The 52,649-nt window shown below is 67.8% G+C and carries 64 protein-coding genes, 1 rRNA gene and 1 pseudogene (1 of these 66 running past the window's edge); 33 read left to right on the plus strand and 33 right to left on the minus strand.

The window, feature by feature from the left end; genetic code table 11:
* From NO978_RS17245 to NO978_RS17255, 3 genes are all read right to left on the minus strand, one after another.
* Positions 1-509: ribosomal RNA gene (locus NO978_RS17245) — 16S ribosomal RNA — on the minus strand; the annotation flags it as partial.
* Positions 510-1,349: 840 nt separating this feature from the next.
* Positions 1,350-2,294: an NAD-dependent epimerase/dehydratase family protein gene (locus NO978_RS17250; protein ID WP_257300803.1), complete on the minus strand. Its 945-nt coding sequence runs from the start codon at positions 2,292-2,294 to the stop codon at positions 1,350-1,352.
* 68 nt (positions 2,295-2,362) lie between these two features.
* Entirely contained in the window at positions 2,363-3,253 is an 891-nt protein-coding gene (locus tag NO978_RS17255) for an SDR family NAD(P)-dependent oxidoreductase (protein ID WP_257300804.1), read from the minus strand.
* 272 nt (positions 3,254-3,525) lie between these two features.
* Between NO978_RS17255 and NO978_RS17260 the strand changes: the two genes are divergently transcribed.
* The 3 genes from NO978_RS17260 to NO978_RS17270 all read left to right on the plus strand — a co-directional run bounded on the left by NO978_RS17260 (position 3,526) and on the right by NO978_RS17270 (position 5,973).
* Positions 3,526-4,116: a tRNA (cytidine(56)-2'-O)-methyltransferase gene (locus NO978_RS17260; RefSeq protein ID WP_257300805.1), complete on the plus strand. Its 591-nt coding sequence runs from the start codon at positions 3,526-3,528 to the stop codon at positions 4,114-4,116.
* 137 nt (positions 4,117-4,253) lie between these two features.
* The gene (locus NO978_RS17265) at positions 4,254-5,627 is read left to right on the plus strand and encodes a hypothetical protein (protein ID WP_257300806.1); all 1,374 of its coding nucleotides are present in this window, start codon (positions 4,254-4,256) and stop codon (positions 5,625-5,627) included.
* A 58-nt stretch (positions 5,628-5,685) separates the two neighbouring features.
* Positions 5,686-5,973, plus strand: a complete 288-nt coding sequence (locus NO978_RS17270) for a cupin domain-containing protein (RefSeq protein WP_257300807.1) — start codon at positions 5,686-5,688, stop codon at positions 5,971-5,973.
* Positions 5,974-6,098: 125 nt separating this feature from the next.
* On the opposite strand, the gene NO978_RS17275 is transcribed toward NO978_RS17270, so the two are convergent.
* The 4 genes from NO978_RS17275 to NO978_RS17290 all read right to left on the minus strand — a co-directional run bounded on the left by NO978_RS17275 (position 6,099) and on the right by NO978_RS17290 (position 8,604).
* Complete coding sequence (locus tag NO978_RS17275; RefSeq protein WP_257300808.1) at positions 6,099-6,665, minus strand: hypothetical protein; 567 nt, start codon at positions 6,663-6,665, stop codon at positions 6,099-6,101.
* 195 nt (positions 6,666-6,860) lie between these two features.
* Positions 6,861-7,127: a hypothetical protein gene (locus tag NO978_RS17280; RefSeq protein ID WP_257300809.1), complete on the minus strand. Its 267-nt coding sequence runs from the start codon at positions 7,125-7,127 to the stop codon at positions 6,861-6,863.
* 17 nt (positions 7,128-7,144) lie between these two features.
* The gene (locus tag NO978_RS17285; RefSeq protein WP_369684160.1) at positions 7,145-8,269 is read right to left on the minus strand and encodes a TIGR04053 family radical SAM/SPASM domain-containing protein; all 1,125 of its coding nucleotides are present in this window, start codon (positions 8,267-8,269) and stop codon (positions 7,145-7,147) included.
* Between the two features lie 2 nt (positions 8,270-8,271).
* Positions 8,272-8,604: a CGCGG family rSAM-modified RiPP protein gene (locus tag NO978_RS17290; RefSeq protein WP_257300810.1), complete on the minus strand. Its 333-nt coding sequence runs from the start codon at positions 8,602-8,604 to the stop codon at positions 8,272-8,274.
* Between the two features lie 43 nt (positions 8,605-8,647).
* On the opposite strand from NO978_RS17290, the gene NO978_RS17295 reads away from it, so the two are divergent.
* Positions 8,648-8,977, plus strand: coding sequence for a DUF2249 domain-containing protein (locus NO978_RS17295; RefSeq protein WP_369684161.1), 330 nt, complete (start codon positions 8,648-8,650; stop codon positions 8,975-8,977).
* A 24-nt stretch (positions 8,978-9,001) separates the two neighbouring features.
* Here NO978_RS17295 and NO978_RS17300 read toward each other — a convergent pair whose 3' ends face one another.
* A complete protein-coding gene (locus NO978_RS17300) occupies positions 9,002-9,235 on the minus strand; it encodes a DUF2249 domain-containing protein (RefSeq protein WP_257300811.1) in 234 nt (77 codons plus the stop codon).
* A 76-nt stretch (positions 9,236-9,311) separates the two neighbouring features.
* The gene (locus NO978_RS17305; protein WP_257300812.1) at positions 9,312-10,235 is read right to left on the minus strand and encodes a hypothetical protein; all 924 of its coding nucleotides are present in this window, start codon (positions 10,233-10,235) and stop codon (positions 9,312-9,314) included.
* On the opposite strand from NO978_RS17305, the gene NO978_RS17310 reads away from it, so the two are divergent.
* Both NO978_RS17310 and tenA read left to right on the plus strand, forming a co-directional pair.
* Complete coding sequence (locus NO978_RS17310) at positions 10,213-10,539, plus strand: hypothetical protein (RefSeq protein ID WP_257300813.1); 327 nt, start codon at positions 10,213-10,215, stop codon at positions 10,537-10,539. The two genes, NO978_RS17305 and NO978_RS17310, sit on opposite strands and share 23 nt — an antisense overlap.
* A gap of 198 nt (positions 10,540-10,737) precedes the next feature.
* On the plus strand, positions 10,738-11,397 hold the full coding sequence (gene tenA / locus NO978_RS17315) for a thiaminase II (protein ID WP_257300814.1): 660 nt from the start codon (positions 10,738-10,740) through the stop codon (positions 11,395-11,397).
* 23 nt (positions 11,398-11,420) lie between these two features.
* On the opposite strand, the gene NO978_RS17320 is transcribed toward tenA, so the two are convergent.
* Together NO978_RS17320 and NO978_RS17325 are read right to left on the minus strand one after the other, a co-directional pair.
* The gene (locus NO978_RS17320) at positions 11,421-11,840 is read right to left on the minus strand and encodes a CBS domain-containing protein (protein ID WP_257300815.1); all 420 of its coding nucleotides are present in this window, start codon (positions 11,838-11,840) and stop codon (positions 11,421-11,423) included.
* Positions 11,841-11,946: 106 nt separating this feature from the next.
* Positions 11,947-12,174, minus strand: a complete 228-nt coding sequence (locus tag NO978_RS17325; protein WP_257300816.1) for a DUF2249 domain-containing protein — start codon at positions 12,172-12,174, stop codon at positions 11,947-11,949.
* 114 nt (positions 12,175-12,288) lie between these two features.
* Between NO978_RS17325 and NO978_RS17330 the strand changes: the two genes are divergently transcribed.
* Positions 12,289-12,939, plus strand: coding sequence for a helix-turn-helix domain-containing protein (locus NO978_RS17330; RefSeq protein ID WP_257300817.1), 651 nt, complete (start codon positions 12,289-12,291; stop codon positions 12,937-12,939).
* Between the two features lie 6 nt (positions 12,940-12,945).
* On the plus strand, positions 12,946-13,347 hold the full coding sequence (locus NO978_RS17335; protein ID WP_257300818.1) for a helix-turn-helix domain-containing protein: 402 nt from the start codon (positions 12,946-12,948) through the stop codon (positions 13,345-13,347).
* A 29-nt stretch (positions 13,348-13,376) separates the two neighbouring features.
* On the opposite strand, the gene NO978_RS17340 is transcribed toward NO978_RS17335, so the two are convergent.
* Entirely contained in the window at positions 13,377-13,901 is a 525-nt protein-coding gene (locus NO978_RS17340) for a halocyanin domain-containing protein (RefSeq protein WP_257300819.1), read from the minus strand.
* Between the two features lie 220 nt (positions 13,902-14,121).
* Here NO978_RS17340 and NO978_RS17345 point away from each other — a divergent pair, with 220 nt between their 5' ends.
* From NO978_RS17345 to NO978_RS17370, 6 genes are all read left to right on the plus strand, one after another.
* Entirely contained in the window at positions 14,122-16,416 is a 2,295-nt protein-coding gene (locus tag NO978_RS17345; protein ID WP_257300820.1) for a nitric-oxide reductase large subunit, read from the plus strand.
* Between the two features lie 120 nt (positions 16,417-16,536).
* On the plus strand, positions 16,537-17,613 hold the full coding sequence (nirK, locus tag NO978_RS17350) for a copper-containing nitrite reductase (RefSeq protein WP_257300821.1): 1,077 nt from the start codon (positions 16,537-16,539) through the stop codon (positions 17,611-17,613).
* 133 nt (positions 17,614-17,746) lie between these two features.
* Positions 17,747-18,271, plus strand: a complete 525-nt coding sequence (locus NO978_RS17355) for a transcription factor (protein ID WP_257300822.1) — start codon at positions 17,747-17,749, stop codon at positions 18,269-18,271.
* Positions 18,271-18,945 carry a DUF2110 family protein gene (locus NO978_RS17360; RefSeq protein ID WP_257300823.1) on the plus strand — a complete coding sequence of 225 codons (675 nt, stop codon included), beginning with the start codon at positions 18,271-18,273 and terminating at the stop codon, positions 18,943-18,945. Before NO978_RS17355 ends, NO978_RS17360 begins: the two co-directional genes overlap by 1 nt.
* Before the next feature lies 1 nt (position 18,946).
* Positions 18,947-19,762: a DUF5803 family protein gene (locus tag NO978_RS17365; RefSeq protein ID WP_257300824.1), complete on the plus strand. Its 816-nt coding sequence runs from the start codon at positions 18,947-18,949 to the stop codon at positions 19,760-19,762.
* 48 nt (positions 19,763-19,810) lie between these two features.
* The gene (locus NO978_RS17370; RefSeq protein ID WP_257300825.1) at positions 19,811-20,503 is read left to right on the plus strand and encodes a molybdopterin-binding protein; all 693 of its coding nucleotides are present in this window, start codon (positions 19,811-19,813) and stop codon (positions 20,501-20,503) included.
* 6 nt (positions 20,504-20,509) lie between these two features.
* Here NO978_RS17370 and NO978_RS17375 read toward each other — a convergent pair whose 3' ends face one another.
* Positions 20,510-21,661 carry a site-2 protease family protein gene (locus tag NO978_RS17375; protein WP_257300826.1) on the minus strand — a complete coding sequence of 384 codons (1,152 nt, stop codon included), beginning with the start codon at positions 21,659-21,661 and terminating at the stop codon, positions 20,510-20,512.
* A gap of 257 nt (positions 21,662-21,918) precedes the next feature.
* Between NO978_RS17375 and NO978_RS17380 the strand changes: the two genes are divergently transcribed.
* From NO978_RS17380 to NO978_RS17390, 3 genes are all read left to right on the plus strand, one after another.
* A complete protein-coding gene (locus tag NO978_RS17380; RefSeq protein ID WP_257300827.1) occupies positions 21,919-22,083 on the plus strand; it encodes a hypothetical protein in 165 nt (54 codons plus the stop codon).
* Positions 22,084-22,147: 64 nt separating this feature from the next.
* Positions 22,148-23,212 carry an ATP-NAD kinase family protein gene (locus NO978_RS17385; protein ID WP_257300828.1) on the plus strand — a complete coding sequence of 355 codons (1,065 nt, stop codon included), beginning with the start codon at positions 22,148-22,150 and terminating at the stop codon, positions 23,210-23,212.
* Between the two features lie 127 nt (positions 23,213-23,339).
* Positions 23,340-24,371, plus strand: coding sequence for a phosphate uptake regulator PhoU (locus tag NO978_RS17390; RefSeq protein ID WP_257300829.1), 1,032 nt, complete (start codon positions 23,340-23,342; stop codon positions 24,369-24,371).
* A gap of 67 nt (positions 24,372-24,438) precedes the next feature.
* Here the strand turns inward: NO978_RS17390 and NO978_RS17395 are convergent, their stop codons facing one another.
* Together NO978_RS17395 and NO978_RS17400 are read right to left on the minus strand one after the other, a co-directional pair.
* The gene (locus NO978_RS17395; RefSeq protein WP_369684162.1) at positions 24,439-24,894 is read right to left on the minus strand and encodes a hypothetical protein; all 456 of its coding nucleotides are present in this window, start codon (positions 24,892-24,894) and stop codon (positions 24,439-24,441) included.
* A gap of 114 nt (positions 24,895-25,008) precedes the next feature.
* Complete coding sequence (locus NO978_RS17400) at positions 25,009-26,220, minus strand: LEA type 2 family protein (RefSeq protein WP_257300831.1); 1,212 nt, start codon at positions 26,218-26,220, stop codon at positions 25,009-25,011.
* Positions 26,221-26,331: 111 nt separating this feature from the next.
* Here NO978_RS17400 and NO978_RS17405 point away from each other — a divergent pair, with 111 nt between their 5' ends.
* The 5 genes from NO978_RS17405 (at position 26,332) to NO978_RS17425 (ending at position 28,757) form a co-directional block, all read left to right on the plus strand.
* Positions 26,332-26,547 (plus strand): hypothetical protein, encoded by a 216-nt coding sequence (locus NO978_RS17405; protein WP_257300832.1) that lies wholly within the window; start codon positions 26,332-26,334, stop codon positions 26,545-26,547.
* A 45-nt stretch (positions 26,548-26,592) separates the two neighbouring features.
* The gene (locus NO978_RS17410; RefSeq protein ID WP_256300524.1) at positions 26,593-26,817 is read left to right on the plus strand and encodes a hypothetical protein; all 225 of its coding nucleotides are present in this window, start codon (positions 26,593-26,595) and stop codon (positions 26,815-26,817) included.
* A 44-nt stretch (positions 26,818-26,861) separates the two neighbouring features.
* Positions 26,862-27,296 carry an SRPBCC family protein gene (locus NO978_RS17415; RefSeq protein WP_257300833.1) on the plus strand — a complete coding sequence of 145 codons (435 nt, stop codon included), beginning with the start codon at positions 26,862-26,864 and terminating at the stop codon, positions 27,294-27,296.
* The gene (locus tag NO978_RS17420) at positions 27,293-28,105 is read left to right on the plus strand and encodes a nitrilase-related carbon-nitrogen hydrolase (RefSeq protein WP_257300834.1); all 813 of its coding nucleotides are present in this window, start codon (positions 27,293-27,295) and stop codon (positions 28,103-28,105) included. The genes NO978_RS17415 and NO978_RS17420 overlap by 4 nt, the downstream gene beginning before the upstream one ends.
* Before the next feature lie 331 nt (positions 28,106-28,436).
* Positions 28,437-28,757: a hypothetical protein gene (locus tag NO978_RS17425; protein ID WP_257300835.1), complete on the plus strand. Its 321-nt coding sequence runs from the start codon at positions 28,437-28,439 to the stop codon at positions 28,755-28,757.
* Positions 28,758-28,770: 13 nt separating this feature from the next.
* On the opposite strand, the gene NO978_RS17430 is transcribed toward NO978_RS17425, so the two are convergent.
* Positions 28,771-30,306, minus strand: a complete 1,536-nt coding sequence (locus NO978_RS17430) for an aldehyde dehydrogenase family protein (RefSeq protein ID WP_257300836.1) — start codon at positions 30,304-30,306, stop codon at positions 28,771-28,773.
* Between the two features lie 149 nt (positions 30,307-30,455).
* Between NO978_RS17430 and NO978_RS17435 the strand changes: the two genes are divergently transcribed.
* Positions 30,456-30,761, plus strand: coding sequence for a plastocyanin/azurin family copper-binding protein (locus NO978_RS17435; protein ID WP_257300837.1), 306 nt, complete (start codon positions 30,456-30,458; stop codon positions 30,759-30,761).
* A 14-nt stretch (positions 30,762-30,775) separates the two neighbouring features.
* Here NO978_RS17435 and NO978_RS17440 read toward each other — a convergent pair whose 3' ends face one another.
* A complete protein-coding gene (locus tag NO978_RS17440; protein WP_257300838.1) occupies positions 30,776-31,543 on the minus strand; it encodes a hypothetical protein in 768 nt (255 codons plus the stop codon).
* 4 nt (positions 31,544-31,547) lie between these two features.
* Positions 31,548-34,973, minus strand: a complete 3,426-nt coding sequence (locus NO978_RS17445) for a DUF4350 domain-containing protein (RefSeq protein WP_257300839.1) — start codon at positions 34,971-34,973, stop codon at positions 31,548-31,550.
* Between the two features lie 210 nt (positions 34,974-35,183).
* On the opposite strand from NO978_RS17445, the gene NO978_RS17450 reads away from it, so the two are divergent.
* Positions 35,184-36,326 carry an acyl-CoA dehydrogenase family protein gene (locus NO978_RS17450; RefSeq protein ID WP_257300840.1) on the plus strand — a complete coding sequence of 381 codons (1,143 nt, stop codon included), beginning with the start codon at positions 35,184-35,186 and terminating at the stop codon, positions 36,324-36,326.
* A 1-nt stretch (position 36,327) separates the two neighbouring features.
* Here the strand turns inward: NO978_RS17450 and NO978_RS17455 are convergent, their stop codons facing one another.
* On the minus strand, positions 36,328-36,588 hold the full coding sequence (locus NO978_RS17455; protein WP_257300841.1) for a hypothetical protein: 261 nt from the start codon (positions 36,586-36,588) through the stop codon (positions 36,328-36,330).
* Positions 36,589-36,686: 98 nt separating this feature from the next.
* Here NO978_RS17455 and NO978_RS17460 point away from each other — a divergent pair, with 98 nt between their 5' ends.
* Together NO978_RS17460 and NO978_RS17465 are read left to right on the plus strand one after the other, a co-directional pair.
* A complete protein-coding gene (locus NO978_RS17460; RefSeq protein WP_257300842.1) occupies positions 36,687-36,887 on the plus strand; it encodes a hypothetical protein in 201 nt (66 codons plus the stop codon).
* A gap of 49 nt (positions 36,888-36,936) precedes the next feature.
* On the plus strand, positions 36,937-37,482 hold the full coding sequence (locus NO978_RS17465; protein ID WP_257300843.1) for an N-acetyltransferase: 546 nt from the start codon (positions 36,937-36,939) through the stop codon (positions 37,480-37,482).
* Between the two features lie 24 nt (positions 37,483-37,506).
* Here NO978_RS17465 and NO978_RS17470 read toward each other — a convergent pair whose 3' ends face one another.
* The 4 genes from NO978_RS17470 to NO978_RS17485 form a co-directional block, all read right to left on the minus strand.
* Entirely contained in the window at positions 37,507-38,763 is a 1,257-nt protein-coding gene (locus NO978_RS17470; protein ID WP_257300844.1) for a Glu/Leu/Phe/Val dehydrogenase, read from the minus strand.
* Positions 38,764-38,843: 80 nt separating this feature from the next.
* A complete protein-coding gene (locus tag NO978_RS17475; RefSeq protein WP_257300845.1) occupies positions 38,844-39,716 on the minus strand; it encodes a CoA ester lyase in 873 nt (290 codons plus the stop codon).
* A 66-nt stretch (positions 39,717-39,782) separates the two neighbouring features.
* Positions 39,783-40,361, minus strand: a complete 579-nt coding sequence (locus NO978_RS17480) for a DUF2332 domain-containing protein (RefSeq protein ID WP_257300891.1) — start codon at positions 40,359-40,361, stop codon at positions 39,783-39,785.
* Between the two features lie 13 nt (positions 40,362-40,374).
* A complete protein-coding gene (locus NO978_RS17485; protein ID WP_257300846.1) occupies positions 40,375-41,163 on the minus strand; it encodes a winged helix-turn-helix domain-containing protein in 789 nt (262 codons plus the stop codon).
* A 163-nt stretch (positions 41,164-41,326) separates the two neighbouring features.
* Here NO978_RS17485 and NO978_RS17490 point away from each other — a divergent pair, with 163 nt between their 5' ends.
* A complete protein-coding gene (locus NO978_RS17490) occupies positions 41,327-41,971 on the plus strand; it encodes an HAD family hydrolase (protein WP_257300847.1) in 645 nt (214 codons plus the stop codon).
* A 15-nt stretch (positions 41,972-41,986) separates the two neighbouring features.
* Here the strand turns inward: NO978_RS17490 and gdhB are convergent, their stop codons facing one another.
* Positions 41,987-43,270 carry a glutamate dehydrogenase GdhB gene (gdhB, locus tag NO978_RS17495; RefSeq protein ID WP_257300848.1) on the minus strand — a complete coding sequence of 428 codons (1,284 nt, stop codon included), beginning with the start codon at positions 43,268-43,270 and terminating at the stop codon, positions 41,987-41,989.
* Positions 43,271-43,564: 294 nt separating this feature from the next.
* Between gdhB and NO978_RS17500 the strand changes: the two genes are divergently transcribed.
* Together NO978_RS17500 and NO978_RS17505 are read left to right on the plus strand one after the other, a co-directional pair.
* On the plus strand, positions 43,565-44,095 hold the full coding sequence (locus NO978_RS17500) for a DUF3592 domain-containing protein (protein WP_257300849.1): 531 nt from the start codon (positions 43,565-43,567) through the stop codon (positions 44,093-44,095).
* 73 nt (positions 44,096-44,168) lie between these two features.
* Positions 44,169-44,654, plus strand: a complete 486-nt coding sequence (locus NO978_RS17505) for a MaoC family dehydratase (RefSeq protein WP_257300850.1) — start codon at positions 44,169-44,171, stop codon at positions 44,652-44,654.
* Between the two features lie 28 nt (positions 44,655-44,682).
* Here NO978_RS17505 and corA read toward each other — a convergent pair whose 3' ends face one another.
* Both corA and NO978_RS17515 read right to left on the minus strand, forming a co-directional pair.
* Complete coding sequence (gene corA / locus NO978_RS17510) at positions 44,683-45,651, minus strand: magnesium/cobalt transporter CorA (protein ID WP_257300851.1); 969 nt, start codon at positions 45,649-45,651, stop codon at positions 44,683-44,685.
* A complete protein-coding gene (locus tag NO978_RS17515; protein WP_257300852.1) occupies positions 45,648-45,809 on the minus strand; it encodes a hypothetical protein in 162 nt (53 codons plus the stop codon). Before NO978_RS17515 ends, corA begins: the two co-directional genes overlap by 4 nt.
* An 81-nt stretch (positions 45,810-45,890) precedes the next feature.
* Between NO978_RS17515 and NO978_RS17520 the strand changes: the two genes are divergently transcribed.
* Entirely contained in the window at positions 45,891-46,319 is a 429-nt protein-coding gene (locus NO978_RS17520) for a DUF3054 domain-containing protein (RefSeq protein ID WP_257300853.1), read from the plus strand.
* A 23-nt stretch (positions 46,320-46,342) separates the two neighbouring features.
* Here the strand turns inward: NO978_RS17520 and NO978_RS17525 are convergent, their stop codons facing one another.
* Positions 46,343-47,569, minus strand: a complete 1,227-nt coding sequence (locus tag NO978_RS17525; protein WP_257300854.1) for an MFS transporter — start codon at positions 47,567-47,569, stop codon at positions 46,343-46,345.
* A 273-nt stretch (positions 47,570-47,842) separates the two neighbouring features.
* Here NO978_RS17525 and NO978_RS17530 point away from each other — a divergent pair, with 273 nt between their 5' ends.
* Positions 47,843-48,085: a hypothetical protein gene (locus tag NO978_RS17530; RefSeq protein WP_257300855.1), complete on the plus strand. Its 243-nt coding sequence runs from the start codon at positions 47,843-47,845 to the stop codon at positions 48,083-48,085.
* A gap of 53 nt (positions 48,086-48,138) precedes the next feature.
* Complete coding sequence (locus NO978_RS17535) at positions 48,139-49,137, plus strand: ornithine cyclodeaminase family protein (RefSeq protein ID WP_257300856.1); 999 nt, start codon at positions 48,139-48,141, stop codon at positions 49,135-49,137.
* Between the two features lie 25 nt (positions 49,138-49,162).
* On the opposite strand, the gene NO978_RS17540 is transcribed toward NO978_RS17535, so the two are convergent.
* On the minus strand, positions 49,163-49,930 hold the full coding sequence (locus NO978_RS17540) for a hypothetical protein (protein ID WP_257300857.1): 768 nt from the start codon (positions 49,928-49,930) through the stop codon (positions 49,163-49,165).
* A 135-nt stretch (positions 49,931-50,065) separates the two neighbouring features.
* Here NO978_RS17540 and NO978_RS17545 point away from each other — a divergent pair, with 135 nt between their 5' ends.
* A complete protein-coding gene (locus NO978_RS17545; protein ID WP_257300858.1) occupies positions 50,066-50,458 on the plus strand; it encodes a helix-turn-helix transcriptional regulator in 393 nt (130 codons plus the stop codon).
* Positions 50,459-50,498: 40 nt separating this feature from the next.
* Here NO978_RS17545 and NO978_RS20060 read toward each other — a convergent pair.
* The 5 genes and pseudogenes from NO978_RS20060 to NO978_RS17570 form a co-directional block, all read right to left on the minus strand.
* A pseudogene (locus NO978_RS20060) lies at positions 50,499-50,603 on the minus strand (SDR family oxidoreductase); the annotation flags it as partial.
* An 80-nt stretch (positions 50,604-50,683) separates the two neighbouring features.
* Positions 50,684-51,700: a presenilin family intramembrane aspartyl protease PSH gene (locus tag NO978_RS17555; protein WP_257300859.1), complete on the minus strand. Its 1,017-nt coding sequence runs from the start codon at positions 51,698-51,700 to the stop codon at positions 50,684-50,686.
* 69 nt (positions 51,701-51,769) lie between these two features.
* Positions 51,770-51,991 carry an H/ACA ribonucleoprotein complex subunit GAR1 gene (locus tag NO978_RS17560; protein WP_257300860.1) on the minus strand — a complete coding sequence of 74 codons (222 nt, stop codon included), beginning with the start codon at positions 51,989-51,991 and terminating at the stop codon, positions 51,770-51,772.
* The gene (gene srp19, locus NO978_RS17565) at positions 51,988-52,269 is read right to left on the minus strand and encodes a signal recognition particle subunit SRP19 (RefSeq protein ID WP_257300861.1); all 282 of its coding nucleotides are present in this window, start codon (positions 52,267-52,269) and stop codon (positions 51,988-51,990) included. Before srp19 ends, NO978_RS17560 begins: the two co-directional genes overlap by 4 nt.
* Positions 52,270-52,314: 45 nt before the next feature.
* Positions 52,315-52,649 carry the end of a PGF-CTERM-anchored ABC transporter substrate-binding protein gene (locus NO978_RS17570; RefSeq protein ID WP_257300862.1) on the minus strand. Its footprint extends 844 nt past the window's final position, so the window shows 335 of its 1,179 coding nt (coding positions 845-1,179); its start codon lies off the right edge, out of view; it ends in the stop codon at positions 52,315-52,317.

The following is a 52,649-nucleotide window of genomic DNA, read 5'->3' on the forward strand; positions in this document are numbered from 1 at the left end:
GGCCCAATAATATCGGTCATCACTCGAGCTGCCGGTGTTACCGCGGCGGCTGGCACCGGTCTTGCCCAGCTCTTGTTCCTGAACCACCCTAGGGTTCAGAAAAGCGAGGGCTCTATGCCCTCGCACTCGGGATTCCCTTATCGCACTGTCGTGCAGTGTAAAGTTTTCGCGCCTGCTGCGCCCCGTAGGGCCCGGAATCTTGTCTCAGATTCCGTCTCTAGGCTCTTGCTCTCACAACCTATACCGATTATTGGCACGGTGGGCCGTTACCCCACCGTCTACCTAATCGGCCGCAGCCACATCCTATGGCGCCGTAGCGTTTCTGACTCAACCCATTTCCAGGGAGAGAGTCGTATGGACTATTAGCCTCAGTTTCCCGAGGTTATGGTCCTCCATAGGGTAGTTTGGCCACGTGTTACTGAGCTATCTGCCACGGGTCTGAACCCGTGCGACTAGCATGGCTAAATCGAATCCCAATAGCAATGACCTCCGGCAGGATCAACCGGAATGTCCCGTGCAGAGCACGGGGGTGGCGGAAATTGCTGTCGTGGTATGTGTGGTCGACGACGTCCGACCGGATGTCGCCGAACCACCAAGGCTCGTATCAGATTCCATCGTGTACGGCGGACCGCAGGGGTGGAATCCTCATGGTTCGAGGCCACACCGGCTCCGGTGTGGCCCTGACGCCACCGGGGTGCGCCCGGTGCGTCCTTCGCATTAGTAACGAGTGGAGGGTAAATATAAAAGGCCTACGAATCGACCGCCGCCTGCTACGGGTTATCATCGCCTGCAGGCGGCGACTTCGTTGGATATATACGGCTACATACTCCGTTCCGGCTAACCACCCGCATCGGATAATCTCGTGGCCGCTCTCGCGAACCGCCGATGCCGGGCGCTCGGCGTCGAGACGCCCGTGAATCGACTTGCTCGACTGCTGGGGTTCGGGGCCGTACTCCGACTGTCTGGCCTGCCTGTCGTCGTACAGCAACCTGCAGGCTTCGGTCGCGTAGCCGTTGCCCTGCTGCTCAGAGGGGATATGGACGGCCTCGTCCGCCAGGACGGCGGGCCGCTAGACTTCTTCAGCGTGACCGTGCTGACGTACTCACCGTCGAGGCAGACCGTCAGGCCGTGGGTGTGGTCCCGGCGGAAGAGATCGAGTAACCCCTCGGTGTCGTGCCCGTCGAACGGTTCGGGTGGCCCACCGGAACGGACGCGGAACTCGGGGGCGTTGCGGGTCCACTGGAGGTGCTCGCTGTCTTCGAGCGTTCTGAGTTCGACGCGGTCGGCGCGGAGAAACGGTTCGCCGGGCATGCCCGGAGCATCAGCCGTCGAGGAGAGACAACCAGTAGTCAGTCCGCCTGCTCGGCGCGCAGTTCGCCGACGAGCTGGCGGGTCGCCTCGCGGACGCAGTCGTCGCTGGAGCGGGGCGGCTCCCAGCCGAGCGCGGAGAGCTTCTCGATGGAGAGGCGCATCTTCGGCACGTCGCCGGTCCAGCCGCGGTCGCCGCCGGTGAACTCGTAGTCGGGGTCGAGCCCCATCTCGTCGGCCACGATGTCCGCGATGGCCGTGACGGAGGTCGTGGTTCGCGTCCCGAGGTTGTAGATGTTGAACTCGGCGTCGGCGTGCTCGACGACGTGGCACATCGCGTCGACGCAGTCCTCGACGTGGAGGTAGGACTTCTCCTGACGACCGTCGCCGAGGATGGTCAGCGTCTCGGGGTCGTCGAGCAGTTTCTCGATGAAGTCGGGGACGACGTTGCCGCGCTGGTTCGGCCCGACGATGTTGGCGAACCGGTAGCACCAGATCTGCATGCCGTAGGAGTGCGCGTACGTCGACAGCAGGCCCTCGTCGGCGAGCTTCGAGGAGCCGTAGATGCTGATGGGTTCGAGCGGCGCGTAGTCCTCCGGCGTCGGCATCGGGGCTTCGCCGTAGACGGTGGAGGAGGAGGTGAAGGCCAGCTTGTCGACACCGACCTCGTCCATCCGTTCGAGGACGTTGTAGGTCATCTCGGTGTTCTCCTCGAACAGCCGGCGGTCGTCGTCGTAGTTCGTGTCCGTGTACGCCGCGAAGTGGAAGACGATATCCACGTCTTCGGTGATGACGTCGGCGACGTCGTCGGGGTCGGTCACGTCGCGCTGTCGGAACTCGACAGCCTGGGGGACACGTTCGCGCGAGCCCTTCGAGAGGTCGTCGACGGCGACGACGTGGTTGTCGTCACAGAGCTCGGCGGCGAGATGCGAGCCGACCAGTCCGGCCGCGCCCGTGATGACGACGTGCCTGTCGGTGAGGTCCATGTCCTCGGGTGTGCGAGGATTGGGGAAGTGTGTTCTGGTCTCCGGCAGGCGCCCGCGTGCACGGGGGGTTACTTGAGAAGGGTCTCGCTGAGCTCCCAGAGCGCCCGTGCCAGCTCGTCGTCCCGTGCCGCAGACGAGGGTGTCGTCGGCTCGCAGTCGCTGAAGTACGCGCCCGAGGCCTCGTACTCGCCGGCCGCGAGGAAGACGCTGGTCGCTGCGGCCGAGCGCGAGCTGTCGGCGACGCGTTCGAGGACGGGCCGTGGAAGGACGGAGAGCAGGCCGACGGCGGCCCGAACCCGCAGCGAGGCGTCGCGCCAGAGGCCACTGCCGGGGACGAGGCCCGGATGACAGCTGTTCGCGAGCAGGTCGGGCTCTCGGCGTGCGAGTTCGCGAGTGAACAGGACGTTCGCCAGCTTCGACCGGGCGTACGCCTGCAGCCCGTCGTAGTCGTCGACGGACGTGACTGCCTCGCGGGTGAGGTCGCTCGTGTCGGCCCGGGAGTGGACGGCGCTGGCGACCGTGACCACACGCGCGTCCTCGGCGAACGTGCCCGACTCCGAGAGCGCACGGGTCAGCGCGAACGGCGCGAGGTGGTTCACCCGGAACGTCAGTTCGACGCCGTCGCTGAGCGTTGGCTCGTCGACGTACGCGCCGGCGTTGTTCACGAGCACGTCGAGGCGGTCGGTGTGGTCACCGACGGCGGCAGCGAGATCGACGGGTGACTCGGGGTTCGCGAAGTCGGCCCCGAAGAACACCGAGTCCGCCCCGAGGTCGTCGAGGGCCGTCGCGACCGCACGCCCCGCCTCGCGGTCCCGTCCGTGGACGAACACTCTCGCGCCCAGGCGGGCGAGCGCGAGCGCCGTCTCCCGGCCGACGCCGCTGGTCGCGCCGGTCACGAGGACCGTTCGACCGGTGAGGTCGACGCCTTCGACGCCCGTGATGGCCGCAGGTCTGGTCATGCGCGTCGTTGGGCCGGCGGCGAGAAAAGCGTGACCGTGCCTGCGACGCCCTCTCCGTCGCCGCCGTGGTCCCGGGAGTAGTGGACTTCCCGTTCGGCCAGCCCGGCAGACGGTACTGCTCCGAGTGGACAGTCACCGCGGGACCTTTCTGGTTCGCACGTCATCGCCCGCAGACTCTTCACCGGGGCCCTCTTCGGAGTGTAAGCCGACTGGACTCTCCCTGACCTGCGGAAAGCGAAACCCCCTAACGAGCGACCGGCGTAGCCGGCTGTATGCAGGGAGAACCCGAAGTGGCCGTCCTCCGCCTGGCCCACCGGCCGGGCCGGGACGACCGGATGACGACCCACGTCGGCCTCACCGCCCGTGCGCTCGGCGCGGACCGCGTCGTCTACCCCGACAACGCTAGCCAGTCCCAGCAGACGGTCGCGGACATCACCGGCCGGTTCGGCGGTCCGTTCGAGGTCGAACTCACCGACTCGCCGGCCGCCACCGTCCGGCACTGGGACGGCGTCGTGGTGCACCTGACGATGTACGGCGAGCGCGTCCAGGACGTCGAAGGTGAGATCCGCGAGGCTCGCAGCGACGCGCCGCTGCTGGTCGTCGTCGGTTCGGAGAAGGTCCCCTTCGACGTGTACGAGCACGCGGACTACAACGTCGGGGTGACGAACCAGCCGCACTCCGAGGTCGCCGGCCTCGCAGTGTTCCTCGATAGACTGTTCGAGGGACGCGAACTCGACAGCGACTGGAGCGATGCCGACCGGCGCGTCGTCCCGATGGAGACCGGCAAGCGCGTCGTCCCCACGGACGATGACTCGACCACGGACGATGACTCGACGGCGTCGCCCGACGACGCGTCCGACTGAGAACCTTCCCGGCCGTCGTAAACGTCTTCGGCCGAAAGTACTCCATCGGACGGGCCCACGGTCGAACTGTCCGCCATGGGTGAGCCACCGCTGGCTCGATCTTCCTTCTCCTCGATGCCTGCTCACCGAACACGTTCGTGAAACGACCCACGGAGCGCGACGGCGTAGCGACCGACATGAGCACGATTCCGGGGGATATCGACACGGACAGTCAGCCACCGATGGCGGTTCCGCTCCGGCACTTCGTCGTCGGGTTCGGCTTCCTCGTCGTCGCGGCGGTCCTGCGGGTCGCCATCGCGGTCGACGCGATGGGCGTCGCGGACCCAGCTCCCGGTCTCGCCCCCCTCGCGCACGTCCACCTGCTGCTCGTCGGCTGGGTCTGTCTCACCATTGCCGGGGCAATGACGCAGTTCGTCCCGGTCTGGTCGGGGGTCGCCCTGCACTCCAGACGGCTCGCGGTCGTCCAGCTCTGGCTGCTCGCACTCGGCGTCACAGGGCTGGTCGCCGCGATGCTCGCCGGCCGCCTCGCACTCCTCCCGGTCGCCGGTGCCGTACTGGCGCTCGGCTTCTGGACGTTCGCTTACAACGTCGGTCGGACCCTGCTTGCGGCCCGTCCGCTCGACGTGACCGAGCGACACTTCCTGCTCGCGATCGGGTACTTCGTGCTCGTCACCGTCCTCGGTATCGTCCTGGCACTCGATTTTACCCGGGCGCTGCTCGGGGTCGAGACGGTCCCCAGGGCCCAGATGGTCGGGGCCCACGCCACGCTCGCAGTCTTCGGCGCGGTGCTGACCACGGTGTTCGGCGCGCTATATCAGCTCACGACGATGTTCACGCAGACCGAGCTGGACCGCCTCGACCGCGCGCTCGCCACCTTCGAGACGGTGGTCTTTCCGGTCGGTGTCCTCGCACTTGCGGCCGGGCGGCTCACCGCGAACACCTCGGTAGCCCGGGCCGGCGGTCTGCTCGTCGTCGCCAGCGTCGCCACGGTCGGCGTCGTCCTCGCCCGGCGACTCCACGCCGCACGCGTGCCCCGCACACCGATGCTCTCCCGGTACGCCGTCGCCGCGGTCGGGATGGCCGGCTGGGCCGTCGCGACGCTTCCGCGGTGGCTCCGGAGCCCGCTCGCCTTCGACGCACGGTTCGGCGCGAGCCTCGAGTCCCTCGCACTGTTCGTCGTCGGCTTCGTCGTACTCGGGACGCTGTACCACGTCGTCCCGTTCGTCGTCTGGGTCCACCGCTACGCCGACCGGCTCGGCTACGAGCCGGTCCCGATGATCGACGACCTGTACGAGGACCGGATTGCGACGGTCGACCTCGTCGCGACTGCCGCCGGGGCCGCCTGCCTCGTCGCCGCGGACTGGCCGCTAGCCCCCGCGTGGCTCGACCTCGCAGGGAGCGGCCTGTTCCTTCTGGGTGTCCTGCTCTGCAGCGCGAACCTGCTTCAGGTCGTCCGTGTCCACGGCGACGGCGTCGTCCCGACGCTCGTCGGCACCACTCCGGGCGACTGAGCTGGGCGAACATGTACGGGCGAAGCGGGATTGGTCCGGGGCAAGAACGTCGAGGCGCATGACCGACGTCGTCTCCATCCCCGAACTGACCGACGCCCCACACGCGACCGTCTTCCAGACAGAGCCGAAGGTCGTCCGTCTCGCGCTCGAGGCCGATCAGCGGCTCCCCGCACATCGGCACCCCGACGAGGTCGTGCTCTTCCACGTCATCGACGGCGCGGTCGACCTCTCACTGGGCGACGAGGTACTCGAGCTCGGAGCCGGCGACCTCGCCCGGTTCGACGGCGACGTGGACATCTCTCCGCACGCGCGAGAGGCAAGCACCGTCCTCGTCACGTTCGTCTGACCGGGGCGGCCCACGGTTTTTATCTCATCCCGCAGCCAGGCTCGGCGTGACCTGAGATCGGTCCGACGGCGGGCAGCGGGTGTGCACCACGTCGCCGTCGGCAGCGAGAGTGATGCCTGTTCGCCTCAGAACGGAGTGTCAGACGACCGGTCGGCGCCGCGGTCCGGTGACGGCCCCCCGCCGACCGTCGACGGCTCCGGAATCGCTCCGGTCTCCTCGAACGATGCCTCCAGTTCGACCACCGCGTCGTTGATGACGCCGCTCTCGTTGTGCATCGGCGCCACCCGGACCCGCACGAGGTCGAACGTGTGCTGGTCTGCCAGCCCGTTCCACGCGCGGAACGAGGCGACGACGAGCGAGTTGCTCTGCGGGCAGAACGGCGTCGTGGGCGTGAACTCCGCCCGGAGAACCCGCCGACTGGCTCCCGATTCGACCGCGTAGCGGTAGCCGGCATCGGGGTGCCGCTGGTCGCGGTTCAGCCGCGCGAGGTTGTAGCCGAACGTCGCGTCGTAGACGCCACGCTCCTCGAACAGCGTCGCGGCCGTCCCGTGGACGGCACAGTGCTCGCTCCCCGTCAGCAGGTCATGGTCGGTCAGGAACGGTCCCGGCTCGGGGAGGTGTTCGGGGACGAACGTCCCGGCGTCGTCGAAGGATGCGTCGCCCCCACCGAACGGCGATGTGAAACTCTGCATAGCTGTCCCTTTGGTCTCCCGCCTCCAGCCACTGTCCCCGATTATGTTCGCCCGGTCACCTCGCTCCGGCGAATCGCCGAAAGAGCGAGGATGGGTCTCACAGGCCAGTGGCATGTCCGAACAGCGACCGCGTTTGACGCTGGGCGTCCGTGGACGTGGCCCGGCCAGTCGGCGGATCGACGACGAGCGACACGTTTACTCGGAGAACAGGACCGTCACCACCGTCGGGTCGAGGTCTTCGTCGGTCTCACCACACGTCCGTCCGCGCGCGACCGCGACAGGACAGTCGACCAGTCGCCGCCGGAGGCGTGCCGCCAGCCGCGCCACCGCCTGCTGTCGTTCCACGGTCAGGTCACCGTTGGCGGCCAGCTGCGAGCACGCCTTCTCGACAGCTTCGCGCTGGACGTGTCTGGCGCGCTGTTCGGCATCTGTCGGGTTCTCCGGAGCGTCCTCGTGGTCCATTCTGGGCCGTGTCGTCGTCATCCGCGAGTCGGCTCCGGCATCGGTCCGTCGTATTCGTCGGGCACGTACGGACAGAGTGGGTCGCTCTCCAGGGGGTCGCCCGTGTGGGCGTACGCTCGGGAGCGACTGCCGCCACAGACGGCCCGGAACTCGCACGCGCTACACTTCCCGCGGAGCGCGTCGGCGTTCCGGAGTCGTTCGAAGAGCGGCGCGTTCCGGTAGATGTCGACGATGCGCTCGTCACGGACGTTGCCCGCCGGCTCGGACAGGAACCCGGAGGGATACACCTCGCCGACGTGACTGACGAACGCGAAGCCGTCGCCGGCAGTGATGCCGGTCCGGCGGCCGATACCGGCGGGTGGGCCGCCACCGCCGGGCGGCGAGCGGTCGCTGCCACCACCCGAGCGGCCACCAGTGCCGTCGCCCTGTTGCCGCTGGAGTCCGACCCGGCGGTACTGGGGTGCCTCGGTGGTCTTGACGCCGAAGTCGGCCTCCTCGCGCACGTCGTGGAGCCAGCCCATCACGCGGTCCGCCCGCTCGGGAGAGACGGGGTCGAGGAGCTGGCCACGCCCGACGGGGACGAGGAAGAACACCGACCAGAGGACGGCTCCGAGTTCGTCGACCAGGTCACGGACGGCCGGGAGCTCCTCCACGGTGTCGGCACAGACCGTGGTGTTCACCTGAAGCGGAAGGCCGGCCTCGCGGGCCTGCCGCGCCGCGCGGACCGTCGACTCGAAGCTTCCCGACTCGCCACGGAACGCGTCGTGAGCATCGGCCGAACCGCCGTCGATGCTCAGTGCGAGCCGTCGGAGCCCGGCGTCCGCGAGGTCGTGGAGTCGGTCGTGGGTGAGCGAGCTGGTGCCACTGGGAGTCATCGTCATCCGGAGACCCCGCTCGGTCCCGTAGTCGACGAGGTCGACCGCATCGTCGCGGGCGAGGGGGTCACCGCCTGAGAGCACGACGATCTGTCCGTCGGCGAACTCGCGGGCTTCGTCGAGGAGCCGTCTCCCCTCGGCCGTCGTCAGCTCGTCCGGATGCCGACGGGGCTGTGCGTCGGCGCGGCAGTGCTCACAGGCCAGCTCGCACGCCTGGGTCAGCTCCCAGACGAGCACGAAGGGCCGTTCGTCCGTGTCGACGTGCATGGTCAGCGGTCGTCAGAGGGCGTCCAGTCGTCCTCCAGGTGGACTCGGGTGACGTGGCCCCCGCAGCCGCACTGCTCGACGTACTCCCAGCTGGCGGCGTCGCCGACCGCCTCCGCGAGGGCGTCGAACAGGTAGGACTCCGGGTGGCCGCAGTCGCCGTGAGTGACGAGATTGACGTGGAATCCCGGGCGAGTCTGCCCGACGGCGGTCAGGGCGTCGTCGACGACCGATTCCGGGCTGTCGGCGTACTCGGGCTTCTCCAGGTTGACTGACCAGGAGCCGTCGTGTACTTGGCCGTCCGCAGGTTCCGTATCGTCGTGCGAGATGCTTGCCATACCAAAAGGTAGGGCCGGGACTGCCGAAACAGGTCCCCCGAACATGTTCGCAGACCCCCTGTCCCCGAACGTGTTCGGGGACATGTCCCAGTGTGGCCCGGCCGAACTCCCGGGTATGGACGCCGAGAGACTCCGTGCGGCGACGGCCGCACCGGCGGATAGACCGTGTGAACTGCTCGACGCGCGCGAGCTCCCGCCGCCGGAGCCGCTCCAGCGGACGCTCGAGTGGACCGCCGACGCGAACGGCGCAGTGCTCGTACAGGTGAACGACCGCGCACCGCAGCATCTCTACCCACGGCTGACCGAACGGGGCTTCGAGTACGACACCGCGGAGACCGACGACGGTGTCGTCACCGCCGTCTGGGAGGAGTGAACCGGCAGTCCGACTGCCTGGTCGCTACTTCTTCGGGAGGGTCGCGATGAACTCGTCGTCGGCGACGCGGTCGACGGTGTAGGCGTCGGCGTCGAACGACTCGACCTCGGCCTGGAACTCGTAGAACAACGGCTTCGGGTCGTGGTCGTTGACGAGCGTCAGTGCCTCGCCCGGTTCGAGGTCGTCGAAGGCGTCGTGTATCTTGGGGTGTCGCTGCTGTGGTGGCAGGTCGCGGACGTCGATCTGGTTCTCGGGCATCAGGTGGCGGTAGCGCCGGTGCGGGCGTGGGCCTTGGCCCGAACACGTTCGCGCGGGGACGGCTCTCCAGCCGCGGTCACTCCACGCGCACGCGGACGGTGTAGTCCAGCGTCCCGCCCTCCCCCTCGTTCGGACCCCTGACCCCGACGTTGTCGTCGAGCACGTACTCGCCGGACTCGATGTCCGGTGAGACCTGGAAGGTTCGGGAGACAGCGCCGCCAGCTTCGACCTCCGTCGCCAGCCCGATGCTGTTGACGGCCGTGACGGACCGCCCCTCGGTGTGGAGGTGGCCGCTCTCCTCGTAGGCGTCCGTCCAGAGGAGCGACCGTCGGTCCCCGTCCGCGGCGCTGAGGGAGAGCACGCCGAACGGCGCGGGCGCGCCACTCGTGACCGAGACGGCCGCGTCCGCATCGTTCCGAAGGGAGAGTCGGAGCCTCGGCCCGCCCTCCCCATCGCTGGCGGTCGCGTTCAGGGTGACGGGCAGCGGCTCTCGGGTCTCGATGTACGTCGTGTAGAAGCGCCCGTCGAGGTAGACGTAGTCGTGTTCGTCGAGCCCGGCGAGCAGTCCCTCGGGCGGGTCGTCGAGCGAGTAGAGGCCCGAGCCCTCGCCCGCCGCTTGAAGCACCTCGCGGACGTCGGCCGGGGCGTCTTCGGCGTGCCACACGGACCCGTCGGCGAGTTCGGCGGGCGAGACCGACCTCACAGTGACGGTGTACGGTGGTGCTGCGTCGCCCGTCGCGAGGGTGAGTCGGACGGTCTCGCCGCGGTAGTCGACGGCGTCGTACTCGTCGAGGAACGAGTCGAGGCTCGGCCAGATGTACGCCGTCTCGAACCCCTCGCGGCGCGCGACGCGAACGAGGCCCGAGAAGACGACGCCGTCGTGGGTGACTGCGGCCTCGTACTCCTCGTAGCTGGCGACGGAGTCGACCTGACTCCTGTCGACTCGCTCGGCCGTGATCTCCGGCTGTCGGCAGGGTGTGTTCGAGCTCGTAGTAGCCACCGTCGCGGCTGACGTACCGGGTGTTCGCGACGAGCTGCTGGAGCCAGGTGGGCCGTTCGTCGGTCTCGTAGCCGCCGTCGATGGCCCGTTCGACGACGGTCCGCTCGGGATCGTCGAACTCCGAGACGGCCGTCGGCTGGATACCGGCCCCGGTGCCGAGGTCGTTCAGCCGGAGGACGTACTGGCCGGTGCTGACGGACTGGACCGTGAGGCTCGTCGCATCGGGTGTGGCGTCTGTATCAGCTGGTCCGTCCGTCGCGGTCGGCGCGGCTGTCCGGCCGGGTGTCTCCGTCGCGTCGTCTGAGGAAAACGAGTCGGTACAGCCAGCGAGGAGGCCGCCGAGTGCGGTCGTCGGGAGGAGCTTCAGGACGTCTCGACGCTGCATGGGTCGTCGTTGAACGGGCCGGACGAAAAGCCTCCGCCAAGGTAAAACGACGGTTACAGCGTCAACAACTCAGTTGTATTCATAACTTATATATTCCTCTTGTCCGCTTACAGTGTCATGGCATTCAGCGACGAGCTGCTCGAGGCGGGCGACCACATCTGGGCCGCGCAGCACGAGCATCCGTTCGTGACCGAACTCGCAGACGGGACGCTCGACGAGGCGGCGTTCCGCCACTGGGTCGAGCAGGACTACCGGTACCTCCTCGATTACGCGCGGACCTTCGCCATCGCAGGGACGAAGGCTCGCGACGAGGCGACGATGGCGCACCTGCTGGGTGTCGCACACACGGTACTCGACTACGAGATGGACCTCCACCGCGAGTTCGCCCAGGAGTACGACCTCACCCCCGGCGACCTCGAAGCAGTCCGGAAGGCCCCGACCTGCGTCGCGTACACGAACTACCTCGTCAGGACGGCACACGAGGGCTCCATTGCCGAGATAGCCGCGGCCATCTACCCCTGTGGGCAGGGCTACCTCGACGTCGCCCGCCACATGGCCGACCGGATGGACGGGGAGCACCGCTACACCCCGTTCGTCGAGAAGTACACCAGCGACGAGTTCGCCGAGGCGGTCGGCTGGATGCGCGAGTTCGTCGACCGCTGTGGCGAGCGCTACCCCGGTGAGCACGACGCGATGCGCGAGGCGTTCCTCACGAGTGCCCGACTCGAGCACGCCTTCTGGGAGATGGCCTACACCCAGGAGAGCTGGGCGGTCTGAGGACCGGGGACTGCGACCGGCAGTCAGTACTCCGGCCGCTGAGCACGGACGAGGTCGGCGAGGTGCTGTTGCTCGTCGGCGAGGAGCTCGGTCAGGTCGTCGGCGGTGATGATCCCCTCCAGGGACTCCCCTTCACAGACCGGGAGCCGTCGGACCCCGTTTTCGGCCATCGTGGTGGCCGCCTCGTAGAACCCGACCCCGCGTTGGACTGTACAGAGTTCCTCGGACATCACGTCCGTCGCAGTCAGCTCGGTCGGGTCGTGCGCCGCGGCGAGGACCCGTACGGTCAGGTCACGGTCGGTGACGAGGCCGACGGGTGTATCGTCTCGCGTGACGACGATGCTCCCGACCGATTCCTCGTCCATCGTCGCCGCGAGAGTTTCGACCGGTGTACCCGGTGTGGCGGTCACGACGTCGCTTCTGGCGAGGTCTTCGATTGGCATCGTTGTTCTCCTCAAGTCTCAACTACGCGGAGTTCATCATAAAGAATTGTTATGGTTCTCGGTTCGGGGGAACGTCGCCGGAGAATCACTCGGAAGCGACCGACCGTCAGACAGACTCGATGGCGACGTGCCACTCGTCGGCTGCGACCTGTTCCGTCTCGTACTCGAAGCCGCGGCGTTCGAGGACGTCGTACAGCGGGACCGGCTCGAAGGCGTTCACGAGAAGCAGTCGCTCGCTGGCCGACAGCGCGTCGAGCGCGTCGTCGATGTGGTCGAACGGTTTGCCGTCGGCGTCTCGGACGTCGAGTACCTGGGTAGCCTGTTCGGTGTGCATACTGGGCGTTCGCGCCCCCGATGGGTGGGCGTTCTCCCGAACGCGTTCGGGGGTGTACGAACATGTTCGGGAACACTGATTGGGGCGCATCCCTACTACGTCGAGATAAGAACAATGCCACGCGCAGAACTCACCCTCACCGTGCCGGAGGGGGTCTGGATCGGCGACATTTCGCGGGACCACCCCGAGGCCCGCTTCCGGATCCTCGCGGCCCTCACCGACGACGACGCTGGGGTCGGGCTGGCGGAGGTCATCGCGACCGACCTCCCACCAGTTATTACGGCCATCGACGCCGACGAGACGGTCACCGAACTCGAGATACTCCAGACCGACGACGGGAAGGCGCTGGTCCAGTTCGAGACCACGACACCGTTCCTCTTGCTCCCGGTGCAGGGGTCCGGCGTCCCGCTGGAGCTGCCGTTCACCCTGGAGAACGGGAGAGCGGAGTGGGAGATAACCGCACCACAGCACCGTCTCTCCGCGCTCGCCGAGCAGCTCGACACGTTCGGCATTCCCTACACCGTCAACCAGGTGAGCCAGCGGGTCGAGCCAGAGCGCCTGCTCACCGACAGCCAGCTCCGGCTACTGCTCGCGGCGGTCGACCGCGGGTACTACGACACCCCGCGTGACTGCTCGCTCACCGAACTCGCCGACGAGCGGGGGATGGCGAAGTCGACTGCCTCGGAGACGCTGCACAGGGCGGAGGAAGCCGTCGTCAAGCGATTCGTCGAGGACGCGAACGAGGACGTACTACTCGAGCACTGATAGACCATGAGCAAGGACAGTCTCGCTGTCGATAGCGACAGCCACGGACAGCCAGACCCCCGCGACGTCGTCGGCGCGCTCGCGGACGACGACTGCCGAGCGATCGTCGAGTTCCTCGACGAGCCGGCGACGGCCGGCGAGGTTGCCGACGGAGCCGGGGTTCCGCTCTCGACGACCTACCGGAAGCTCGACCGGCTGGCCGATGCCGGGCTGGTGACCGAGCGGACGGACGCGCTCCGCCGCGGCCAGCCGACGACGCGGTACCGCCGCGCCTTCGACGCGGTCCGGGTTGAGGCCGCTGACGGCGGGTCGCTCGACGCCGTCGTGGAGCAGCGGTCGACGACGGCGGACGAGCGGCTCGAGGACCTCTGGACCGAACTCCGGATGGAGACCAGCGGCGGAACGTAGCGCGGGAAGCCGTTGGCCGGTATCGTCCGTTACTCGACGACGACTGCGCCCTTCATTCCCGTCCGCTTGTGCGGCGAGCAGGCGTACTTGAACGTCCCCGCCGAGTCGAAGGCGTGTTCGAACGTGTGCCCCGGGCTCCCGACGAGGTCGCTCTCGAAGCTGCCGTCCTCGGCGACGACGTTGTGGGTGCCGCCGTCGCCGGTCCACTCCCAGACGACCGTCGTCCCGCTGTCGACGCGAATGGCCGGCGGGGCGAACGCGAACGCGCCGCCGTTCCCCTGCGCGCCGACGGTCACCGTCACCTCTGACTCGCCGGTGTGGTCGGCGACCCCGTCGAAGTTGCCGACGTTGTCGAACCAGCTGCCGAAGTCGGTCCCACCGTCACCGCCGCTGGAATCGTCGTCGCCACCGCCATCGTCGCCGCCATTTCCGTCGCCGCCGTCGTCGGTCGAGCCATCGCTCCCGCCGAGGCAGCCGGCGACGGCCGACAGGGCGGTCGCGGCCGCGGTCGTTTTCACGAACGTCCGCCGGTCGAGTCTCGTATCGCGTGACATCACAGGCGGAGGTTGCGTACTCACCGGTATAGACGTCGCTCAGATTCCAGGGGGGCAGGAAGGCCTCCGAACACGTTCGCCCGCACAACGGCACGACAGTCGCCCGACGTGAACGGGGTCGTACCCCCCGCGTCACGGCGACGAACGTGTTCGGGCGGCCTCCCGCGGCGATGGAACGAGATTACCGTTACAAGTTGGAGACGGCTCCACTCCCACCTGTATGGAAGTGAACCGAGGCACCCTCGCGAAACTGCTCGCGATCGTGTTCGTGTTCAACCTCCTGGTGATGGGGGCCGGTGCGCTCTACTCCTACGAGCACACCCCGCCCATCCCGAAGGAGGTCACCGGACCCGACGGCGGGACGGTCGCGACCGACGCGCAGGTGCGCGAGGGGAAGACGGTGATGCAGCAGAACGGCCTGATGAACCACGGCTCGATCCTCGGCAACGGCGCGTACTACGGCGTCGACTACACCGCCGACGCGCTCCAGTTGAAGACGCAGCTCATGCGCGAGTACTACGCCGACGAGCGGTACGGGCGGGCGTACGACGCGCTCCCCGCCGAGGACCAGGCAGCGGTCGACAGTCTCGTCAAGTCGGACCTGGCCGACGGGACCGTCGAGGCCCGCGTCCAGTACTCCAGCGCCGAGCTGTACGCCCACCAGCAGGTGCGCGAGGAGTACGTCGAGCGGTACCACGAGGGCGCACGCGAGCGCGGCGTCCCCGCGGACACGATCGACTCCGCCGAGGAGGCCCGTCGCTTCGCGGACTTCGCGCTCTGGACGGCGTGGATATCACACACCGACCGCCCGGGCGGTGACGCCTCGTTCACCAACGAGTGGCCGTACGCTCCCGGTGCCGGCAACGTTCCGACCGGTGGGGCGATGATCTGGAGCAGCATCAGCCTCGTGCTCCTCGTCGGCGGGGCCGGCGTCGGCGTCTGGCTCTACAAGTCCGTCGAGCTCCCGGAGCCGAAGGTCGGCGCGGTCGAGATACCCGACCCGTCCGAGGTCGACCTGTACCCGAGCCAGCGCGCAGCGTCACGGTTCATCCCGGTCGCGGCCGGGCTGTTCCTCGTACAGACGTTGCTCGGCGGCCTGCTCGCGCACTACTACGTCGAGCGCGACGGCTTCTTCGGACTCGGGGAGCTGCTCGGGGTGGACATCCTCGCGCTGTTCCCGTTCTCCATGGCGAAGACGTTCCACCTCGACCTCGCCATCCTCTGGATCGCCACGCTCTGGCTCGGGGCCGGGCTGTTCCTCCCGGCACTGCTGACCGGGCACGAGCCCGACCGCCAGAAGACGTACATCCACGTGCTGCTCGGCGCGCTCGTCGTCGCCGCGGTCGGCGGCCTCGGTGGCGTCTGGCTCGGCGCGCAGGGCTACATCGACGGCGGGCTCTGGTGGATCCTCGGCAACGAGGGCCTGGAGTACCTCGAGGTCGGTCGGCTCTGGCAGTTCGGCCTGCTTGCCGGCTTCGTCCTCTGGACCGCGCTCGTGGCCCGCGGCTTCAAACCGATGCTCGACCGCGAGCCCCGGTACGGCCTCGCGCACATGATAGTCTACGCGGGCGGCTCCATCGGCCTGCTGTTCGTCTCCGGAATGCTGTACACCCCGCAGACGAACATCGTGATGACCGAGTTCTGGCGCTGGTGGGTCGTCCACATGTGGGTCGAGGGCGCGTTCGAGTTCTTCATCGTCGCCGTCGTCTCCCTCACGCTGGTGTCGATGGGCCTGCTGCGGAAACGCTCGGCAGAGAAGGCGGTCGTCTTCGAGGCGCTGTTCGTGATGGGCACCGGCGTCATCGGCGTCTCCCACCACTACTGGTGGGTCGGTCAGCCCGACGTCTGGGTGCCCCTCGGGACGGTGTTCTCCACGCTCGAGCTCATCCCGCTGGTGCTCATCCTGTTCGAGGCCATCAACGAGTACCGCGCACTCGCGACCGCCGGGGAGGACTTCCCCTACACGCTGCCGTTCATGTTCATCGTCGCCAGCGGTCTCTGGAACTTCGTCGGGGCCGGCGTGCTCGGCTTCTTCATCAACCTCCCGCTCATCAACTACTACGAGCACGGCACCTACCTCACCGTCGGCCACGCCCACGCCGCGATGTTCGGCGCGTTCGGCTTCCTCGCGCTGGGCATGGCGACGTACATGCTCCGGCTCTCGACCGCGCCCGGCGAGTGGGTCGAGAAGCGCCTCCGCTGGGCCTTCTGGATGTGGAACGTCGGGCTGGCGGTGATGGTGTTCGTCTCCGTCCTGCCCGTCGGCTTCCTCCAGCTCGACGCCGCGTTCACCGAGAGCTACGCGTACGCGCGCAGTCTGGAGTTCTACAACAGCGAGACGGTCCAGCTGCTGTTCTGGGCCCGGATGCCGGGTGACACGCTCATCATCCTCGGGACCGCGCTGTTCGCCTACGACGTCCTCGTGAAGCGGTTCTCGTTGCGGGACGTCTCGATCAGCGACGAGGACCGGCCCTCCTCCATCCCGAACAGGCTGCGCGCCGAGGACGACGACTGACCACTCTCCTCCGTTTAAGTACCCCGTCCGAACACCTTCGCGCCGGTTTCACCCGGGCGAGAACCGCGATACCGGTTGATATGGGTGGCCTCGCAAGCAACGAGTGTAAGGTGACAAACGATGTTTGATACTACGCGGCGGCGCGTCGTACAGGCGCTCGGTGTTGGTGGCGCAGCGAGCCTCGCTGGCTGTTCCACGGGGGGACAGCCTGTGGAGGGGAACCAGGAGACGACTGTCTCGTCCACCCCGACCCAGCAGGGGCCGGCCGAGACGACGGTCGACCGCATCGCGGCGGATCCACGGGACATCCCCGACCCGGTGGACTGGAGCGAGCCGCGACACCACGATATCGAGCTCGGGATCACCGAGGAGACCGCCGAGATCGAGCCCGGGGTCACGTTCGACTTCATGACCTTCGACGGGCGTGTCCCGGGACCGATGATCCGCGTCCGACAGGGCGACACCGTGAACGTCACCCTGACCAGCCCGGACGACAACTCGATGCCGCACAACATCGACCTGCACGCGGTGTACGGGCCCGGTGGTGGGGCCAGTGCGTCGAACGTGAACCCGGGGGAGGACAACTCCTTCGAGTTCAAGGCGATGTACCCGGGCGTCCACATCTACCACTGTGCGGTCCCGAACCTGGACCAGCACATCAGCTCCGGCATGTTCGGGGCCATCCTCGTCGAGCCGAAGGAGGGCCTGCCCGAGGTGGACCACGAGTTCTTCTTCGGGCAGCACGAGATCTACACCGACAAGGCCCCCGGCGAGGAGGGCCACCACGCCTTCGACTTCGAGGCGATGAAGAAGGAGGAGCCCACCTACGTCGTCTACAACGGCGAGGCGTACGCCTTCACCGAGAACGGCTACGGCCCACTCGAGGTGGACAAGGGCGACCGGGTCCGCATCTTCATGTCCAACGGCGGCCCGAACCTGCTGAGCTCCTGGCACGCCATCGGGAACGTCTGGGCGGACTTCTACCGCGACGGCGCGCTCGCGAACGACGCAGAGAACTACGTCGAGACCGCGCCGGTCGCGCCCGGGACGGTCGCCTGCGCCGAAATCGATACCCCCGTCCCCGAACCCATCAAGCTGGTCGACCACGCGCTCACCCGGGTCGCCCGGAAGGGCATGATGGGCATCATCCAGGTCAACGGCTCCCCCGAGCCCGAGATCTTCAACCCGGGCCCCTGAGTATAGGCCGCTGAGGCACCCGCAGCGACGACACTGACGGTGGGGCCCCACTGGCGGGACACGGCTGTCATCCCCACGCCCGCACGGGGGCGGAGCGGTACTTTTAAACGCGTGAGAGCCTCGAATTACGACAATGGCTTTTGAGGAGCTCCTGGAAGACCCTGTCATCCAAAAGTACCTCCACGAGCTGGTCGGTCCGAAGGGCATGCCGGTCGCGGCCGCCCCGCCGGACGGCGAGGTCACCGACGAGGAACTCGCAGAGGAACTGGACCTGGAGCTCAACGACGTGCGCCGGGCCCTGTTCATCCTCTACGAGAACGACCTCGCCTCGTACCGACGGCTCCGCGACGAGGACTCCGGCTGGCTCACCTACCTGTGGACGTTCCAGTACGAGAACATCCCGGAGAACTTAGAGGAGGAGATGTACCGACTGCTCGACACGCTGGAGGACCGCAACGAGTACGAGCGAAACCACGAGTTCTACCTCTGTGAGGTCTGTTCCATCCGATTCGAGTTCGGCGAGGCGATGGATTTCGGCTTCGAGTGCCCCGAGTGTGGCTCGCCGGTGGAGTCGATGGACAACGAGATGCTGGTCACGGCGATGGAAGAGCGCCTCGCGGCGCTTCGTGACGAACTGAACGTGGACGCGAGCGCATAATGGTCGTCCTGGCAACCAAGCTGTACGTCGAGGGCGACGCGAGAGACCGGTCGATGGACGCACTGCGCGCACTGGTCGACAACGAGGTCGGAGAGCTCGACGTCGAGTACGACATCGGCGTCAGACACGACGACTTCCCGACCGTGACCATCGAGGGGCCCGACGCCGTCGCGGCCCGGAACGTGCTCGTCGAGGAGTACGGCGAGATACTGCCCCAGCTCGAGGCGGGCGAGACCTACGTCGGCACCCTCCAGCGGTGGGACGACGAAGGGTTCGTCCTCGACGCCGGACAGCACGTCCGCATCTCGGCCGACCAGCTCGGCCTCGGGCAGGGGACGCCCGAGCAGATCCGGGACCGGTTCGGCATCGTCCAGCACCTGCCGATGCGGTTCGTCTACGGCGGCGACGACGAGCCGTCCCGGCTGGCGGACGAGGAGATCGACCGACTGTACGACTGGACCCGGGGCACGGGCCGCCTGAACGTCAACAGCGCGACCCGCGGCGAGGTCCGCGCGACGGTCAACCGCGCCGGCCACGCCCAGGACATCGTCACCGTCGAACGCCTCGGCCTGCTCGAACAGTCCGTCGTCTGCCGCGAGGGCACCGACCCGCCGGGTCTGCTCGCCAGCGTCGGCGAGTATCTCCCGGCCGAACTGAAGTGCGTCGTCCCATAGTATGAACCGTCGACTGCTGCTCGGAGTCGGTCTGGCCCTGCTGCTCGCCGCCAGCGCCGGCTGTCTCGGGCTGTTCGGGAACGGCATCTCCGACTCACAGCTGGACCGCAACGCGACGTACGACTGGCACGAGGTACCGGACTGGAGCACGACCAACGACAGGGTCGAGCCCGTCGAGGGCCCGGGGACGACGGACGTGTTCGTCAACGTCACCGGCGAGTCGTACTACGCGATCTACCACATAGACAACCGCACCGACGAGGAGTTCGAGGTGTGGACCCGGGGCATCAGCAACGACAACCCGGTCGACATCTCGGCGCTCCGGTTCCGTTATCCGAACGGAACCACGCTGAACGGCTCCCAGCTCCGGGTGTACAAGACGAACTACCGCACCCACGTCGTGCTCCCGACCGAGGAGGAGGGCGACACGGTCAACGGGACACTCGCGTTCTCCGGCCCCGCCGAGCCCAAGCACTTCCGACTCTGGAACTACATGGAGGGCACCCACGAGGTCGTCCTGCCCTCCGGCTTCCGCACCTCCTTCTTCCTGTTCGGGCAGGTCGTCCCCTCGGCGGACAACAGCTTCGTCGACGACGACAACCGGCTCCACCTCGAGTGGACCGACGAGGACGACCCCGTCTCCGGCCGGATGACGATCAAGTACTACCTCCAGCGGGACTACTACATCTTCACCGGCACCGCAATCATCCTCGGGCTGGCCGCGCTCGTGGGAATGGGCTACTACTGGTACCAGATCCGCGAGCTCACCGAGCTGCGCGAGGAGATGGGCTTCGACAGCGGCGACGGCCCGGGCTGACTCCCCGCTAGCGCGCGTTTTTTGTCCACGCCGACCCTTGCAGGAGGTATGCGCGTAGCCGTCGTGACCGTCGGCGACGAACTCCTGAGTGGCGACACGACGAACACCAACGCGACGTGGCTCTGCCGTCGGCTCACCGAACGGGGCGTCGAGGTCGAACGCGTCCTGACCGTGCCCGACGACGTGAGCGACATCGCGCAGGTGGTCAACGAGTCGCTGGCGGCGTACGACGCGGTCGTCGTCACCGGCGGGCTCGGCCCGACACACGACGACATGACGATGGAGGGCGTCGCCGCCGCGGTCGGCCGCGAGGTCGAGGCGAACGCGGAGGCGGAGGCGTGGCTCACCGAGCAGGGTGGCTACGCGGCGAGCGACCTCGCGCCCGGCACCACGCATCTGCCCGCCGGGGCGCGGGTCCTGCACAACGAGGTCGGCGTCGCGCCCGGCTGTGTCGTCGAGTCGGTGTACGTCCTCCCTGGCGTGCCCGAGGAGATGAAAGGGATGTTCGAGTCGGTCGCGCCGGAGTTCAGCGGGACGGTTCGTCACGTCGAGGTCGTCGACGCGGACGAGCCGGAGTCGGCGCTCGTCGAGCGGTTCGCCGAACTGCGCGACCGGTTCGACGTGCAGGTCGGGAGCTATCCGGGCGAGACGGTGTCGGTGAAGCTCTCGGGGGTCGACGAGGAGGAGGTTCGCGAGGCCGCGGGCTGGCTGCGCGAGCGGGTCGACGCCCCCGAGGCGTAGGCCCGATCAGGCGACCCGGTCGTCGGGCAGCCCGGTGCCGAACTCGCGCTGCATCGAGAGCGCGTGAGCGAAGTCTGCCTCGGAGAGCACGCCGACGACCGAGCCGTCCCGGGTCACCAGCGCGTTCTTCGTCCGTGCACTGTTCAACGCCGCCAGCGTCTCGAAGGCGTCGCCGGTGACCTCGAACTGGGGTACCTCCTTCGCAACAGTGCCGATCGTGGTGGTCTCCCGGTCGTCCGGGTCGACGGAACGCATGTCCGCCAGCGTGACGATGCCCACGACGCTTCCGTGTTCGTCGGTCACCGGATAGGTGGTCCGGCGCTCGCGGAACATCCGCTCGGTGAACGCCGCGACGGTCTCGTCGGCGGGGACCGTCGGCACGTCCCTGCTCATGACGTCCGCGACGGTGATGCCCTCCAGCAGCTCGTCGAGCAGCACGGTCCGGGACTCCGAGGTCGCCGCGCCGTAGATGAACAGCGCGAGTAGCAGCAGGATGGGGTCGAAGTTGAGGGCACCGACGACCGCAAAGAGCATCGCGAAGACGATGCCGATGCGGGCGGCGATGCGCGTCGCACTCCCGTACGGGCGGTTCCGAGCGAGCAGTGCCCGGAGGATGCGCCCGCCGTCCATCGGGAACGCGGGCAGCATGTTGAACACCGCGAGGGTGACGTTCGCGACGGCCAGCCAGCCGAAGACGAACTGCGCGGCGGGAAGCGACGACGGCGTCACGAGCAACAGCCCGGCCGCGAGGCCAGCGGTGGCGACGCTGGTCGCCGGCCCGGCGATGGCGATCCAGAACTCCCTGTTCCACTCGCGGGGAATCTCCGACAGCGCGGCGAGCCCGCCGAGAATCCAGAGCGTGATGGACTCGATGCCGAGGCCGTAGCGGAGTGCGACCCAGGCGTGGCCCAGCTCGTGCAGCGTGACGCTGACGAACAGCCCGACCGCCGCGGCCGTGCCGACGAGCCAGGGCGTCGACCCGGCCTGCAGGGCCTCCGTGTCGACCGCGACGCCGAACGCACTCTCAATCCACCCCGCGTAGAGCCCGATCTGCTCGCCGCTGCCGAGCAGCCAGGCGAGTATCGGCAGGAACACCACCAGAGAGATGTTGATACGGATCGGGATACCCCAGACGCTGAGAACGGTAACGTTTCGCATACGCCCCTCTATGAGGGTTGGTGGGTTAAAACAGCCGCATGGTCGTGGTTTACCGGTAGATGTGGAGCAGCCAGCCGACAGTCAGTGCCAGACTCGCGACGAGGACGACCCACCCGGTGCCCGGGAACGGCAGCGCGTTGCTGGTTTCGAGGACGAGGTTCATCATAGCTCGCGCTTGCGTCCCCGGTAGCTTAAACGTTCACATGTCGGGAAGGCGGGCCGGAGCGTTCACGGCTCCGAGGCCCCAAGGCCGTGGTATGACCGACTGGAACTGCGCGCTCCCGGGTGGTATCGGTGGAGCCATCGGCACCGCCGTCGCGGTCGTCGGCTCGCTGGGCACGTGGGGTGGGGCGGTCGCGGCCGGGACGGGTGCGCTGCTGGCCCTGGTCGCGTACTACGCCGTGACCGGGTTGCCGGAGTAGCCGGCTCCGTGGCCCGGTGCCGGAAGCGCGTCCTTTTTCCACCGGACTGACCAAGGGACGGCACATGCGAATCGGGGTCGTCGTCAACCCCATCGCCGGGATGGGAGGACGGGTCGGACTGAAGGGAACCGACGGGAAGGTCGCGGAGGCACGCGAACGTGGCGCGGAGCCGCGCGCACCCGAACGGGCCGTCGAAGCGCTGACGACGCTCCGTGAGGCCGCCGGCGAGCCCCTCGAACTGTTCGTCGCTGGCGGCGAGATGGGTGAACGGGCGGCCCGAGACGCCGGCTTCGAGCCGACCGTCGTCACCGACCCCGGCGACGAGACTGGCGCGGCGGACACCCGCGCGGCGGTCGACGCGTTCATCGACGCCGACGTGGATCTCGTGCTGTTCGTCGGCGGCGACGGGACGGCCGTCGACGTGGCGAAGACCCTGCAGGCCGCCGGCGTCGACACGCCGATGCTCGGCGTGCCGGCTGGCGTGAAGATCTACTCCTCGGTGTTCGCCGTGACGCCCAGGGACGCGGGGCGCGTGGCGGCGACGTTCGAGCGCGTCGCGGACCGCGAGGTGAACGACATCGACGAGGACGCCTACCGGGGCGGCGAGGTACGGACGACGCTCCACGCCGTCGTCCCCGTGCCGGTCGCCGAAGCCGTGCAGTCGTCGAAACAGGTCGGCGGCGGAACCGTCGAATCGCTCGCGGAGGGATTCGCCGAGGAGGTCGACCCCGGAGTGACCTACGTCCTCGCGCCGGGGAGCACCGTCGGGACCATCAAGCGCGAACTCGGGTTCGAACCGTCGCCGCTGGGGGTGGACGTCTGGCGCGACGGCGAGGTGCTGGCGTACGACGCGACCGAGGACGAGATTCTCGACGTGCTCGGTGAGCGGAACGTCATCGTCGTCTCGCCCATCGGCGGCCAGGGGTTCATCTTCGGGCGGGGCAATCACCAGATCTCTCCGGCGGTCATCGAACGCAGCGACGTCGAGGTCGTCGCCTCCCGGAACAAACTGGACGACGTGGGGGTCCTCCGGGTTGACACCGACGACGAGACGGTCAACGAGTCGCTCCGCGGGTGGCAGCAGGTTCGCGTCGGCAGGTACGAACGACGGCTTCTGAAGGTCGTGTAACGCGTTTCCGCACGGTAGCAACTTTCTCTCTCCCGACGAAAATACGTACAGAGTAATATTATTGAGTACTACGTGATATAATCGTAAGGCAGTCAAATATAAGGTCTTCCCATGGCTACTGGAGGGCATGGAAACGCGAAAGGTCCAGCGGCTCGGGCCGTCCACGCTGGCGATGACGCTGCCCGCGGAGTGGGCGAAGGAGCAGAACGTCGAAAAGGGTGACGAGGTGTCGCTGCGGATGGGCGGTAAAGGGACGCTGACGGTGATGCCGGAGTCGGTGAACACCGAGGAGTCCGAGGCGATCATCCACGCGGACAATCTGGACGCGGACGCCGTCGAACGCGCCATCGTCGCCCAGTACGTGCTCGGGCGACGGGTCATCCGCGTCGTCCACGAGGGCGGCACCCTCCCCTCGGAGCACATCAACGCGGTCTACCAGGCCGAGACGCAGCTGATGGGCCTCGGCGTCATCGAGGAGACGCCAGAGAGCATCGCCATCCGCTGCTCCGTCGACCCGGAGGACTTCACGCTCGACAACCTCCTCGAACGGCTCGAATCGACCGGGTCCACGATGCGCGGCGAGGCGATCAAAGCGCTCGCCCACGGGAACCCCGACATGGCCCAGCGCGCGCTCAACCGCGAGCGGCAGGCGAACAAGATCTTCGTGCTGATGCTGCGGCTCATCTTCACGGCCTACCAGAACCCGAACCTCGCGCGCGCGGTTGGCCTCGACGAGGGCTTCCCGCTCATCGGCTACCGCTCCATCGCCAAGAACCTCGAACTGACCGCCGACAACGCCGAGGACATCGCCGAGATCGTCATGGAGGCCGAGAACCACACGCTCAACGTGGAGCAGCCCGTGATGCGCCGCATCCGTGAGTTCACCGAGAAGGTCGACGAGATCACCGCCCTGGCGGTCGAGGCGGCCGTCGAGCGCGACTACGACAAGACCATCGAGGTGCGTCGGCTGTTCCACGAGATCAGCGACCGCGAGCGCGAGATCCTCGACGACCTCCCCGAGATGGACAACGAGGACCTCCTCCAGGTCCGCGAGGTGCTCGTGAGCCTCCAGCAGACCGCCCAGTACGCGATGCGGAACGCCGAGATAGCGGTCAACCTGGCGCTCAACGAGCAGTCAGAGCACGTCGAGATCCACTGAGCGGGTCCTCTTCTCTGTCCGGAGCTGTCGCTGAGTGGGTGTTGCTACAACCACCGGAGCGACGGCCTCAGTCGGCCGTCGCTTCCGGCATCCGTTCCTCGTCAGTGGTGTCCGCGGACTCGGGGTCGGTCTTCGCGACCGTCAGCGGGCTCCGACTCGTTATCTCGCAGTCGAAGGCCGGATGCTCCGCGAAGTGTCGCACCAGCATGTGTCGGCGCGAGCCCGTGATGCCGGTCCGGCCGACCGCCTCGGCCCCGAACTCGTCGGGCAGGCGCTCGTACAGCCGGCGGACGGTCTCGAAGCTCTCGAACACCTTCGCGTTCCCGGCGGAGTCGGCCCCGCGACGGGTCACCTCGTAGGAACCGTCCTCGCGGTGGACGCCAGTGGTGCGGAAGAACTCCCGACGTTCGACCAGTGCGTCGCCGATCTGGTCCTGCAGCGCCATGGCTTCTCGGCGCGTGAGCGTCCGGTCCGATTCACCGATAGAAACGACAATCGACTCTGGAGTGGATTCGACGGTGATCTCGTTACCGTCGGAGAACTCGACCAGGAGACTGGGTACTCCGTGTCATGTATCCAACCGTGAGCGTGCCTGGGTAATAAATATGTTGCCGGCGTCAGCACTCGCCGCCCCGGTTCACGCGATTCTTGCCACATCCGTCGCGCGGACGCCGAGGATGCCGTCACCGTCGGTGGTCGTGCCGCCACCGCTCGTGGTGCCGTCGTCGCCGGAGTCACCGTCGGTGGCCGTGCCGCCGCTCCCGTCGCCGGTCGTGGTCCCGTCACTGCTGCCGGTGGTGCCGTCGTCGGGCTCCGACCCGTCCGTGCCGTTCCCGCCAGCGGCGTCGGTCGCGTCCTTCGTGCCGAAGATGTCCGTCTCGATGGTCTCGGCGTAGGTGAACCGGTCCATCGGAATCTGGATGCTGGTCCCGCTGATCTCGGTGGTCACGCTGAAGTCGATCCGCAGGTCCGTCACCTGGTCGCGCTGCAGGTGGCTCACCCACCACTCGTCGAGGTTCGCGTTCTCGATGGTCGTCACGGTCCGCACCTGGGTAACCTCGCCGGGTTCGAGGACGTACTCGCGGGTGTTCGTCCCCTCACCGACCGTGATGTTGTTCATGTTCACCGCGTACTCGATCTGCGAGATGGGGATGGCGTAGGGTTTCGGGTTGTAGACGTAGAAGTCGAGCACGATGGGCGTCGACTCGTTGGTCACATCTCCCCACTGGCCGGCGGTCCGGTTGACGTAGAGCACGGGGTCGTCGACCAGCGGCCGGTCAGCGTTCACCTCGCGCGTCTCGGTCGAGTTGAACGACGAGAGCAGGTCCGTGTCGATGGTCCGCTGCTGGGGGACCGCGAAGGAGCGCCCGACGAGCCCCGACCGGATGCTCGCGTCGATGCGCACGTCGGTCTGCTCGCCGCGGCGGATGTGGCTGGCCCACCACCGGGGAATCTTCTCGTTCTGGAGGTAGCTCCGCGTCGTCACCGTCGACTGCCCCGGTCCCACGTCGATTCCCGACCGCTGGCCGCTCGCCATCGTGATGTTGTTCATCGCGACCTCGTACTCGGCCGAGACGCCGAGGAAGCCGGTCCCGACCGGGTTCGGGTTCTGGACCCCGAGCTCCGTCTCGATGACGGTCGTCGACTCGTTGGTCTCGCCGAACCGGTTCTCGACGCCAGTGACCGAGGGGACACCGAGGAAGCCGAGGAGGGACGCCGCGACGACCACGCCGGCGAGGCCGGCCACGAGGACCGCCCCGATACGGAGTTTGCTGCCGAACAGGACGCCTTTCACCGCGGCGAAGCCCCCACCCGTCGACCCTTCACCTGTGTCCGTTCCGTCTGTCATTCCTGTGGACCGACGTTCCCCCTGGGTAAAAGGCCTTCAGCCAACGTTCTTTGGCCGCAGCCCCCGCCGTCGACAGCAGGGATTAAGACCCTCCCGTCGATAGTGACGGCCATGAGCCAACACACGTCCGGGTCGAGCGACAAGGCGATCGGGTTCTCCACCGCCTTCGGTGTCGGCGCCGTCCTGAGCGCCGTGGCGATGGGCGTCTTCGGCATCCAGTACCTCGATGGCACGTCGAGCGCGCAGGCTGCGGGCAGTGCCGCCTTCGCGGGCGCGATGATCTTCGCGATGCTCTCGGTCTTCGCACTGCAGTGGTGGGACCAGTAGAGCAAAAATCGTTATTAGCGTGAGGCCCCTATCTACACGTAGACGATGAGCGATTACTCCGACGAGGAGCAACGGATACTCGCCTACCTCCGAGACAGCGTCTCGAAGGGGCAACAGTACTTCCGTGCGAAGAACATCGCGGACGCCATAGACCTCTCCTCGAAGCAGGTGGGGTCGCGACTCCCGCACCTCTCGGAGAAGTCCGAGGACGTCGACATCGAGAAGTGGGGTCGCTCACGGTCGACGACGTGGAAAGTAACGGTTAGCTAACCCGATTCCGCTGCGTTTTTGGCCACGAGGGAATCAGTTATCGTATGACAGTCCGGGTCGAGCGGACGTTCGAGTTCCCGGTTGCCCCCGAACGAGTCTGGGCCTTCATCGCGGATCCGGAGCTTCGTGCTCGTCCCATCAGCGTCGTGGACCGGTTCGAGCTCCGTAACGAGGACGGCACAGAGGCGACGTGGCACGTCAAACTGCCCATCCCGCTCGTCCGGCGCACCGTCGCCGTGAAGACTCGCGACGTCGACCGACGCGAGCCGGAGTTCGTCCGGTTCGAGGGTCGGTCGAAGGTGATGCGGGTCACCGGAGAACACCGGATACGAGAGACGGAGGAGGGCTGTACCCTCACGAACCGGTTCATCGTGGACGGAAAGCTCCCTGGCGTCGAACGGTTCTTCGAGCGCAATCTGGACCAGGAGCTCGACAACCTCGAGGCCGCCATGCGCGAACATCTGGAGCTGCCGGCATGAAACTCGCACTCGCACAGCTGGCGGTCGAACCGGCGGCCATCGACGACAACGTCGACCGCGCCGTCGCGGCCGTCGAGTCCGCGGCCGAGCGCGGGGCGGACCTCGTCGCGCTCCCCGAGCTGTTCAACGTGGGCTACTTCGCCTTCGACGTGTACCAGCGCGCCGCCGAGGGGCTCGGCGGGGAGACGCTCACACGCCTGTCCGACGTCGCGGCCGCCAACGACGTCGCAGTGCTCGCCGGCACCATCGTCGAGGACCTCGGGGCGACCGCCGCAACCGGCACCGCGCCGACGCCAGCCGACGAGGGGCTGGCGAACACCGCGGTCCTGTTCGACGCCGACGGCGAGCGCCAGCTCGTCTACCGCAAACACCACCTGTTCGGCTACGCCTCGGCGGAGGCCGAGCTGTTGACACCCGGTGAGCGCACCCCCACCACCGACCTGGGTGGGTTCACCGCCGCCGTCACCACGTGCTACGACCTGCGGTTCCCGGAACTGTACCGTGAACTGCAGGAGCGGGGCGCGACACTGACGCTCGTGCCGAGCGCGTGGCCCTACCCCCGCGTCGAGCACTGGCGGACGCTCTCCCGCGCCCGTGCCATCGAGAACCTCTCGTACGTCGCTACGATCAACGGCAGCGGCGAGTTCGACGACGCGACCCTGCTCGGCCGCTCGACCGTCTACGACCCCTGGGGCACCCCGGTCGCGACGACGGACGACAGTCCGGCCCTCGTCGAAGCCGAGGTCGACCCGGCGGCGGTCGAGGACGTCCGCGACGAGTTCCCGGCCCTCGAGGACGCACGCTTCTGACGCGTGGGGAAGTCGCGGACTTTATACGTCCGGGGGCCAAAGCAGTGGATGCCGGAGAGACGCTTTTCACGTCGATTCCGGCAAACGCCCGTCGCACCTACGCCCGCGCCCACTTCCGTTCCGTGGGGCTACCTAGGAGCCTATCGCGGAACGGAACTCTCGCCTCTACCTTGCCCGAAGCGGCGCCGGTGTCGCTTCGAACCCGCCACCCTCGTCCGCGACCGGCCCGCACTCCTGTCCCTCGCGGGCCGCCGTCTGCGTCGACGAGGACGTTCTCAGCGTCCGATAATTACTACCGGGCTACATAGCTGTTCCAGCCGAACATCGAGCTATGGCTCCCGAACTCGAAGACCTGACTGGCATCGTCGTCTTGGGCCTGCTCGCGGTAGCCCTCGCACTGACCGTTGTCGGCATCGAAACGGTCGCCGGGTACGAGGTCCTCGCCGCAGGGGAGTCCGCGGTCGGGTTCCTCGCGGCCGGTAACTTCAGCGTCGGCGTCATGTCGACCGGCATCTTCTCGGTCGGCTTCTTCGCCGCGGGGATCTTCTCGGTCGGCGTGTTCTCCATCGGAATCTTCTCCGTCGGGCTCGCCTCCTTCGGTGTCTACGCGGTGGGGCTGTACGCGGCAGAGAAACAGCTCAGCGGGTCCTGACGCGGACCGCGCTTCAGTCGTCCGTCTGGGTCTTGATGTCCGCGCTCAGGCCCTGGGCCATCTCGATGTCCTTCGAGTTGTTGAGCGTCCACGCGGTGCGCTCGGTGACGGCCTCGATGACCTCGCGGGCGCTCGGGTAGCCGTTGCCGGACTTCTTGACGCCGCCGAAGGGCAGCTGGACCTCGGCACCGATGCAGGGCAGGTTGCCGTACGCGAGACCGATCTCGGCGTTGTCGCGGTAGTAGTTGATCTGGCGGTAGTCCTCGGAGATGATGGCACCGGCGAGCCCGTACGGCGTGTCGTTGTGGATCTCGACGGCGCGCTCGATGTCACCCGAGTACTTCAGTAGTGCGACGTGCGGGCCGAAACACTCCTCCTTGATGCAGCGGAGGTCGGTATCGTAGTCGATCTCGTAGACGAACGGGCCGACCCAGTGGCCGTCCTCGTGGCCCTCGGGTATCTCGTCGTCGTCGAGCTCGAAGCGGTCGACGAGGACGTTCGCGCCCTCCTCGCGGGCGAGCTCGTTGTGACGGCGGATCTTCTCGATGTGACCCTCCTCGATGGCGGGTCCCATGAACGTGTCTTCGTCGAGCGGGTCGCCGACCGCGATGTTCTGGGCGACCTCGACGTAGCGCTCCTTGAACTCGTCGTAGACGTCCTCGTGGACGATGAGACGCTCGGAGGAGACACAGCGCTGACCGGTCGTCTTGAAGCTGGACATCACGGCGGAGTGGACGGCGACGTCGAGGTCCGCTTCCTCGGTGACGACGATGCCGTTCTTGCCACCCATCTCACACGCGGCGAGCTTGCCGGGCGTGCCCCCGACCTTGCTCGCGACCTCGTGGCCGACCTCGGCGGAGCCGGTGAACAGGACGGTGTCCGTTCGCTCGTTCTCGACGAGCTCGGCCCCGGCGTCGCCGAAGCCCTGAACCATGTTGAACACACCGTCCGGGATGCCCGCGTCGACGAACATCTCGGCGATGATCTGGGCGCACCACGGCGTCTGCTCGGCGGGCTTGAACACGACGGTGTTGCCCTCGACGAGCGCGACGGCCATGTGCCAGAACGGGATGGCGACCGGGAAGTTCCACGGCGTGATGCAGCCGACCACGCCGCGTGGCTTCCGCCGCATGTACGCGTCCTTGCTCGGAATCTCGGAGGGGACCACGTCGCCCTTCGGGTGGCGGGCGTCGCCCGCGGCCCACTCGACCATGTGTGCGGCCTCGACGACGTCGGCTTTGCCCTCGCTGATCTCCTTGCCACATTCCTTGGTCACGACCGCGCCGAGCTCGTCGGTTCGCTCACGCAGCTCGTGGTAGATGTCCCAGAGGTACTCCGCGCGGTCGATGTGGGACATCGCCTGCCACATCTCGGCGGCCTCGTCGGCGGACTCGAGGGCCTCACGGACGTCTTCCGGTGTTCCACGGTGGAACTCGCCCAGTGTCTCGCCCGTCGCCGGGTTGTTGCTCTCGAAGGTCTCGTCGCTGTGACCGTCGGTCCACTCCCCGTCGATATAGTGCTGGTAGGTATCGGTGGTCTGCTGGCTCATGACGAATCAGGTAAAATTTTCGCTGTCACCCGTCAAAAAGGCTGCTATGTGTCGGACCGAGTCCCCCGCCCATGGTCGGATACACCTTCAAACACAGCATTGATTCCGAGCTATCGAGCGTGGTTTTATGAACTGAAAGTTCTTGTTAGTTGCCATTTCTGTCTCACGCCGCGGGCTTCGCGCCGCTTCGGGTTTCCGTCGACCCTGGTGACCGTGTGCGGTGGGAGAACCTCGACGCGACCGCGCACGACATCACCCCAGACACCGAGGTTGGCGGTGCCGCCAGCTGGGAGTTCGACGCGGACACCGTCGAGTCCGGTGGGACCCTCGACCCCGTGTTCGAGGAGCGCGGGCTGTACGCCTACCGGTGCAGCATCCACGGCCCCGAGGCGATGTGCGGCGCTGTCGTGGTCGGAGATGTGGGCGTCGACACCGCGCTGCCCTGCCAGGACTGAAGACGAGCGGGTGCTCAGCTGCGACGGCTGCCGACGACGAGCACCAGCGCCAGCGCGGCGACGGTGAGCAGTCCGCCCGCGCCACCAACGCCGAGTGCGACCGTACCGTCGTCGTCGGTGGTCTTCGTCGGTGCCGGCGTCGTCCCGGGCGCGTCCGTCGCGCTCGGCGTGCCCGGTCGGTCGGTCGTCGGTGCGGGTGTCGGGGTGGCCGTCGCCGTCGTGGTCGTCCCGTCACCGACCGTCAGCTGCCCGTCGTCCGCCGCCGGATCGAGCCGCGAGCCGTCGTCGTCGTCGACCTGCTCGACCGACAGCACCAGGTCGACCGTGCCGGCGGTCTCGCCGGCCAGGGTGACGCTGCCGAGGGCGACCGGTCCGTCGCCCGGGCCGACCGCGTCGTCGAGGTCCGCGGACTTCAGGCGGGCCGAGTCACCGTCGTCGGCGACGATGACGGAGCCGTCGCCGATGGCCGGGAACGGCTCGGCGAGGGCTGCGTCGGTGATGGTCGCCGTCTCGGTGTCGGTGACGGTGACCGTGACGTTGAACCCGGAGAGTCCCGTGGGGACGCTCGACAGTGTCAGCGTCGTCTCCGTGGTTTCGTCGGGAGCGACCGTGGCGTCGGCGACGGCGAGTGTGGGCTCGTCAGGTCCGGGAGCGACATCGTCGCCGGCACCTGCCCCGACCGTGCCGACGTGTGCACCGGCGAGCGCGGGGCCGAGCGCGAGCGCCACCACGAGCGCGGCGATGGTCGTGCGGAGCGTGGTCGTCGAGTCGGGGCGCGCCATTCCTCTACACCTCCTCGAACAGCGTCGTGATGTCGTCGAAGTCGATGCGACCGTTGTCGTTGAAGTCGAAGGAGTCGACGTAGTCCTGGATGGCGTCTTCCTCGCGGTTCTCGAAGAACACGACCACGTCTTCGAAGTCCAGCTGGCCGTTGCCGTTCAGGTCCTCGTAGACACCGTCGTCGTCGGGGTCCGTCGGCAGGTCGTTGTCGCCGATGCGCTCGACCGGCGCGATGGTGATGTCGCCCGTGCTCGTCGCCGCGTCGATGACGGAGCCGTCGTCGGCGTCGAGCGCCTCGATGCCGAGGTCGACACCGGTCGTGCCGTCGGACTGCGGTGCAAGCGAGATGGTCGCGAGCGGTACGTCGGACGCGCCGGTGCCGACGTTGTCCTCGATGTCCGCAGCCTCGAGCGTGACCGTCGAGCCGTCGTCGCTGATGGACGCCACCGTGGTCGAGTCGGGGAAGGCGTCGTCGAAGCTCACGTCGGTCGCCGCGGCGACCTCGGTGTCCGCGATGGTGATGGTGACGTCGAAGCCAGCGAGGCCGTCGGGCGCGTTCGACAGCGAGAGGTCGGCCGGAACGGCGCTCCCGGCCCCGTTTCGGTCGGGGAAGCTGACCGAGAGGGTCGGTGAGCCCGGCTCGTCGCCGCCCGTGCCTGGCTCGTAGGCGTCGAAGAGGTCGAAGCCCTGGTGGAAGTTCGTCGTCGTGACGAGCCCCGCGTCGCCGTCGACGTTGTTGGAGTCGTCGGTGACGGCGTCGCCGGTGAGACGGAGGTCGCTGCCGAGGGCGCTCGCGAGGTCGTTCAGGTTCTGGCGGGCCGCGTCGCTCGCGTTCGCATCACCGAGGAGCACGATTGCGCCGCCGTCGTCGCGGAAGCTCCGGAGCGCGTCGACCTCCACGTCGGAGAACGCCTCGGTGTGGCTCGTGACGAGCAGCGCGCGACCACGCGAGAGCTTCTCGGCGGTCGGCTCGTTGACCTGCTCGAAGTTCAGGCCGGCACCCTCCAGGAACCGCTGGTAGTACGCGGCGTCCTCGTTCGAGAGGCCGAAGTCCGCGCTGAACTGGCCGTGGCCACCGTCGATGAGCACGTCGCCGCCGCGCCCCGACAGGGAGTCGGCGAGGTTCGAGACGAACGTGAAGTTCTCGAAGCCGGAGACGTCGTAGCCCGAGCCCTCGGCCTCCTCGTGGGACTCGTCGACCAGCAGGCCGCCGAGCATCGCGACGTTCTTGCCCCGGTCGACGGCGCTGAGCGGTGCCTCGGCCGTGCTGGCGCTCGACTCGGCGTTGACCGGGACGCGGCCCTGACCGAGGGTCCCGTTCGCGGAGCCGACGGCCGCGGGCGTCGGCACGAACAGGTCCTCGACGGGTCGATTCCGGTAGCTCGGTGCCGAGGCGACGTCGCTCTCCGCCCAGAGGCCCGTCCCCTCGCTGCGCGCCGCGTTCTCGGAGGCCCAGAACTCGTCGTGCATCGAGAGGCCGGAGCCGTAGACGCGAGCGTACCCCTCCTCGATGAGCGAGGCGTTGTACAGCGTGTCCGTGCTGCCGTCGCCGGACGCGTCGTACTCGACGTAGCCGAGCAGCCGGTCGAACGGGTCCGTGATGCCCTCGTTCTCGTCGAAGCTGACGACGACGTCCGCGCCGGAGAGCTCCTGCGTGGCGAAGTCGGTCGCCTCGACGGCCCACTCCTGCAGGTACGCGAGCGGGTCATCGGCGTCGCCGCCGAACAGGCCCGCGTAGCTGTCGGTGTTGAACTGCTGGGTGGTGAAGGAGAAGTCCCCGTCGACCAGCACCTGCGCGTCGTTGTAGCGGAAGGCCGCGCCGACCTCGGCGAGGGCCGCGTTCAGGGCCTCGGTCTTGTCGAAGTCGTTGTAGTCGGACTTGCCGATGAACGTGACCGGGTTGCCGTTCGCCGCGAAGGCGGCGAGCGCGTCGCGGTTCGCGTCGGAGAGCGCGTTCGGCGACGAGATGACGAACGCGTCGGCGTCGCCCGCCGCGGCCGCGAGGTCGCCGCTCTCCTCGAGCGTGTAGCCCGCGTCCTCGGCACGGCCCTCGAAGTTACCGAACTGGTCGGAGAGGGTGTCGTACTGGCCGTTGTCGAGCCAGACGACGGTGCCCTCGCCGCCCAGCTGGGCGTCCCAGGCGTTGAGCAGGAGGTCGCCGTTGTCGCCGTCCCAGTCGCCGCCGTCGTTGACCATGTTCGCGCTGAGCCCGACGAGGTTCCCGTCCTTCACGCCGAGCGGGATGTCGGTGCCGTCGGGGTAGCTCACGGCGTCGCCGCCGTTCTGGTCGACGACCGTCGCGTTCGACGGTGCCCAGTACAGCACCGTCGAGGCGTCCGTCAGTGGCTCCATCGCGTCGTTCAGGAAGCAGGTTCCGCTGTACTGCGAGAGGCTGTCGACGGGCCGCACGTCGTTGACCGTCTCGTAGGCGAGCCCCTCCCACTCCTCCGGCCGCTCGGCACTCGCGTTCTCGGGCTTCTCCGCGGTGTCGACACCGAGGACACGAATTGACTGTGCGCCCACGTCCTGATTCTCGAACTCGACGGTGAACGTGTCGCCGTCGGCGACGCCCGTCACGGTCCCGGGGTAGCTCTCGCCCGGCTCGAACGGGAGTTCCCCGCCACCGATACCCTCCCGGGCGGCGAACAGCTCCGGGTACTGCTCGGTGTTGCCGTTCTCGGTGAGCACGGCGAAGTTCTCGAAGCCGCTGTTCTCGTCGTCGTACACCTGGTCGTCGTTGAACCGGAAGGCCGCGCCGACGGTCTCGGCGACGGCGTTCAGGTTGGCGGTCCGGTCCTCGTCCTGGAAGTCCGAGGCGTCGTGCAGGAACAGCGCGCCACCGGCGTCGACGAACGAGGCGACTGCCGAGAGCTCGCTGTCGGTGAGTGCGGTCGCCGGGCGGGCGAGCACCAGTCCGTCGGCGTTCCCGAGGTCCGCGCCGAGGTTGGTCGTCGCGTTCACCGTGTAGCCGTTCTCCTCCGCGTAGCCGGCGAACATCGAGATGTCCGCCCGCGTGACCGCGTTGTCGTGTCCCTCGTCGACGAGGACCGTCGCGTCGCCGCCGGTCAGGTCGTCCCAGACGTTCAGGAGGAACTCCTCGTTGCCGGCGTCGCCGAAGGACTCCTGGTTGTTGACGAAGTCGTTGCCGACGCCGACGACGGTCCCGTCGATGGCGACGAGCGGGATGTCGGTGCCGTCGGGGTAGCTCACGGCGTCGTCGTTCCCGTCCTCGTCCGCGTTGTACGCGGTCGACTCGGCCCAGACGAGCACCTTCGAGCTGTCCGTGAGCGGCTCGCCCGAGGCGTTCAGCAGGCTGCCGGTGGAGTAGAACCGGAGCTGGCCGACGTCGAGTGCCGCGGTCTGACCGAACGATGCCCCCGCTCCCGTGGCCGACACGACGCTACCGAGTGACGTAGCGGCGAGTGTGGCCATAAAATCGCGTCGTTGCACACTGGGTGAACTAATCGATACCAGTATAAATTCACCGATTTGTTGGAAGATTAAAGATATAGAATATATAGGATTAGGGAAAGCACGCACTTGGTTGAATAAACGTGGGACAGCCAGTTCCAGATTTTCGACGCGGCGGACGCCGGGGGCGACCTTCGGCATTTTTATTTCCGCCCTCGGCAAGTGTTGCGTATGGACTTCACGCTGCCGGACGAGCACCGGATGATCCGCGAGGAGGTTCGGCGCTTCTGCGACGAGGAGATCGAACCCATCGCGCAGGAGATCGAGGACGAGCACCGCTTCCCCGACGAAATCTTCGACCAGCTCGCCGACCTGGACGTCATGGGCGTGCCCATCTCGGAGGAGTACGGCGGCCTCGGCGGCGACACGCTGATGTACGCCGTGGTCGCGGAGGAGCTCGGCCGCGTCTCGGGCTCCGTCGCGCTCTCGTACGTGGCCCACACGTCGCTGGCCTCGAAGCCCCTCGAGCTGTTCGGCACCGAGGAACAGAAGGAGCGCTGGCTCACGCCGCTGGCCTCCGGCGAGTACCTCGGCGGCTGGGCGCTCACCGAGCCGAGCAGCGGGTCGGACGCCTCCGACATGGACACCACGGCCGAGAAGGACGGCGACGAGTGGGTGCTCAACGGCACGAAGCAGTTCATCACGAACGCGAGCGTCGCCGGCAGCGTCCTCGTCAAGGCCGTCACCGACCCCGGCGAGGGTTACGGCGGTATCTCGACGTTCATCGTCGACCCGGAGGCGGACGACGGCTTCGAGGTCACCACCGTCTGGGACAAGATGGGCCTGAACGCCTCGCCCACCTGCGAGATAAAGCTCACCGACGTGCGCGTGCCCGAGGACCGGATGCTCGGCGAGCGTGGCGACGGCTGGGACCAGACGAAGAAGACCCTCGACGGCGGGCGCATCTCCATCGCCGCCATCTCGACCGGGCTCGCACAGGGGGCGTACGAGGCAGCGAGGGAGTACTCGACGGAGCGCGAACAGTTCGGCCAGCCCATCTCGAAGTTCGACGCCATCCGCGACAAGGTCGTCGACATGGACCGGAAGATCGAGCGCGCACGCCTGCTCACCCACAAGTCGGCGTGGCAGTACGACCAGGGCCAGTCCGTCACGAAGTCCTCGTCGCTCGCGAAGCTAGACGCCAGCGAGGCCGCCCGCGAGGTCGCCGAGGAGGCCGTCCAGACGCTGGGCGGCTACGGCTACACCGAGGACTTCTCACCACAGCGGTTCTACCGCGACGCGAAGCTCATGGAGATCGGCGAGGGCACCAGCGAGATACAGCACCTCGTCATCGGCCGCGAACTCGGACTGTAGCTCAGAAGCCGCGCCGTTCGAACTCTTCGTCGTCGTCGCCGCGGAGCCGTTCCATCGCTCGCTCGTGGTTGGCCCGGAGCGCGAACACCAGCCCGACCAGCAGGACGACGCCGATGGCGACGCCGAGTCCGTAGAACCCCTCCGCGCGCAGCCACGGGAACACGATCAGCCCGTAGCCGAACAGGACGATGACGTAGAGGTTGTTGTACTCCTTGAAGAAGCCCGTGAGCGAGTCCGTGAGCGACCGGTCGGAGTCTGTCATCCGTTGTCAGTATCGGTCGGGAAGCCAAGAATCCACCGGAGCCAACTCGGTTTGGCCGCCGTTTGAACTGGCTCGCGCTCCCGTTTTCGGATGGAGCCATGACCGACCATCAGACTCAGAGCGAATCCACAGGCGACGCCGTCGACGACGCGATCGACAGCCTCCGCTCGAAGCTCGACGAGTTCGGTGGTGACGGCGGCAAGAAGGAGAAGGCGGCCCGGAAGGGGCACGAACTGGTCGACGAGCTGGAGGAGACGATAACCGGCCTGACGAGCAGCGACGACTCGTCGCGACACTGACCCGGGCGACCGTCGAAACCTTCTCCGTGCCCACGCGAGGACGTCCGCCATGGACGACCTCGTGATCCGTCGGTTCGTCGCCCCCGATACGGACCCCGTCTGGCGGGTCCACGACCGGGCCCTCCGTGCGTCCGCGATGGACTACGACCCAGCGTACAACCGGTACCTCCGCCACGTCGAACGCGAGTTCTTCGAGCCCGGCGGCTGGTTCTCCGTCGTCGAGACCGGAGAGCACGGCGCAGCAACGACGACGCGCGACCACGCGGACGAGCCCGCAGTCGTCGCCATCGGCGGGTTCCAGCCACTCGCCTACGTCCGCGACGACACCGTAAACGTGCCATCGTGGCTACCGGCCGCTGTCGTCGGGACGTGCCGAATCCGCAGCGTCGCGGTCGCGCCCGACCTGCAGGGAGAGGGCGTCGGCACTGCACTGCTCGACCGGCTGGCGGCCCGCGCCACCGAACGGGGGTTCACGTACGCGGTTCTCCAGACGTACACGTCGATGGAACAGGCGTGTCGGTTCTACGAACGCCGTGGCTACACGACGTTGGCGGACCGTGACGGGGAACGCTGGTACGGAAAACGGCTCGACTGACGAGGGCGGCTGTCCGGCCGCGGCTCAGGGCCAGTTGCCCGAGTCCATGTACGCGTCGACGACGCGCTGGATGGCGTTGACGTAGCACGCGGTTCGGAGGTTCGGCGTATCGAAGGACTCGTACGCCTCGGTCATGCGGTCGAAGGCGTCGACGATGATTGTCTCCAGTTCCTCGTTGACGCGCTCCTCGTCCCAGTAGAAGCGCTGGCGGTTCTGGACCCACTCGAAGTACGAGACGGTGACGCCGCCCGCGTTCGCGAGGATGTCGGGGACGACCCAGACGTCGGACTCGGTGAGGACGTCGTCAGCACCGGGCGTCAGCGGCCCGTTCGCGGCCTCGACGATGATGTCGGCCTGCACGTCACGGGCGAGCTCCTCGTCGATGGCGTTCTCCAGCGCCGCCGGGATGAGGAGGTCGACGTCCATCGTCAGCAGGTCCTCGTTCGTGAACTCCTCGTCGGCGTCGTCGTAGCCCGAGACGGAGCCGGTCTCCCGCTTGAAGTCCTTGATGGCGACGGGGTCGAACCCGTCTGCCTTGTGGACTGCACCGGAAGAGTCGGAGACGGCGACGACGTCGGCACCGAGCTGGTCGACGAGCTTCGCCGCGATCCAGCCGGCGTTCCCGTAGCCCTGGACGGCGACGGTGGCCTCGCTGATGTCGCGGTCGAGGTAGTCGAACACCTCGCGGGCGGCGAGCATCGTCGAACGGCCCGTCGCCTCGACGCGCCCCTCGCTCCCGCCGGACTCGATGGCCTTGCCCGTGACGACGCCGGGCTCGGTCTTGTTCTCGAGTGTCTCGTAGGTGTCCTTGATCCAGTTCATCTCGCGCTGCCCGGTGTTCACGTCGGGTGCGGGGATGTCCTTGTCCTCGCCGACGAGGGGTCGGAGCTCCTTCGCGAACGAGCGGGTGACACGCTCGAGCTCTCTCGCGGAGTGCTCGGACGGGTCGATGACGATGCCGCCCTTGCCACCGCCGTACGGGATGCCGACGGTGGCGCACTTGTAGACCATCCAGCCCGAGAGCGCCTTGACCTCGTCGCGGCTGACGCCCGGGTGGTAGCGGATGCCGCCCTTGTAGGGGCCGCGGTCGCCGTTGAACTGCGAGCGGAACGCCTTGAACCGGCCGATGCTCCCGTCGTCCATGTCGACAGAGAGGTTCGCCTCGAGCACTCGTTCGGGGTGTTTCAGCCGCTCGATCACGTCGCCCCGGACGTCGAGATACGCGTCTGCGTCGTCGACCTGCTCCTGAAGACTCTCGAATGGATTGGCCTCGTCTGTCATCAATCGAAAATTCTCGGAGGTGGAGGTTAAGCGTGGCGGAATTAATACAATAAGGTGAGATTAAAGGTGATGCAATCTCCTTATACTCCATCGGCCGCCGCCGCTCTAGCAACGACCCGCTCGGCCTGTGCGACGAGCGGCGCGTCTATCATCTCGCCGTCGACCTGGAACACGCCGCGGTCCTCGGCGTCGGCTTCCGCCTTCGCTGCTAGCACCCGTTCGGCCCACTCGACGGTCTCCGGGTCCGGCGTGAACGCCTCGTTGACGACGGACACCTGTGAGGGGTGGATTGCCATCTTGCCGTCGTAGCCGAGCTCGATGGCGAACTCGGTCTCCTCGCGCAGGCCATCGGCGTCGGAGAAGTCCGTGTAGACGGTGTCGATAGCATCGACCTCGGCTGCGGCGGCCGCCAGCACGACGTGTTCGCGCGCGTAGAGCACCTCGGTCCCCTCGTCGGTCCGGGTCGCGCCGACGTCCGCCGAGAGGTCCTCGGCACCGAACACGAGCGCGGCGGTCGCGTCGGCGGCGGCGACGGATTCGGCGTGGAGTATTCCTGCCGCGCTCTCGACCAGCGCGAGGACGGGCGGCGTCTCGCCGGGCACCAGCGAATCCAGCGCGTCCACGTCGTCGCCGTCGGTGCACTTCGGGAGCATCAGGGCGTCCGGACGGGCCGTGGAACCGTCGTCGGCCGTACCGTCGAACAGCGCCTCGACGTCCTCGTCGGCCGTCGCGCCGGGGCCCTCGACGGGGTTGACCCGCACGCAGACCTCGGCGTCGGCCTCGAACTCGGGGTCGGCCAGCACCGTCTGGACAGCGTCGCGGGCCTCGTCCTTGCGGGCCGGTGCGACGGCGTCCTCCAGGTCGAAGACGATGGTATCCGCGCCGGTGCCGGGGGCCTTCCGCATCAGTTCCGGTCGGTCGCCGGGCGAGAACAGCACGCTACGTCTGAGCATAACCCAACCGACGACCGACTGGGTGTTGAAACCTCTCGTCTCGGGTCGGCCACGGCGGGCGTCGGCTCAGTCCGGTGCGACCCACTCCACCCAGCGCCCGTGAGACTCGTAGCGGGCGACGGTGGTGGGTTCGACGACGCCGTCGCCGCTCACGTCGGCGTGCCGCAGTGCGATGCCCGGCCCGTCGGCCGACTCGACCGCGTGGCTCCCCGACACCCAGTGCAGGTCACGGTCGACGGCGAGGTCGGCCAGCAGGGCCCGGTAGCGCTCGCGCTGAGCCTCGGTGAGCTGGTAGAGCACCTGCGTGTCGTAGATGCAGACCGCCACGTCCGCGGGAAGTTCGTCGACCACCGCGGGCAGCACGTCGAGTGCGTCCCCGGTGACGATCTCGAGTGGCTCCGCTCGAGCGACCGTCGCCGCCGCTGCGAGCTGCTCGTGGCGGTCGACGTGCTCCGGCCAGACGAGCGCGCGGAGCCAGTTCAGGTCGTCGTCGTCGGTCACGTCGAGCGGGTTCAGGTCGATACCGACGCGGGCGGCGACCGCTGGCGGGTCGGCGGGCAGTGGCGGATCGCCTGCACGGAGGTCGGCCGACACCGTGACCGACGCGCCGTCGTCGCCGGCCGTTCGGGTCCCGCCATCCGGCAGTCCGTACTGGTACTCAGCCCTCGAACGGGGCCGCGGTCTCGCGGACCGCCTCGTACTGCGTCTCGGCCCAGTCGGCCACCGCCGAGTCCGGTCCGGCGTGCAGCACCGAGTGGGTCCGCCGGTGCTCGTCGAAGGCACCGAGCACGGCGTCGCCGTCGAGGAAGCCGACCGCGTACGCCGGCACCTTCGGGGAGACGAGCAGCTCGACATCGGGCGACGACGCGACGGTCCGGAACGCCTCGGGCGCGTCGGCTGCCCGGGAGTCGTAGGCCGCACGCGGCGCGATGAGCTCGACGCTGTGTCCCGTGCCGGCGTAGGCGCGGAGGCCCTTGAGATACAGCGGGTTGATGACCGGCAGGAAGCCACGGGCGGTCGTACTGTCGCCGAACCGCTCGCGGATCGTAGCTACGGGTTTGAACGGGTCCGACTCGTCGGAGCCGACCACTTCGGCCTCGGCGAGCGCGGCCGGCTCGACGGGGATGTCCACCGGAAAGTGGTCGAGGAACGGGACGAGCGAGTCGGCTCGGTCGACGGTCGCCACCGCGTCGTGGAGCGCCTGCCTGACCACCGACCCCGCGACGGTGAGCGAGTACTCCCCGCTCGTCGCCGAGTGCGAGAGGTACCCGCGGTCGACCAGGGCCGCGAGGTTCCGCCGGAGGGTCGACCGAGCGATGCCGGTCCGTTCGGTGAGCGTCTCGGGGACTGCCGGGTCCTCGGCGACGGCGTCGAGGAGCCGGAGCCGCGTTGGCGACGCTGCGAGGAACTCGACGCGCTCCAGGGCCGTCGCCGACGGGTCGTCCATATCGGGGATGCTCCCGAGTCCGTACTTATGCCTGTTCATCGTCACCCGGTGTTGGTGTTCGACCGTCCCTCGCCACCGAACTCACGGTGTAGGACTCTCTCACGCCCTGGGACGAGTCCACGCGGTGCCACTAAGATAGATTCGCGGCGAGGGGACACCGAGGATGACCTACGACACAGTGCTGTTCGATTTCGACGGCGTCATCGCTGAATCTCCGGCCGAACGGACGATGCTGGACGCGTTCCGCCGGACGTGCGACCACTTTCGACGGTCGCTCCCCGAGGAGCAGGCGCTCCGGGAGTTCCTCGGCGGAGATTTCGACGCCATCGCGGACCGGTGCACGACGGCCGGCATCGACCCCGACCGCTTCTGTGCGCAGGCGACCGTCGAGACCATCCGGACGCAGTGGCGCGCCGTCGAGCAGGGGGCGCGGTCCTGTTACGCGGACGTGGAGGCGGTACGCTCGCTCACCCCCACACTCGGGGTCGTGAGCGACAACCACCCGACGGTCGTCTCGTTACTCCTGCGACGGTTCGGCCTCGCGCGCCTGTTCGAGACAGTTCGAGGCTGTCCGCTGACACGGGAAGGGCTGGCACAGCGGAAGCCGGACCCGTCGAACATCGAGTCTGCCCTGTCGGCACTCGACGCACGGGATGCGGTGTACGTCGGTGACAGGAACGTCGACGTGGCGGCGGCGACGGACGCGGGAATCGACTCGGTGCTCGTCGAGCGCGACGCCGTCACGACGACGGTGGAGCCGACCTACCGGGTGGACAGCCTCCGGGAGCTCCCCGCGCTCGTCGAGTGAAAACGGCCGCCGACGTCAGGGCCAGAGCCCGCGTGCTCCGTGGGCCTTGCCGACCCGCTCCAGCGCGACCGCGTAGGTCGCATCGCGCCAGGTGAGGTCGCGCTCGTCGACCTGGTCGCGGACGGCGTCCCACGCCTTCAGCATCTCCGTGCGCAGCTCCTCGTTGACGCGGTCGAGCGACCACTGGCGCCGGTTGATGTCCTGCAGCCACTCGAAATACGAGACGGTGACGCCACCCGCGTTCGCGAGGATGTCGGGCAGGACGGGGATGCCGCGCTCGTCGAAGACGGCGTCGGCGGCGGAGGTCGTCGGACCGTTCGCGCCCTCGACGATCATGTCGGCCTGCACGTCGTCGGCGTTGTCCCCGGTGAGGACGTTCCCGACGGCTGCCGGGATGAGGAGGTCCACGTCGAGTTCGAGCAGCTCTTCGTTCGAGATGTTGTGCGGGGCGTCGTAGCCCGACACCATGCCGGGGCGCTCGTCGTGGTCCTCGACGTCGCGGGTGTCGAGCCCGGTCGGGTCGAAGATGGCACTGTCGACGTCGCTGACGGCGACGACGGTCGCGCCGAGATCGTCGAGATAGCGGGCGGCGTACGCGCCGACCGAGCCGAAGCCCTGCACGGCGACGGTCGTCTCGTCGATGTTCCGGCCGTAGTAGTCGATTGCCTGCTCGGCGATGATGCCGACCGAACGGCCGGGTGCGCCCTCGCGCCCGAAGGAGCCGCCGATGACCGGCGGCTTGCCGGTGACGACGCCCGGGGTCGTCTCGCCCTCCTGCATCGAGTACGCGTCCATGAACCACGCCATCTCCTGCGGGCCGGTGCCCATGTCGGGAGCGGGGATGTCGCGCTTCGGGCCGATGACGTCGCGGAGTTCCTCCGCGAACCGGCGGGTGAGACGCTCCTTCTCCTCGCCGCTGAGGGTCTTGGGGTCGACGACGATGCCGCCCTTCGCCCCGCCGAACGGGAGGTCCATCACGGCGCACTTCCAGGTCATCCACATCGACAGCCCGATGCACTCCTGCTCGGAGACGCCGGGGTGGTAGCGCAGCCCACCCTTGAACGGGCCGCGCACGCTGTCGTGCTGGGCACGGTACCCCGTGTACACCTCGGTGGTGCCGTCGTCGCGTTTGAGCGGGATGGAGACCCGCTGGACGCGGTCGGGATGGTTCAGGCGCTCGATGACGCCCTCGTCGACGTCGACCAGTTCGGCCGCGCTGGCGAGCTGGCGTCGAGCGGTCTCGAGTGCGCTCTCCTCGTGCTGTTCCGTCTCGTCGTCCGTTGTTGTGGCTGTGGACATTACTGTGAGCTCCCGCCGATGCGTGCCCCCGGACACCGTCGGTTCCCGGTGGAAGTCGACGGCGACGTGGCTATGCGAGATGGTGACACGGCATCTGGCGAAGTTCGACCGGCAGTGAGAACTCCAACGCGGTGGGGCTGCCGGTGCATCTACGGGCTGTACCTCGCAGACGAATTTAAACAAAACGGTTTCGGTCGGGGCAGAAGTTACTCTAGGGCCGCGAGTGGACGAAACGCGCGAATCGGCCCGATGGTCAGTAAATTTTTATATCAAGGATGGGAAGTACCGGTCGGTATGACAGGGGTTCAGTGGAGTGGGGCCGCGTTCGGGATGGTGTTCCTCCTCGTCGGCCTCGCTGTCGCAGGTGGCATCACCTACACCGAGTATCAGGACAGACAGGTCGCAGAGAGCATGGAGACGGGGACGGCGAGCGTCACCTCGACCGGGATGGAGTCCGCCACGGAAACAGAGGATGGCGAGACCGAGGTCGAGTACTACCCGCGTATCGAGTACGAGTACACCGTCGACGGCCAGACGTATGAGGGATGGCGTGTCTACGCGGCGACAGACCTCGACAAGGAGCAGGGCGAACTCCGTGGCCGGGACTTCGACTCGGAGTCCGCCGCGCAGAACGTGCTCGACCGGTTCCCGAGTGGCTCGGAGGCGACCGTCTACTACGACCCGTCGGACCCCTCACAGGCGTTCCTCGTGCCGCCGGAGTTCGACCGCCTCACGGTGCTCGGTGGCGTCGCCTTCGGTGGGTTGTTCGCCCTGGTCGGGCTGTACACCGCAGTCCAGGGCCTGCGCGGGCAACTCGACGACTGACTGTCGGCCCGTCCACCGTATTCAGAGGCCAGAAAGCGCACCGACTAAGGGCTGGCCGCGAGTCGCTCCGGGTATGACCGGGCTCTACTACGAGGAGTTCGAGGTCGGGGAGACCATCGAGCACGAGCGGCGCCGTACCGTCTCCGAGAGCGACAACCAGCGGTTCTGCGACATGACGATGAACCAGCAGCCGCTCCACCTGGACGAGTCCTTCGCCAGCGACACCCAGTTCGGCCAGCGCCTCGTCAACGGCATCTACACGCTGGCGCTCGCGGTCGGCGTCTCCATCCCCGAGACGACCGACGGGACCATCGTCGCGAACCTTTCCTACGACGAGGTCGAGCACCCAGCCCCGGTGTTCCACGGCGACACGCTCAGGGTCCAGTCCACGGTGACGGACAAACGCGAGACGAGCGACGGCGAGCGCGGCGTCGTCACGATGCACGTCGAGGCGTTCGTCGTCGACCTCGACGACGATGACGACCGTGGGGACGGCGAGGTACTGGTCTGTGAGTTCGACCGGACCGTCCTCTCGCTGAAGCGCGAGCACGACGACTGACGACCGGTCGGCGGTTCGGGCCGGAACGCTACAGCCAGCCCTCCCCTCGGAAGTAGAGTACCATCACGCCCGCGATGCCGGCCATGCCGAGCATGACGGTGTAGTAGGCGTGCGGCCACGACAGCTCCGGCATCGTCTCGAAGTTCATGCCGTAGACCCCGGCGACGAACGTCAGCGGCAGAACGATGGTCGCGACGACCGTCAGCGTCTTCATCACTTCGTTGGTCGACATCGACAGCGAGTTCAGGTAGATGTCCCGTGCGCCGGTGACGAGGTCGCGGTACGTCTCGTTCAGCTCCACCAGCTGGACGACGTGGTCGTACACGTCGCGGTAGTACTTCTCGGTCGTCTCGTCGACGAAGTCTAGGTCCCCACGGGCGAGCACGCCGACCGCGTCGCGGGTCGGCCACAGCACCCGTCGCACCGAGAGCAGGTCCCGCCGGAGCTCGTTGATGTCCTCCAGCAGGTCGAGCCCGGTCGCCCCGACGACCTCCTCCTCGACGGCCTCGATGTCGCTCTCGATCTCGTCGAGCACGTCGAAGTAGCTGTCGACGATAGCGTCGACGATGCGGTACGCGGTGAAGTCCGGGCCGCGGGCGAGCAGTCGCTTCTCCGCCCGGGTGACCGCGTCCCAGACCAGCCCGACGGCCGGGATGGTTTGCGTCGACAGGGTGACGAGCCAGTCGGGGCCGACGAAGATGCCGACGGTCCGGGTCCTGATCTCCTCCGCGAAGCTGGTCTCGCCCTCGCGGAGCGCCGCGGTCTTCAGCAGGACGAACAGGTGGTCGTCGAACTGCTCGACCTTCGGGCGCACGTCGTTGCGCACGTCCTCAAGTTCGAGGGGGTGGATTCCGAACGTCTCTCCGATGGCCTCCAGTTCTTCGGTCGTGCCGTCCGAGACGCGGGTCCAGGTCGTCCCGTCTGCGGCCTTCGCCGCCGCGAGGTCGTCGTGCTCGTCGATGCCATCCGACTGGAACACGTGGGTCTGGACGGTCACGGCGCGTCACCCCCGAGCCCGACGGCCGCGACGGTGATGCCGACCATGATACCGATCAGGGAGAGCTCCCTGCCCGGGTAGGGGGACGCGACCGCGATGGCGTAGCCGCCCAGGCCGGCGAGCGTCATCGTGGCCCCGACCACGAACGTTCGCTTCATGGTACTTCCTCTGCGGGCGATGGGAAAAGAGTTGGCGCGAAAACCGGGAGAGCGAAGGGCCTCCTCTTCCAAGCCCCGGTAATGAACGCGCTCGAACGGCTCTCCCCCGCCGACGGGACGACGGTCGGCGACCGGCTGCGAGTCGCGGCCGCCGACGGCGTGGTCCTCGTCGCGCTCATCGTCGCGGGCGAGCTCCGGCATCAGGTCAACCCGGTGGAACAGCCACTCGCGGTCGTCGAAACGGCGGTCCCGTTCCTGGTCGGCTGGGCGGTCGTCGGCACGCTCGTCGGCGCGTACGGCGAGCGCGCGCTCGCTGACAGACTGTGGTCGGCCCGCATCGCCGTCGGCGGCTGGCTCGGCGCGGTCGCCATCGGCGCGATCCTCCGTGGCTCACCGTACTTCGCCGGCGCTATCCCGTGGACGTTCCTCGCGGTGATGGCCGGGTTCGGAACGGTCGCACTCGTACTGGTGCGGGTCGCGGCGGTGACGCTGCTCGCCTCGACGCGGTAGCACCGGTCGGTTCTTCGCCGACCTCACCGACGACCCAGGACGAGGCTCGCGGCCGCACCAAGCATCCCGATCCCCGCGAGCACCAGGAACAGCGTGTCCACGTCCGCGTAGGTCAGGATTCCGCCCGCGAGGGTGCCCCCGAGCGCGCCGACGCCGAACACGCCGAGGTAGGTGTAGCCGTACGAGAGTCCACGGGTGCCGGCTGGCGTGTGCTCCGCGACGGCGGCCTGATACAGGGGCTGGACGACGAACACGGCGACGCCGAGGACGGCACAGAGCGCGAGCACCGGTAGCAGCCCGAGTTCCGAGACGGGGACGAACACCAGCGCGAGCAGGCCGAGCAGCGCGAACGCAAAGGGGAGCGCGCGGCTCGGCGCCATGCGGTCGGTCAGACGCCCACCGACGTACTGGCCGACGACGCCGATCATCAACAGCCCGCTGTAGACGTACCGACCGGGCTCGAGCGTCTCGCCGCCGAAGTCGACCGGCTGGAGGGACGGGAAGCCACCGAGGATGTCGGGGAGGAAGGTGAGGGCGCCCCGGTAGTAGAGTCCAGAGCAGACGACGATGCCGAAGATGACGAGGAAGCCACCGGCGAACAGACGCTTCGACCCGGCGACGAACTCCGGCCACGAGCTGACCGCGTCGGCCTTCGACCCCCCTTTCTCCTCGCCGCCATCTGCGACGGCGGCGCGTTCGTCGACGTCGAACTGGAACGCCAGCGCGGCCCCGAGCAGAGCAGGGAGCGTGAGCACGAGCGCGACGCCGCGCCAGTCGAGCACGAGCAGGAGCAGTGTCGCGGCGAGCGGGCCGAGCGCGATACCGACGTTGCCGGCCATCCCGTGGTAGGCGAACGCCGAGCCGCGGGCCTCGACGCCGCGACTGATGAGCGAGAGGCCGGATGGGTGGTAGACGCTCGCCGCGACACCCCACAGACAGAGTGCGACGGCGACGACCCACACCGACGAGGCGACCGAGAGCAGCGCGAACGATCCCGCCATGCCGAGGAGACAGCCGACGATGAGCCGCTTCGACCCGACGGTGTCGGCGAGCACCCCACCGGGGAGTGCGCCGAGCCCGAACAGTCCGTAGCCCACCGTCGTGACCACGCCGAGTGTCGCCGCATCCACCGAGAACGCCGGGCCGGCGAGCCAGACGCTCACGAAGATGGGGATGGACAGCTCGTAGGTGTGGACCATGGCATGCCCGAGGGTGACGAGCGCGACGATCGCCCGGTCGTTCCGATTCACACCTACACCCTGGGCAGGTCACCCGTTCAACGCTCCGGTTCCGGCAGCGAGAGAGTGACAGACGGTAACAGTCCTCGAACACTTTTTTGTGTGAAACCCCGACGAGAGGTGAGCGATACGAGAAACGCAGTACTGGAGTACGATTACTCGTGAATAATATTCTCGTAACTTATGAGAATGCAACTCAGCAAATACTGGTTCCCAACTGATGAACTATCCGGGAGATATTTCCCAAAGTTATTTATGTGGGCCACGCATAGTTGTTGGTACATTATGACTGGGTACTACGACATCGTTCTGGGCCTGATTCCCGTCTCGTTCATCGGAGGAACTGCCGCACTGACCACGCTCGCGGACCTGGCCCTGAGCACGGCCATCCCGGTCGCCGCAGTGCTGGCGGTGCTGCTCATCGGCCACGCGATGTTCGTCAACGCGCCGGTCGATGTCGTCGCCGAGGAGTCCAAGCACGCACAGCCCTCGACGACCAGCACGGCCGCGCCACCCCAGTCGGACTGATAACCACGGTACCCAGCACCGCTCTTTTGACGCTGGCTTTCGATTTGTCGAACATGACGACCGCCCGATTCTTGACGAGTAGCGATCTCGCCGACCTCGCTTCGCCCCCCGAGTACGTCGATGCCGTCCGTGAGGGCTACCGACAGCGTGGCGAGGGTGCGTCCGCCAAGCCGCGCTCGACGCTCCGCAACGGCGACCCGCCGGGCATGCTGTTCAGCTACGCCGCCATCCTGCCCGACACGGGTGCGATGGGCGGCTACATGTACTCCGCCGGCTTCGGGGAGGTCGACGCCTGGTTCGTGACACCGCTGTTCGACGCCGAGAGCGGCGAGCCTCTGGCGCTCGTCGACGGCGCGCACATGAACCCGTTCAAGACCGGTGCCGCGGGCGCGGTCGCCGTCGACGAGCTCGCACGCGACGACGCGACGAACCTCGCTGTCATCGGCTCCGGCGCGCAGGCCCGCGGCCAGCTCAAGACGACGATGACCGTCCGCGACTTCGAGACGGTGAACGTCTACTCCCCGACGAAGGAGAACCGCGAGTCGTTCGCTGCCGAGATGAACCGCCGGTACGACGACGCCGCGGTCGGTGCCGTGGCGTCCTCGGCGGCGGCCGTCGAGAACGCCGACGTGGTCATCACCGCGACGACCGCCCCCGACCCGGTGTTCGACGGCGACCGCCTCGAACCCGGCACCCACGTCACTGCGATGGGTCAGTATCACCCGAAGAAGCGCGAACTCGACCACACGACCATCGAGCGGGCGACGTACGTCCCCGACCTGCGCGACCGGGTCAGTCAGGACGCCGGCTCGTTCATCTCGGCGATGGAAGCCGGCGTCGTCGACGAGGACGATATCCACGCAGAGCTCGGCGAGATCGTCGCCGGCGAAGCCGAGGGCCGGACGAGCGACGACGAGATCACGGTGTTCGACTCCGGCGGCACCGGCATCGAGACGACCGCCGGCGCCTACCTGCTGTACCAGAAGGCGATGGAGCGGGACCTCGGGACGGAGATCGAGTTCGCGCCCGCGAGCGAGGCGTTGCAGGGCTGAGACCGGTGCCTATCGGGAGGATGGGCTACTCCTCCGGCGCGTACGTCTCGCCGGGGACGAACACCGGGAGGTCGGTGTCGCGTGCCTCGCGCGTGAGCGCGTCGAACCAGTTGCGGACCCTGTCGTGGAGGTCCGCTTTCCGTCGGAACTCGTCGTAGCGCACGTCGAAGCCGTACGGGAGTTCGTCGACGGTCGCGCTGCCGAACTCGGCGTCCTGGTAGATGGCGACCCGCTGGCCGGGCTTGTGTGTCGTCGCCGGGTTCCCGCGTCGGAGGTGGAACTCGCCGAGGATGCCGCCGGTCTCGGTGCCGACGCCGGTCGTCAGACCGCCCTGGGTGAACAGGAACAGCACCGCGTCGCTGTGGGCGGCGAACGCGATGGACTGGTCGAGCGGTGCCATCCCCTGTACCTCGGGCTCGTCGTCGCCGCGGCGCTCGTTCAGCTCCCGCGCCTGCCGGTACGTCGGGATATCGATGTCACTCGCGACGAACGCCCGGCAACTGTGGCGGTCGCGGAGCTCGGCACAGAAGTCACGGAGCGCCTGCTCCATGTCACCGCGACCGCTGTCGGTGACGTGGCGCTCCGCGTCGAACAGCGGGTCCGCCTGGAACGGGGTCGAGAGCCTGTCGCCGTCGTCGTAGGCATACGCCGCGCTGAAGGCGGTGTACGGCCCCATCACGTAGACAGTAAAATCGTTCTGGCGGCTGAACCGCGGCGGCTCGGGGGCCTGCTCGGCCAGGATATCGGCGATGGGCCGGCCGTCGTACCGGAAGGTCGTCTGCCCGTCGAACATCTGTTGGTTCGACGTTCTCGGGACGGGGAAATAAGACGCGGGGGAACGCTCGTAAAGAAGTCAGGAGAAAAGAAAGAAAAAAGTCTTTCTAATCGGTAGATACTTGTCCGGGCGCATCGTAGTACCGACCGTACCATGGCCGCCGAAACCGGAGACAGGGCGACGCCGCCGGACGAACGGGACCTCGAGAGCTACGTCGACGACCGGCTGTTCGACGACAGCGTAGGCACGCTCGCGGACCACGCCGCCCGCAAGGCCGCACTGGGCGACCCCCGACGCTACGCCATCGTGTTCCTGCTGTACGAGCGCGAGGAGGTCCCCCGGAGCGGGCTCGCTGCGGCGATCGACGACTCCACGTTCGACCTCACCCACCACCTCGGACAGCTGGTCGACGCCGGCCTCGTCGCCCGCACCGGTGCTCCCGAGGGCGCGGACGGGCGACGGACGTTCTACGAGATCACCCACCTCGGCCGGCAGGAGATCGAGGCCGACTACCGGAACGTCACCGGCCACGACCCCGGCGAGTAGCCGACACGCTCCCTGCATCTTCGGCGGTCGTCTCCCACGCTCAGACAGCGTCCGTGAGCCCGCCGTCCACACGGAGGTTCTGGCCGGTCACGTAGCTCGCGTCGTCCGAGGCGAGGTACGCGACGGCGTCGGCGGTCCCCTCAGCAACGTCCGTCGCCGCGCCGGATTTCGGGAAGACGACCGAGATGTCGAAAACCGGTTCGGACTGCGGCAGTCCGGGCCGGCTCAGAGCCCGAGCGCCGCCATCAGTGGCACGCCGCTTGCGAGCGCGCCGACCAAGTAGCCGCCGATTGCACCGCCGTTGAGCAGCGGGAGGCCCGCGTGGGCGCGGCCCTTCAGCACCATCCACATCAGCACGAGCAGTCCCGCTATCGTCCCGGCCATCGCCGTCAACCCGGGCAGGTTGAGCAGGATGGGGTCCGAGACGAGCGCGTCCACCGTCCCGCCGGGGATGGCGGTGTGGAAGTGGACCGCCGAGACGACGATGATGCTCGGCATGACCGCGTCGCCGAGGCCGATGTAGAACGCGTCGCGGTCCATCGCCGACTGCTCGATGTCGCCATCGTCGCCGTCGGCCGTGGGCGCGTCACCGTCGTCGGACGGACCGTCGTCGACGGCGGGGGAGTCCGCCCCGTCCACCGGTGCGTCCGGCTCGCTCCTCGGCTCGCGGAAGGAGAAGGAGAGCGTCGTCGGCGCGACGAGCACGACGGGCACCTTCATCTCCATGACCCCATCCGCGAGCGTGAGCATGTGCTTGGTCCCATACACCGAGATGGCGTCGTAGACTGCGAGCACCGTCAGCAACAGGATGGCCGGGAACAGCCCGAACGAGATGCCGAACAGGCCGGCGGCGGCCGCGCCCATCACCACCCCCGAAGCGTCGATGACCCACCACTCGGGGTAGACCAGCAGGCCGATGGCGATGAGTGCGGCGGGCGCTGCGGCGACGAGCGGCGAGAGGAACGCCGCGAACACGTACCACGAGAGCATCCCGCTCGTGAGGATGATGAATCCGCGGATGAGCCACTGCAGGTCGTACCTGAACGCGAGCAGCATCAGCGCCGTCGCGACGAGGATGGCGCCGACGTAGGCGATGCTGTTCGTCGGGTCGTTCGGGTTCTCGACGACCTGCCGGTCCTGTGCCTCGAAGGGCTGGACCAGCGAGAGCGCCCCGAGCTGGACGAGGAGGAAGATGGCGACGACGAGGCCGACGGCCCCGAGGACGCGCGTCCGGTCGTTCATGGCCCACCGTTCCGGCCGGCGGTTTATCGGCTTTCCGTTCGCGGACACCGACATCGGGGCGGCCCGCCGCTACCGGGCGTACAGCGTCTGTCCGAGCAGCAGCGCCGGGTCGTCGTCGGTCGTCACCGCGACGTAGGGCTGAGCCACGGGGCCGAACACGTCGACGACGCGGCCGACCGCGTTCAGCGACTCGTCGACCGCCTCGGTGCCGATGTCGGGGTGCTCCTCGCTGTCGGTCCGCGCGACTGCGAGCCCCTGTGCGACGCGGACGACCTCGCCGACGCGCTTCATTCGCGGAGGGCGTTGACGTACGCCGCGACGGCCTGGACGATGTCGTTCTTCGAGTCGTCGTCGGGATTCTTCACGAGGACGCGACCGCGCTGGCGGTGTCCCTCGCGGGAGTAGCTCTTCTCGCGCTCGATGACCGCGTCGTAGCCGACCTGCTGGACGGCCTTCGCGATCTCCTCGACCTCGGGCTCCTCGACTGCGAGGTCGTCGGGGACGCGCCGTCCTGCCGAGCGAGTGAGTTCCGCGTCGAAGTACGCGGGATAGATAACGTTCTCGACCATGTGCCGACCGACGAGCGGGGGTCGTATCGGCCTTTCGGAGTCGCGTTACGTCCGGCGGGCGATGCCCGCGAGCGAGAGGACGGCGACGAGCGCCGCCACGACGCCGAAGCCGGGCGAGCCGCCGTCGTCGCTACCGGTGGACTCCTCCGTCGGCGTGTCGGCGTCCGTCTCGCCGTTGTCGGTGGCAGTCGACGTTGCAGTCGTGCCTCCAGCCGTCGCGGTCGTCCCCATCGACGCTTCGCCGCGCACCGTCGCGTTCGCCTCGGCGTACGCGTCCGGGAACCAGGCCTGCGAGAGGTTCCGCATCACGTAGACGCTCCGGGGTGCGGGCTGGCTGACGTAGTTGCTGTTCAGGACGACCGTCTGGTTCTCCTGCACCG

The sequence above is a fragment of the Haloarchaeobius sp. FL176 genome (genome assembly GCF_024609245.1).
Lineage (GTDB): Archaea > Halobacteriota > Halobacteria > Halobacteriales > Natrialbaceae > Haloarchaeobius.

What these genes read in the sequence shown, in the direction of transcription:
- NO978_RS17250 (WP_257300803.1), bottom strand. Translation starts at nt 2,294, where the DNA reads ATGGACCTCACCGACAGGCACGTCGTCATCACGGGCGCGGCCGGACTG.
- NO978_RS17255 (WP_257300804.1), bottom strand. Translation starts at nt 3,253, where the DNA reads ATGACCAGACCTGCGGCCATCACGGGCGTCGAAGGCGTCGACCTCACC.
- NO978_RS17260 (WP_257300805.1), top strand. Translation starts at nt 3,526, where the DNA reads ATGCAGGGAGAACCCGAAGTGGCCGTCCTCCGCCTGGCCCACCGGCCG.
- NO978_RS17270 (WP_257300807.1), top strand. Translation starts at nt 5,686, where the DNA reads ATGACCGACGTCGTCTCCATCCCCGAACTGACCGACGCCCCACACGCG.
- NO978_RS17275 (WP_257300808.1), bottom strand. Translation starts at nt 6,665, where the DNA reads ATGCAGAGTTTCACATCGCCGTTCGGTGGGGGCGACGCATCCTTCGAC.
- NO978_RS17280 (WP_257300809.1), bottom strand. Translation starts at nt 7,127, where the DNA reads ATGGACCACGAGGACGCTCCGGAGAACCCGACAGATGCCGAACAGCGC.
- NO978_RS17285 (WP_369684160.1), bottom strand. Translation starts at nt 8,269, where the DNA reads ATGCACGTCGACACGGACGAACGGCCCTTCGTGCTCGTCTGGGAGCTG.
- NO978_RS17290 (WP_257300810.1), bottom strand. Translation starts at nt 8,604, where the DNA reads ATGGCAAGCATCTCGCACGACGATACGGAACCTGCGGACGGCCAAGTA.
- NO978_RS17295 (WP_369684161.1), top strand. Translation starts at nt 8,648, where the DNA reads ATGTTCGCAGACCCCCTGTCCCCGAACGTGTTCGGGGACATGTCCCAG.
- NO978_RS17300 (WP_257300811.1), bottom strand. Translation starts at nt 9,235, where the DNA reads ATGCCCGAGAACCAGATCGACGTCCGCGACCTGCCACCACAGCAGCGA.
- tenA (WP_257300814.1), top strand. Translation starts at nt 10,738, where the DNA reads ATGGCATTCAGCGACGAGCTGCTCGAGGCGGGCGACCACATCTGGGCC.
- NO978_RS17320 (WP_257300815.1), bottom strand. Translation starts at nt 11,840, where the DNA reads ATGCCAATCGAAGACCTCGCCAGAAGCGACGTCGTGACCGCCACACCG.
- NO978_RS17325 (WP_257300816.1), bottom strand. Translation starts at nt 12,174, where the DNA reads ATGCACACCGAACAGGCTACCCAGGTACTCGACGTCCGAGACGCCGAC.
- NO978_RS17330 (WP_257300817.1), top strand. Translation starts at nt 12,289, where the DNA reads ATGCCACGCGCAGAACTCACCCTCACCGTGCCGGAGGGGGTCTGGATC.
- NO978_RS17335 (WP_257300818.1), top strand. Translation starts at nt 12,946, where the DNA reads ATGAGCAAGGACAGTCTCGCTGTCGATAGCGACAGCCACGGACAGCCA.
- NO978_RS17340 (WP_257300819.1), bottom strand. Translation starts at nt 13,901, where the DNA reads ATGTCACGCGATACGAGACTCGACCGGCGGACGTTCGTGAAAACGACC.
- NO978_RS17345 (WP_257300820.1), top strand. Translation starts at nt 14,122, where the DNA reads ATGGAAGTGAACCGAGGCACCCTCGCGAAACTGCTCGCGATCGTGTTC.
- nirK (WP_257300821.1), top strand. Translation starts at nt 16,537, where the DNA reads ATGTTTGATACTACGCGGCGGCGCGTCGTACAGGCGCTCGGTGTTGGT.
- NO978_RS17355 (WP_257300822.1), top strand. Translation starts at nt 17,747, where the DNA reads ATGGCTTTTGAGGAGCTCCTGGAAGACCCTGTCATCCAAAAGTACCTC.
- NO978_RS17360 (WP_257300823.1), top strand. Translation starts at nt 18,271, where the DNA reads ATGGTCGTCCTGGCAACCAAGCTGTACGTCGAGGGCGACGCGAGAGAC.
- NO978_RS17365 (WP_257300824.1), top strand. Translation starts at nt 18,947, where the DNA reads ATGAACCGTCGACTGCTGCTCGGAGTCGGTCTGGCCCTGCTGCTCGCC.
- NO978_RS17370 (WP_257300825.1), top strand. Translation starts at nt 19,811, where the DNA reads ATGCGCGTAGCCGTCGTGACCGTCGGCGACGAACTCCTGAGTGGCGAC.
- NO978_RS17375 (WP_257300826.1), bottom strand. Translation starts at nt 21,661, where the DNA reads ATGCGAAACGTTACCGTTCTCAGCGTCTGGGGTATCCCGATCCGTATC.
- NO978_RS17380 (WP_257300827.1), top strand. Translation starts at nt 21,919, where the DNA reads ATGACCGACTGGAACTGCGCGCTCCCGGGTGGTATCGGTGGAGCCATC.
- NO978_RS17385 (WP_257300828.1), top strand. Translation starts at nt 22,148, where the DNA reads ATGCGAATCGGGGTCGTCGTCAACCCCATCGCCGGGATGGGAGGACGG.
- NO978_RS17390 (WP_257300829.1), top strand. Translation starts at nt 23,340, where the DNA reads ATGGAAACGCGAAAGGTCCAGCGGCTCGGGCCGTCCACGCTGGCGATG.
- NO978_RS17400 (WP_257300831.1), bottom strand. Translation starts at nt 26,220, where the DNA reads ATGACAGACGGAACGGACACAGGTGAAGGGTCGACGGGTGGGGGCTTC.
- NO978_RS17405 (WP_257300832.1), top strand. Translation starts at nt 26,332, where the DNA reads ATGAGCCAACACACGTCCGGGTCGAGCGACAAGGCGATCGGGTTCTCC.
- NO978_RS17410 (WP_256300524.1), top strand. Translation starts at nt 26,593, where the DNA reads ATGAGCGATTACTCCGACGAGGAGCAACGGATACTCGCCTACCTCCGA.
- NO978_RS17415 (WP_257300833.1), top strand. Translation starts at nt 26,862, where the DNA reads ATGACAGTCCGGGTCGAGCGGACGTTCGAGTTCCCGGTTGCCCCCGAA.
- NO978_RS17420 (WP_257300834.1), top strand. Translation starts at nt 27,293, where the DNA reads ATGAAACTCGCACTCGCACAGCTGGCGGTCGAACCGGCGGCCATCGAC.
- NO978_RS17425 (WP_257300835.1), top strand. Translation starts at nt 28,437, where the DNA reads ATGGCTCCCGAACTCGAAGACCTGACTGGCATCGTCGTCTTGGGCCTG.
- NO978_RS17430 (WP_257300836.1), bottom strand. Translation starts at nt 30,306, where the DNA reads ATGAGCCAGCAGACCACCGATACCTACCAGCACTATATCGACGGGGAG.
- NO978_RS17440 (WP_257300838.1), bottom strand. Translation starts at nt 31,543, where the DNA reads ATGGCGCGCCCCGACTCGACGACCACGCTCCGCACGACCATCGCCGCG.
- NO978_RS17445 (WP_257300839.1), bottom strand. Translation starts at nt 34,973, where the DNA reads ATGGCCACACTCGCCGCTACGTCACTCGGTAGCGTCGTGTCGGCCACG.
- NO978_RS17450 (WP_257300840.1), top strand. Translation starts at nt 35,184, where the DNA reads ATGGACTTCACGCTGCCGGACGAGCACCGGATGATCCGCGAGGAGGTT.
- NO978_RS17455 (WP_257300841.1), bottom strand. Translation starts at nt 36,588, where the DNA reads ATGACAGACTCCGACCGGTCGCTCACGGACTCGCTCACGGGCTTCTTC.
- NO978_RS17460 (WP_257300842.1), top strand. Translation starts at nt 36,687, where the DNA reads ATGACCGACCATCAGACTCAGAGCGAATCCACAGGCGACGCCGTCGAC.
- NO978_RS17465 (WP_257300843.1), top strand. Translation starts at nt 36,937, where the DNA reads ATGGACGACCTCGTGATCCGTCGGTTCGTCGCCCCCGATACGGACCCC.
- NO978_RS17470 (WP_257300844.1), bottom strand. Translation starts at nt 38,763, where the DNA reads ATGACAGACGAGGCCAATCCATTCGAGAGTCTTCAGGAGCAGGTCGAC.
- NO978_RS17475 (WP_257300845.1), bottom strand. Translation starts at nt 39,716, where the DNA reads ATGCTCAGACGTAGCGTGCTGTTCTCGCCCGGCGACCGACCGGAACTG.
- NO978_RS17485 (WP_257300846.1), bottom strand. Translation starts at nt 41,163, where the DNA reads ATGGACGACCCGTCGGCGACGGCCCTGGAGCGCGTCGAGTTCCTCGCA.
- NO978_RS17490 (WP_257300847.1), top strand. Translation starts at nt 41,327, where the DNA reads ATGACCTACGACACAGTGCTGTTCGATTTCGACGGCGTCATCGCTGAA.
- gdhB (WP_257300848.1), bottom strand. Translation starts at nt 43,270, where the DNA reads ATGTCCACAGCCACAACAACGGACGACGAGACGGAACAGCACGAGGAG.
- NO978_RS17500 (WP_257300849.1), top strand. Translation starts at nt 43,565, where the DNA reads ATGACAGGGGTTCAGTGGAGTGGGGCCGCGTTCGGGATGGTGTTCCTC.
- NO978_RS17505 (WP_257300850.1), top strand. Translation starts at nt 44,169, where the DNA reads ATGACCGGGCTCTACTACGAGGAGTTCGAGGTCGGGGAGACCATCGAG.
- NO978_RS17515 (WP_257300852.1), bottom strand. Translation starts at nt 45,809, where the DNA reads ATGAAGCGAACGTTCGTGGTCGGGGCCACGATGACGCTCGCCGGCCTG.
- NO978_RS17520 (WP_257300853.1), top strand. Translation starts at nt 45,891, where the DNA reads ATGAACGCGCTCGAACGGCTCTCCCCCGCCGACGGGACGACGGTCGGC.
- NO978_RS17530 (WP_257300855.1), top strand. Translation starts at nt 47,843, where the DNA reads ATGACTGGGTACTACGACATCGTTCTGGGCCTGATTCCCGTCTCGTTC.
- NO978_RS17535 (WP_257300856.1), top strand. Translation starts at nt 48,139, where the DNA reads ATGACGACCGCCCGATTCTTGACGAGTAGCGATCTCGCCGACCTCGCT.
- NO978_RS17540 (WP_257300857.1), bottom strand. Translation starts at nt 49,930, where the DNA reads ATGTTCGACGGGCAGACGACCTTCCGGTACGACGGCCGGCCCATCGCC.
- NO978_RS17545 (WP_257300858.1), top strand. Translation starts at nt 50,066, where the DNA reads ATGGCCGCCGAAACCGGAGACAGGGCGACGCCGCCGGACGAACGGGAC.
- NO978_RS17555 (WP_257300859.1), bottom strand. Translation starts at nt 51,700, where the DNA reads ATGAACGACCGGACGCGCGTCCTCGGGGCCGTCGGCCTCGTCGTCGCC.
- NO978_RS17560 (WP_257300860.1), bottom strand. Translation starts at nt 51,991, where the DNA reads ATGAAGCGCGTCGGCGAGGTCGTCCGCGTCGCACAGGGGCTCGCAGTC.
- srp19 (WP_257300861.1), bottom strand. Translation starts at nt 52,269, where the DNA reads ATGGTCGAGAACGTTATCTATCCCGCGTACTTCGACGCGGAACTCACT.